The sequence below is a fragment of the Lachnoanaerobaculum sanguinis genome (genome assembly GCF_033242365.1).
Taxonomy (GTDB): Bacteria; Bacillota; Clostridia; order Lachnospirales; family Lachnospiraceae; genus Lachnoanaerobaculum; species Lachnoanaerobaculum sanguinis.
This window is the reverse complement of sequence record NZ_BTHK01000006.1, coordinates 115344-167036: the sequence shown is the minus strand read 5'-3', so window position 1 is coordinate 167036 and position 51693 is coordinate 115344. Positions and strand designations below refer to the sequence as shown.

Annotated in this window: 43 protein-coding genes, 1 tRNA gene and 1 rRNA gene (1 of these 45 cut by a window edge); 25 read left to right on the top strand and 20 right to left on the bottom strand. The window is 37.9% G+C overall.

Translation table 11 applies throughout. The annotated features are described in order from the left end of the window. Positions 1–134 (top strand): 23S ribosomal RNA (locus SBH76_RS05825); the annotation flags it as partial. 89 nt (positions 135–223) lie between these two features. Then, positions 224–296 (top strand) — tRNA-Gly (locus SBH76_RS05820). A 120-nt stretch (positions 297–416) separates the two neighbouring features. Here the strand turns inward: SBH76_RS05820 and SBH76_RS05815 are convergent. Then, positions 417–1250 (bottom strand): hypothetical protein, encoded by an 834-nt coding sequence (locus SBH76_RS05815; protein ID WP_314097149.1) that lies wholly within the window; start codon positions 1248–1250, stop codon positions 417–419. A gap of 406 nt (positions 1251–1656) precedes the next feature. Here SBH76_RS05815 and SBH76_RS05810 point away from each other — a divergent pair, with 406 nt between their 5' ends. From SBH76_RS05810 to SBH76_RS05790, 5 genes are all read left to right on the top strand, one after another. Then, positions 1657–2454 carry a class I SAM-dependent methyltransferase gene (locus SBH76_RS05810; protein ID WP_007595130.1) on the top strand — a complete coding sequence of 266 codons (798 nt, stop codon included), beginning with the start codon at positions 1657–1659 and terminating at the stop codon, positions 2452–2454. Between the two features lie 100 nt (positions 2455–2554). Continuing rightward, positions 2555–4960 (top strand): clostripain-related cysteine peptidase, encoded by a 2406-nt coding sequence (locus SBH76_RS05805; RefSeq protein WP_317977121.1) that lies wholly within the window; start codon positions 2555–2557, stop codon positions 4958–4960. Between the two features lie 138 nt (positions 4961–5098). Beyond that, positions 5099–5473 (top strand): choline-binding protein A, encoded by a 375-nt coding sequence (locus SBH76_RS05800; RefSeq protein WP_314097145.1) that lies wholly within the window; start codon positions 5099–5101, stop codon positions 5471–5473. Between the two features lie 146 nt (positions 5474–5619). Further along, positions 5620–6021 (top strand): NfeD family protein, encoded by a 402-nt coding sequence (locus SBH76_RS05795; RefSeq protein ID WP_314097143.1) that lies wholly within the window; start codon positions 5620–5622, stop codon positions 6019–6021. Positions 6022–6044: 23 nt separating this feature from the next. Beyond that, entirely contained in the window at positions 6045–6956 is a 912-nt protein-coding gene (locus SBH76_RS05790) for an SPFH domain-containing protein (RefSeq protein ID WP_314097140.1), read from the top strand. Between the two features lie 55 nt (positions 6957–7011). Here SBH76_RS05790 and SBH76_RS05785 read toward each other — a convergent pair whose 3' ends face one another. The 5 genes from SBH76_RS05785 to secA form a co-directional block, all read right to left on the bottom strand. After that, on the bottom strand, positions 7012–8412 hold the full coding sequence (locus SBH76_RS05785) for a sensor histidine kinase (RefSeq protein ID WP_317977120.1): 1401 nt from the start codon (positions 8410–8412) through the stop codon (positions 7012–7014). Then, the gene (locus tag SBH76_RS05780) at positions 8409–9116 is read right to left on the bottom strand and encodes a response regulator transcription factor (protein WP_007595143.1); all 708 of its coding nucleotides are present in this window, start codon (positions 9114–9116) and stop codon (positions 8409–8411) included. The genes SBH76_RS05785 and SBH76_RS05780 overlap by 4 nt, the downstream gene beginning before the upstream one ends. A 14-nt stretch (positions 9117–9130) precedes the next feature. Further along, positions 9131–11488, bottom strand: a complete 2358-nt coding sequence (locus tag SBH76_RS05775; RefSeq protein ID WP_317977119.1) for an endonuclease MutS2 — start codon at positions 11486–11488, stop codon at positions 9131–9133. A 146-nt stretch (positions 11489–11634) separates the two neighbouring features. After that, entirely contained in the window at positions 11635–12678 is a 1044-nt protein-coding gene (locus tag SBH76_RS05770) for a hypothetical protein (protein WP_317977118.1), read from the bottom strand. Positions 12679–12696: 18 nt separating this feature from the next. Continuing rightward, the gene (gene secA / locus SBH76_RS05765) at positions 12697–15270 is read right to left on the bottom strand and encodes a preprotein translocase subunit SecA (RefSeq protein WP_317977117.1); all 2574 of its coding nucleotides are present in this window, start codon (positions 15268–15270) and stop codon (positions 12697–12699) included. A gap of 288 nt (positions 15271–15558) precedes the next feature. On the opposite strand from secA, the gene SBH76_RS05760 reads away from it, so the two are divergent. From SBH76_RS05760 to SBH76_RS05725, 8 genes are all read left to right on the top strand, one after another. Further along, on the top strand, positions 15559–16917 hold the full coding sequence (locus tag SBH76_RS05760; protein WP_317977116.1) for an MATE family efflux transporter: 1359 nt from the start codon (positions 15559–15561) through the stop codon (positions 16915–16917). Positions 16918–17146: 229 nt separating this feature from the next. Next, complete coding sequence (locus tag SBH76_RS05755; RefSeq protein ID WP_317977115.1) at positions 17147–18676, top strand: sugar ABC transporter ATP-binding protein; 1530 nt, start codon at positions 17147–17149, stop codon at positions 18674–18676. Between the two features lie 2 nt (positions 18677–18678). Next, a complete protein-coding gene (locus tag SBH76_RS05750; protein WP_007595156.1) occupies positions 18679–19674 on the top strand; it encodes an ABC transporter permease in 996 nt (331 codons plus the stop codon). A 73-nt stretch (positions 19675–19747) separates the two neighbouring features. Then, entirely contained in the window at positions 19748–20794 is a 1047-nt protein-coding gene (locus tag SBH76_RS05745) for a substrate-binding domain-containing protein (RefSeq protein WP_317977114.1), read from the top strand. Between the two features lie 160 nt (positions 20795–20954). Next, positions 20955–22679 (top strand): cache domain-containing sensor histidine kinase, encoded by a 1725-nt coding sequence (locus SBH76_RS05740; RefSeq protein WP_317977113.1) that lies wholly within the window; start codon positions 20955–20957, stop codon positions 22677–22679. An 18-nt stretch (positions 22680–22697) separates the two neighbouring features. Next, a complete protein-coding gene (locus SBH76_RS05735) occupies positions 22698–23408 on the top strand; it encodes a response regulator transcription factor (protein ID WP_317977112.1) in 711 nt (236 codons plus the stop codon). After that, a complete protein-coding gene (locus tag SBH76_RS05730) occupies positions 23405–24304 on the top strand; it encodes a sugar ABC transporter substrate-binding protein (protein WP_317977111.1) in 900 nt (299 codons plus the stop codon). Before SBH76_RS05735 ends, SBH76_RS05730 begins: the two co-directional genes overlap by 4 nt. Positions 24305–24561: 257 nt before the next feature. Then, the gene (locus tag SBH76_RS05725; RefSeq protein ID WP_317977110.1) at positions 24562–26511 is read left to right on the top strand and encodes a PTS sucrose transporter subunit IIABC; all 1950 of its coding nucleotides are present in this window, start codon (positions 24562–24564) and stop codon (positions 26509–26511) included. 47 nt (positions 26512–26558) lie between these two features. On the opposite strand, the gene SBH76_RS05720 is transcribed toward SBH76_RS05725, so the two are convergent. The 3 genes from SBH76_RS05720 to SBH76_RS05710 all read right to left on the bottom strand — a co-directional run bounded on the left by SBH76_RS05720 (position 26559) and on the right by SBH76_RS05710 (position 29100). Further along, positions 26559–27047 (bottom strand): DUF6106 family protein, encoded by a 489-nt coding sequence (locus SBH76_RS05720; protein WP_314757612.1) that lies wholly within the window; start codon positions 27045–27047, stop codon positions 26559–26561. Next, positions 27040–27894, bottom strand: a complete 855-nt coding sequence (locus tag SBH76_RS05715; protein WP_317977109.1) for a PucR family transcriptional regulator — start codon at positions 27892–27894, stop codon at positions 27040–27042. The genes SBH76_RS05720 and SBH76_RS05715 overlap by 8 nt, the downstream gene beginning before the upstream one ends. Positions 27895–27987: 93 nt before the next feature. Further along, on the bottom strand, positions 27988–29100 hold the full coding sequence (locus SBH76_RS05710) for an ABC transporter ATP-binding protein (protein ID WP_009663370.1): 1113 nt from the start codon (positions 29098–29100) through the stop codon (positions 27988–27990). A gap of 245 nt (positions 29101–29345) precedes the next feature. Between SBH76_RS05710 and SBH76_RS05705 the strand changes: the two genes are divergently transcribed. The 6 genes from SBH76_RS05705 to SBH76_RS05680 all read left to right on the top strand — a co-directional run bounded on the left by SBH76_RS05705 (position 29346) and on the right by SBH76_RS05680 (position 36365). Further along, complete coding sequence (locus tag SBH76_RS05705) at positions 29346–31010, top strand: glycoside hydrolase family 13 protein (protein ID WP_317977108.1); 1665 nt, start codon at positions 29346–29348, stop codon at positions 31008–31010. 56 nt (positions 31011–31066) lie between these two features. After that, complete coding sequence (locus SBH76_RS05700) at positions 31067–32419, top strand: ABC transporter substrate-binding protein (RefSeq protein ID WP_317977106.1); 1353 nt, start codon at positions 31067–31069, stop codon at positions 32417–32419. A 124-nt stretch (positions 32420–32543) separates the two neighbouring features. Further along, positions 32544–33581: a carbohydrate ABC transporter permease gene (locus SBH76_RS05695; protein WP_007595174.1), complete on the top strand. Its 1038-nt coding sequence runs from the start codon at positions 32544–32546 to the stop codon at positions 33579–33581. Beyond that, entirely contained in the window at positions 33581–34441 is an 861-nt protein-coding gene (locus SBH76_RS05690; protein WP_007595175.1) for a carbohydrate ABC transporter permease, read from the top strand. The genes SBH76_RS05695 and SBH76_RS05690 overlap by 1 nt, the downstream gene beginning before the upstream one ends. 76 nt (positions 34442–34517) lie before the next feature. Further along, the gene (gene malQ, locus SBH76_RS05685; RefSeq protein ID WP_317977105.1) at positions 34518–36011 is read left to right on the top strand and encodes a 4-alpha-glucanotransferase; all 1494 of its coding nucleotides are present in this window, start codon (positions 34518–34520) and stop codon (positions 36009–36011) included. Positions 36012–36104: 93 nt separating this feature from the next. Beyond that, complete coding sequence (locus SBH76_RS05680) at positions 36105–36365, top strand: type II toxin-antitoxin system Phd/YefM family antitoxin (RefSeq protein ID WP_007595179.1); 261 nt, start codon at positions 36105–36107, stop codon at positions 36363–36365. A gap of 222 nt (positions 36366–36587) precedes the next feature. On the opposite strand, the gene SBH76_RS05675 is transcribed toward SBH76_RS05680, so the two are convergent. The 11 genes from SBH76_RS05675 to SBH76_RS05625 all read right to left on the bottom strand — a co-directional run bounded on the left by SBH76_RS05675 (position 36588) and on the right by SBH76_RS05625 (position 47613). Continuing rightward, entirely contained in the window at positions 36588–38264 is a 1677-nt protein-coding gene (locus SBH76_RS05675; protein WP_317977104.1) for an alpha-glucosidase, read from the bottom strand. Between the two features lie 109 nt (positions 38265–38373). Then, positions 38374–39060, bottom strand: coding sequence for a TIGR01906 family membrane protein (locus tag SBH76_RS05670; RefSeq protein WP_317977103.1), 687 nt, complete (start codon positions 39058–39060; stop codon positions 38374–38376). Further along, on the bottom strand, positions 39060–39677 hold the full coding sequence (locus SBH76_RS05665; RefSeq protein ID WP_009663347.1) for a V-type ATP synthase subunit D: 618 nt from the start codon (positions 39675–39677) through the stop codon (positions 39060–39062). The genes SBH76_RS05670 and SBH76_RS05665 overlap by 1 nt, the downstream gene beginning before the upstream one ends. 2 nt (positions 39678–39679) lie before the next feature. Beyond that, positions 39680–41107 carry a V-type ATP synthase subunit B gene (locus SBH76_RS05660; RefSeq protein WP_009663391.1) on the bottom strand — a complete coding sequence of 476 codons (1428 nt, stop codon included), beginning with the start codon at positions 41105–41107 and terminating at the stop codon, positions 39680–39682. A 10-nt stretch (positions 41108–41117) separates the two neighbouring features. Continuing rightward, the gene (locus SBH76_RS05655; RefSeq protein ID WP_009663263.1) at positions 41118–42884 is read right to left on the bottom strand and encodes a V-type ATP synthase subunit A; all 1767 of its coding nucleotides are present in this window, start codon (positions 42882–42884) and stop codon (positions 41118–41120) included. Further along, on the bottom strand, positions 42884–43465 hold the full coding sequence (locus SBH76_RS05650) for a V-type ATP synthase subunit E (RefSeq protein WP_009663222.1): 582 nt from the start codon (positions 43463–43465) through the stop codon (positions 42884–42886). The genes SBH76_RS05655 and SBH76_RS05650 overlap by 1 nt, the downstream gene beginning before the upstream one ends. A gap of 65 nt (positions 43466–43530) precedes the next feature. Further along, the gene (locus SBH76_RS05645; protein WP_317977102.1) at positions 43531–43839 is read right to left on the bottom strand and encodes a V-type ATP synthase subunit F; all 309 of its coding nucleotides are present in this window, start codon (positions 43837–43839) and stop codon (positions 43531–43533) included. 10 nt (positions 43840–43849) lie between these two features. Further along, the gene (locus tag SBH76_RS05640) at positions 43850–44275 is read right to left on the bottom strand and encodes an ATP synthase subunit C (RefSeq protein WP_007595196.1); all 426 of its coding nucleotides are present in this window, start codon (positions 44273–44275) and stop codon (positions 43850–43852) included. 34 nt (positions 44276–44309) lie between these two features. Continuing rightward, positions 44310–46235 (bottom strand): V-type ATP synthase subunit I, encoded by a 1926-nt coding sequence (locus tag SBH76_RS05635; RefSeq protein ID WP_317977101.1) that lies wholly within the window; start codon positions 46233–46235, stop codon positions 44310–44312. Further along, positions 46232–47299: a V-type ATPase subunit gene (locus SBH76_RS05630; protein WP_317977100.1), complete on the bottom strand. Its 1068-nt coding sequence runs from the start codon at positions 47297–47299 to the stop codon at positions 46232–46234. The genes SBH76_RS05635 and SBH76_RS05630 overlap by 4 nt, the downstream gene beginning before the upstream one ends. A gap of 2 nt (positions 47300–47301) precedes the next feature. Continuing rightward, positions 47302–47613: a hypothetical protein gene (locus SBH76_RS05625; RefSeq protein ID WP_009663197.1), complete on the bottom strand. Its 312-nt coding sequence runs from the start codon at positions 47611–47613 to the stop codon at positions 47302–47304. Positions 47614–48050: 437 nt separating this feature from the next. On the opposite strand from SBH76_RS05625, the gene SBH76_RS05620 reads away from it, so the two are divergent. The 4 genes in view from SBH76_RS05620 to SBH76_RS05605 are tightly spaced (at most 55 nt apart) and all read left to right on the top strand, a layout consistent with a single transcriptional unit that may run on beyond the window. Continuing rightward, positions 48051–48968, top strand: a complete 918-nt coding sequence (locus SBH76_RS05620) for an ABC transporter permease (RefSeq protein ID WP_007595201.1) — start codon at positions 48051–48053, stop codon at positions 48966–48968. Between the two features lie 55 nt (positions 48969–49023). Then, positions 49024–50070: an ABC transporter permease gene (locus tag SBH76_RS05615; RefSeq protein ID WP_009663228.1), complete on the top strand. Its 1047-nt coding sequence runs from the start codon at positions 49024–49026 to the stop codon at positions 50068–50070. 12 nt (positions 50071–50082) lie between these two features. Continuing rightward, a complete protein-coding gene (locus SBH76_RS05610; RefSeq protein ID WP_290647922.1) occupies positions 50083–51099 on the top strand; it encodes an ABC transporter ATP-binding protein in 1017 nt (338 codons plus the stop codon). Next, positions 51084–51693, top strand: the 5' portion of a protein-coding gene (locus SBH76_RS05605; RefSeq protein ID WP_009663194.1) for an ABC transporter ATP-binding protein. Its footprint extends 443 nt past the window's final position; the window shows 610 of its 1053 coding nt (coding positions 1–610); the start codon lies at positions 51084–51086; the stop codon falls past the right edge of the window. The genes SBH76_RS05610 and SBH76_RS05605 overlap by 16 nt, the downstream gene beginning before the upstream one ends.

The following is a 51693-nucleotide window of genomic DNA, read 5'->3' as shown; positions in this document are numbered from 1 at the left end:
AAGCCCCCCTCAAGATGGGATATCTCATGTGAAAACAGTAAGACCCCTTGAAGACTACGAGGTAGATAGGGCCAAGATGTAAGTACAGTAATGTATTAAGTTGATGGTTACTAATAGGTCGAGGGTTTAACCAAAAGGATAAGGAATTTATTTTTTAAGTTTGGTACGCAGTTTTGAAGGTACATCTTTACAATTTTTAATTTTAGTGATAGAATATGTGTATGCGCGAGTGGCTCAGTTGGTGGAGTACGACCTTGCCAAGGTCGGGGTCGCGGGTTCGAGTCCCGTCTCGCGCTCTTTTTATTTTACAAGCCTTGTTTTCAGGGCTTTTTTTAATTAATGAATACATATCATAATTTAAAAAATAAAATATGTCGGCCAATTTTATAAGCCGACATCTAACTTGTAGTATCATTTTAATAACCTCTCAGTACAGTATAATCCAGATTATATTTTTGAGCTATTTTTTCCACCGCATCTTTATTTTTTTCATAATCTACAGTATTTGGGAAATAGATATAGCCTAAATTTTTAAGTGATTTATAAGCATTAAGAAAACTCTCTTTGTTTTCGTAATCATCCTTGCTTTCAAGATTATCCATATATGGAATTATAACGGTGGAATAACTGTCACAATGTGAAAATTCATCAAATACCAAGTCCTTATCATAAAAACCTACCACCTTTCCGTTAAATCTTTCTCCTGAATATCTTATAGGAATGGTATCACCGATATTATAATATTCTTTAAAGCCGTAGCCAAGCACCATGGGAAACTCACCATTATATATAAAATCCTGATCTGATAAATAATCCAGTCCAAGTTTTTGCATTGTTTTTTTATTTAGAATAAATGCATCTATCGGAGTTATATACTCAAGTTTTTCATTGACAAGCATCTTCTTATCTATTAAATCCAGTTTTTCTTTATAGCCATATGTCAAATCTTCCGGCTTATTCCACTTACCTATAAAATCAACATATGCATGTTTCATATTATAAAAATCCACAGTATCTGTTGAATTCAGTTCCGCATTAAACTTTTGTAAATTATCAATAAATAAGGGGTTTTTTCTACGTTCTGCAAGTTCATCCAAAGTATATTTACCTGTAGAATAAGAAGCATCTGAAATCTGATAAAAAAACTTTTCCCCCTGCATATCTGAAGCAGTAACTTTACTTCCTGAGCATCCTTGTAATGACAGTAATAAAACTGAAAGCAGTAACGGTATCTTTTTTAGTTTATACATATATTCCTCCCAAAATATTAAAAATAATATTGCAAATATATTTGTTGAATATTATTTTATCACAAATAAAGAATAGGTCAATTACCAAACATAATATTGGTAAATGTAAATAAAAACATGCTCATTTAATTAAATAATATTCATGTACTAAGAAAAAAACAATTTTTATAATCTCTTGTATGTGTGAAAATAATAAAAAAAATCAAAAAATTTAACGGTTTAAAGATGTAAAGTAAAATGCGAATCGGCAAATTATAAAGATATAATTCTTTACAATTCTTAAAAAGATAAATTTATTGAGTTTTCTATAAAACAGAAGTATGATATAACCTAAGTTAGCAAGAACTAACATAATCAGAATATATATATTTTTATACCGCAGATATAGCGGTAAATGGAGGCTTTTATGAAGATAAAACTTGAAGGTGTTATGGAGACTATGCTTATAACTTTGGATGCAAGGGCAAGAGATTACAAATCTGAAAAATCTATATTAAAGGATAAAAAGTCGGCTGAAATGGTGGATATGATTGACTATGATTTTGGCTCTTTCAGTAATGAAAAGGTGAATCTTTTAGGTATTATTGCGAGAGCCAAGGTTATGGATGATGAGGTGAAAAAGTTTATAGACAAATACCCTGATTGTCATATAGTTTCACTTGGTTCAGGGCTGGATACAAGATTTTTCCGTGTAGATAACGGTAGAATACATTGGTATGATATAGATTTTCCGGAGATAATAAGTTTAAGAAAAAAATTCTTTGAGGAAAATGACAGAGTAAAAAATATCGAAAAATCAGCCCTTGATAAGTCATGGACAAAGGAGATAGATACAGAGGGAGAGAAGCTTTTGATTATTTCAGAGGGGATGATTATGTATTTTTATCCTAAGCAGGTGAAGGAGTTTTTAAATATACTTACAGATAATTTTGAACATTTTGTACTTCATCTGGACTGTCTTTCCAAAAGACTTGTGAATAAGGCAAAAACGAATAAGGCTGTAAAACGAACCAAGTCCGAGTATCATTTTGGAGTTACGAACGGCAAAGAGATTATAGAACTTAATCCTAAACTGAAGCAAATCGGATTTATAAACTTTACAAAACAAATAGCAAAGCAGATGAAATGGTATGGTAAAATCTTTCTTCCAATCATATATCTTATGAATAACAGGCTTGTAATATGCAAATATGATGCAAAATAATAACTGTTTGTAATGATTTATTGCGGTATGCTGAGATTATTGTTAGAATAAACTATGCTTAAAGTATTGTCGGCATAAATAACAAACAGGAGGAGAGTAGATGGGTAGACCGTTATCACATGGAAGAGAGGTTACCGGAACAGGTAGAAGTGTTTTGGGTAGAGGATCGTTTGTGGGAGGTTCCGGTGGAGGAAACAGGAATTCATCCGGAAGAGGTGGAGGCGGAGGACGTTCGCCGTTCAGCTTATTGATAGTTGTAGTTTTTGTAATAATAAGTATTGTCACAGGTAATAAAAGCAATATATTAAGTTCAATACTCGGAGGATTAAGCAGTAGTACAAATAGTACAAATAGTACAAATAGTACAAGTACAGGAACAACACCGATGATCAGTATCCCGACCTTGCCTTCATCAATCGGAAGCACAGCGGCATCAAGTATAAGCGGTGTAGGAAGTGCATGGAGCGGAGTTACCGATAATAGAGGACAACTGGATACCTCAGTGCATGAAAGTGCCAGAGAGAAGTTTTACAGGCCTACAGGCGGTGACAGTGTAACCGTGATGGTATACATGTGCGGTACAGACCTTGAGACTAAGCACGGAATGGCTACGAAAGATCTTATTGAGATGACAAAGGCCAATATTTCAAGTAATGTTAACCTGCTTGTATATACGGGAGGAACAAATACCTGGCAAAACTCGGTAGTATCATCATCAAACAATGAAATCTATCAGATAGCGGACGGAAAAATGAATAAGCTTGCAGATGACAATTCAAATCCTTCAATGACAGATCCTAATACATTGGTTAGATTTATTGACTATTGTAAGAATAATTTTCCGGCTAACAGATATCAGCTTATTTTCTGGGATCACGGCGGCGGTTCTGTAACAGGTTATGGATATGATGAAAAAAATCCGAACTCGGGATCAATGAATCTTGCAAAAATAAAAGCTGCTATTGCGCAAACCGGTATGAAGTATGACTTTATAGGATTTGATGCCTGTCTGATGGCTACTACAGAGACGGCACTTGCACTTTCAGATTATGCGGATTATTTGATTGCATCCGAGGAGACGGAGCCGGGAACAGGATGGTATTATACCAATTGGCTGAGCAATCTTAGCAGTAATACCGCAATTTCCACTCTTGATCTTGGAAAGAAGATAGTGGATGATTTTATAGATGAGAGTAACAGAAGTGCAAGGGGACAGTCTACAACTCTTTCTTTGGTGGATTTGGCTGAGCTTAAGGCTACAGTTCCAAGCAGCCTTTCAAGCTTTGCAAGAGATACCGCATCGTATATAGAGAATAATGAATACAGCAAAGTATCTTATGCAAGAACTGCAAGCAGAGAGTTTGCAAAATCATCAAATATTGATCAGGTAGATTTGGTAAACCTTGTGTATAATCTTGAGCAGAATGAAAACGACCCTACAATACAGTCAATACTTGGTGCTGTAAAATACAACAGGACATCTTCAAATATGTCAAACTCATATGGGCTTTCAATCTATTTCCCATACAAGAAGTTATCAAAGGTTGACAGAATGGTTCAGACTTACGGTGACATAGGTATGGACAGTGAGTACACCAAGATGATACAGCAGTTTGCCACATTACAGGCGAGTGGACAGATTGTAGGCGGAGGAGAAACAACCCCTGCAAATACATTAACAGGAAACTATCAAGGAAACAGTTCAGGTTCATTTTCAGCTGCAGATATTGACAGTTTGATAGCAAGTCTTATATCAGGAAGCTTATCATCAGAGAGCCTTGCAAATATAGGGCTTGATACTTCAAGTATAGGCTTTTTGCAAAACAGAAATATGTCTGATGAAACAATAAGAAACTATGTTTTATCAAACAGACTCGATGCTTCAAAGTTTCAATGGACAGATCAGTATTCCACACCTAAGATTCATTTATCCGAGGATGAGTGGAATATGGTATCAAGTATAGAAGAGAGTATGCTTTTGGACCAGGGAAGCGGATATATAGATATGGGACTTGACAATTTCTTTGAGTTTGATGAAAACGGAGATATGCTTGCAGATACTCAAAGAGCATGGATTGCTATAGATCAGCAACCTGTTGCATACTATCATCTTTCAACTACACAAAACGGAGATGAGACGGTTACTATAGGACGTGTACCTGTTATTTTAAACGGTGAGAGAGCCAATCTGATAATTATATTTGACGGCGAGCATCCTAACGGATATCTGGCAGGAGCAAATACAGATTATAAAGATACACAAACAGAAACCATCGCAAAGAATATAACGGATATAGTTGAGGGAGACAGAATACAGTTTATATATGCTTATTACGGATATGACGGTACATATCTTGATGATTATAAACTGGATGATGAGTATGTGGTTGGAAAGACTGCTCCAAAGGTATCTTATGTTCTTGTGAAGGATGACAATCAAATCACTTATAAATTCACAGATATATACAATAACAGCTATTGGACTCCGGCTTTAAAGAGTAAATAGATATTCTTATACATAATGTATGTAATTAGCAAATATTTTGTAAACACAATGTAAGATATAAAATACAAAATTGGTTTATACTATATAAAGACAGTTAATCTGTCAGATTAACAATGGTATAGGAGAGAAGGAGGAATGATGAAAAAAGGTTTAATCAAATCAGCAGCAATTTTATTTGCAACATTCAGTCTTGGCGGTGCGGTAGTTCCCCCGGTGACAGCGCAGGCAGCAGTTTTAGAGCGTATGCCGGCAGACAGAGGTGAGTGGCGTAGAGACGAGCATGGATGGTACTATATGTTGAACGTTAATGCAGGTACTTCATATGTAGCAGACAGCTGGATCAAGGACAACGGTAAGTGGTATTACTTTGATCACTGGGGCTATATGTACAGAAACGCTTGGATCAACTACCAGGGAAGTTCTTACTATGTAGGTGCTGACGGAGCAATGTGGTATAATGCCAGAACTCCTGACGGATACTGGGTAGACAGCAACGGCAAGTGGGTTAGATAATCTATATTATAAAATAAGAGCCTCAAGGATATCCTTGAGGTTTTTATTAGCATATAAGTATAATTTGTGCTATAATAAAAACGATAATATAGTGTTATATCTCTAATATGCTTTGGTAGAACTACTTATAAGCGGAAGGAGGAAATATGTTTTATTGGGGAGTTTTATTTGCTATATTTGCCATTGGAGAAATTATAATTCCCGGACTGGTTTCAGTGTGGCTGGCTCTTGCAGCACTCATTATGATGCCGGTATCTTTGTTTGTTAAACCACTTGAGATACAAGTCATCATATTCTGTGTACTGTCATTGATCTTTATAGCTTTCTTTAGAAGTATTTTCAAATCCTTTATGAAGGGTAAGGAGAGTATGGATACTGAGAAGGTAAAGATAGTGAAGCTTACATCTGTTGAAGATAATAATTATATTTATGATGTAAGATTTAAAGGTGGCATATGGACAGCAATTGCAAATTTGGAATTGAAGCCCGGAGATATTGCCAACATTGATAAATTTGAAGGCAATAAGATAATTATCGGCAGAAATTAATTTATTTAAAGGAGACATAACAAATGATAGGCGTTGGAATTATTGTTGTTTTATTGGCTATTATATTCGTGATTACGGTAAAGGCAATAAAGATAGTACCTGAGTCAAAAGTATATGTAGTTGAGAGACTTGGAAAGTATTCACAAGGACTTCGTTCAGGATTACATTTTATCAACCCTTTCTTTGATAAAATATCAAAGGTTATTTCATTAAAAGAGCAGGTGGTGGATTTTCCTCCACAGCCGGTTATTACAAAGGATAATGCTACTATGCAGATAGATACGATAGTATATTTCCAGATAACCGATCCTAAGCTTTATACTTACGGTGTTGAGAGACCTATATCAGCTATAGAGAATCTTACAGCGACTACTCTTAGAAATATCATAGGTGATATGACTGTAGACCAGACTCTTACATCAAGAGATACTATAAATACAGCTATGAGATCCGAGCTTGATGAGGCTACAGATCCATGGGGTATCAAGGTGAATCGTGTGGAGTTAAAGAGTATTTTGCCACCTGAAGATATCAGAGTTGCAATGGAGAAGGAGATGAAGGCCGAGCGTGAGAAGAGAGCAAATATTCTTGAGGCTCAGGCTAAGAAGGAAAGTGCGATTCTTGTAGCAGAGGGTAATAAGCAGGCTGCAATACTTAATGCGGAGGCTGAAAAGGAAACAGCTATAAAGAAAGCGGAAGGACAGGCACAGGCTATACTTGCAATCCAGAAGGCTCAGGCAGAGTCTTTAAGAGTGCTTTCAGAGGCGGATCCAAGCCAGAAGGTACTTACACTTAAGGGACTTGAGGCATTCCAGAAGGTAGCTGACGGAAAATCAACAAAGATCATCATACCTACAGAGCTTAGCGGACTTGCATCATTAGCTACAAGTTTTGCAGAGTTAAATCAAAAAGTAGAATTGAAAAAAGAACAGTAATACAAGAAACGGGCTTTTGTTTATTCGCAAAAGTCCGTTTTTATATATTCCAATATTAATTTTCTTTGCCGGCAGGTAAAGAGAAGATAAACTCGGTACCTACACCTACGGTACTTATAACATCTATATTCTCGCCATGAGTCTGCAATATTTCTTTTACTATTGCAAGTCCAAGACCTGTACCCTTCTTATCCTTACCTCTGGAGAGGTCTGATTTATAGAATCTGTCAAATACCTTGGACTGCTCATTCTTAGCAATACCTATTCCGGTGTCCTTAACTGAAATAAAAATTTTCTCCTTTTTTAAACTGGTCTGTACAATGATGGAAGAGTTTTGAGAGGAAAATTTTATGGCATTATCAATAAGATTATAAAGTACCTGCTGTATCTTTGTATAGTCACCTATAACATATTGGGAGACATTGGAAAATATCAGCTCTATTGTAATATTCTTACTGTTACACTGTACTTCAAAGCTGCCTGCGGTATCTCTGATCATCTTGTTTATATCAAAGCTTGTTTTATTCAGCTTAACACTTTCAATCGAATCCAGTGAAAGAATACTTTCCGTAAGCTTTGTAAGTCTGTTTGTCTCATCAATAACTCTTGTGAGGTATTTTTCCTGCATCTCGGGAGGAATGGTACCGTCCAAAATAGCCTCAAGATAGCCCTTTATAGATGTTAAAGGTGAGCGAAAATCATGAGATACATTTGAAATAAACTTTTTTTGATAATTTTCGGTATCATCAAGTTTATCGGACATATAGTTTAATGTCGCCGCAAGATAACCCATCTCGTCATTTGAATGTACTTTTATTTCATACTTTAAATCCCCTTCGGCATAGGCTTTGGCTCCATTTGTTATTTTCCTAAGCGGAGAGTAAACAATACGCTGAAATACTATTAAAATAATCAGTGAAAGTAAAAATACTATCAAAGATGTCATATAAACTATATTTAAAATATGGTACTGGCTCTTTGTAACATTTACCATAGGGAGGTGGATGACTACATAGCCGTAGGTACGAAAATTACCTGTAATGGGTGCGGAAACACTAAGATAATCCTCATCAAATGAGTTAAAGTAATTTCCGACCATATAGGACTTGTTACCGGTAGCGGTAGGGTCAAAATCCGATATACTATCCGAAACTCTTTTATTTTCGGCATCCACTATTATCTTGCCGTTTCTGTCCATTACCCATATCTTTGCATTCAGGAAAGTCGCTACGGCTTTCAGCTGAGGATAGCTTTCCGCCAGAGAGATATTTTGCCCCTCATATACGGTAGAGTAGGTAGAGGCGATAAGATTAGCCTCATCATAAAGCGTCTGACTTCTGGAATCGACCAGATATGAATAGGTCAAATGGCTGGAAATAGTTGCTATTGCCACAAAACCTGCTATACCGAAAACTATATAAGCTAAAATAAATTTCAGATATAGAGAGAGTTTCATTTTTTAACCTCAAATTTATATCCGATACCCCATACGGTGGATATTGACCAGAACTTATTGTCATGTATTTTCTCACGCAATCTCTTGATATGCACATCTACGGTTCTGGTATCACCTATATACTCATATCCCCAGATATTATCAAGCAGCTGTTCTCTTGTAAATACCTGATTGGGATGAGAGGAGAGGAAGTATAAAAGTTCCAGCTCCTTTGGCGGCATTTCAACATTCTTTCCAAGGTATGTTACCGCATAGTTTGTCATATTCACGTTTAAGTCGGGATATTCCACATATTCTCCACCTGTATGTACCTCAGGCAATGAGATTGTACTGTTGTTGTATCGCCTTATTACAGCCTTTACCCTGGCGATAAGTTCTTTTGAGTCAAAAGGTTTTATCATATAGTCATCGGCACCGAGTTCCAGACCGAGAACTTTATCAAATACTTCACCTTTGGCTGAGAGCATTATTATAGGAGTACCGGACTTTGCTCTTATCTCCCTGCAAACCTGATAGCCGTCAATACCCGGAAGCATAAGGTCAAGAAGAACCAAATGTGGTTTGAACTCATCAAAATCCGAAAGGGCCGATTCGCCGTCACCCACTATTTTTGTTTCGTAACACTCCTTCATCAAATATAATGAAATAAGTTCCGCTATATTCTCATCATCATCTACAATTAAAATTCTTTGTTTTTCTGCCATTTTTCACCTATATATTATTTAAAACGCACGATAGTTACAGCATTACCGCCTTCATTAAAGTCGGCAAGAGAATAGCTCTTGATAAAGGTCTGCCTTTTCAGATAGGCATGTATACCCTTTTGCAATGCACCTGTACCTCTTCCGTGAATAATTCTTACGCCCGGAAGATGAGCAAGCAGAGCATCATCCAGATACTTATCCAGTTCGGAACATGCCTCATCCACATTTTTACCGATAACATTGATCTCTGTGGATATTGTGGCGGACTTTACCATTGAAGAACTTCTAGTTCTTGTCTTATTCTCAGGTTTATTGCCCGGCTCTTCAATCAAAGCCACATCGGATATATTTACCTGAGATCTGAGTATACCCATCTGCACAAAGAAATTACCGCTTTGATTTGGCAGAGAAGATACTATGCCGTCAAGATTGAGACTTATAACATGTACACTGTCACCAAGCTTAAGCTCTTTAGGCTTTTTGGCCTTTACAGTATTTTGTTTGATTCCGGCAGTCTTTGTATTTTTATTTATTGATTCTCGAAGCCTGGTTCTTTGCTCTTCAAGCGCCGAGCCAAGACCTGCGCCCGATGCTATTTTGTTGATATTTTTAATAGTGTCGTCAGCGGTTTCCTTTGCTTCCTCCAAGATCTTTCTGGCCGCTTCTTTGGCTTCTTCCAAAATCTTTTCTTTTCTTGCGGCAAGGTTTTCTTCCTGCTTATCATAATGCCTTTTCAGGCCTTCAATTTCTCTTTTATATTTTTGAATGGATAATTTATCCTTCTCTATTATCTGCCTGTCATTTTCAAGCCTTGTAAGCAGATCCTCAAAGTCCTTCGCATCCTTTTCAAGATGAGTATCCGCCTCTGAAATTATATAATCAGGAAGTCCAAGCTTTCCGGCTATGGCAAAGGCATTTGATTTACCCGGTACTCCTATAAGAATTCTGTAAGTAGGAGATAGTGTGGCCACATCAAATTCACATGAGGCATTTTCAACACCGGGTTCATTCAGTGCAAACACTTTCAGCTCACTGTAGTGAGTAGTGGCAATACATCTGCTTTGCATTCTGTGAAGGAATGAGAGTATTGATATGGCAAGTGCCGCACCCTCTGTCGGATCGGTACCTGCACAAAGCTCATCAAAAAGACAGAGTGAATTGGCATCCGCATGATTTAAAATATATACGATATTTTTCATATGGCCTGAGAAGGTGGAGAGGGATTGTTCTATACTTTGCTCATCACCTATATCAGCAAATACATCTGTAAATACTGAAAGTTCGCTTCCTTCAAAGGCAGGTATATGAAGTCCCGACTGTCCCATAAGTGTGAACAGTCCCACTGTTTTTAGAGATACCGTTTTACCGCCGGTATTAGGTCCGGTGATAATCAGTAAATCATAAGTATCACCTAATGAGATATTGATAGGTACCACTTTTTTGGCATCAAGTAAAGGGTGTCTGCCTTCTTTTATATTTATATAATGCTTTGAGTTAAACTTAGGCTCACTTGCATTCATCTTCTTTGAAAGATTTGCCTTGGCATATACAAAGTCAAGTAAGATAAGAGTCTTTGCATTTTGTCTGAGCTCTTCAATATATTGTGCGGCCAACAGACTCAAGTTTTCAAGTATTTTCTCTATCTCTTTTTTCTCATCCATCGCTAAAGATTTCAGCTCATTGTTCATTCTGATTACAGCTATCGGCTCAATAAATACTGTGGAGCCTGTAGCAGACTGGTCATGTACAACACCTGAAACCTTGTTTTTATATTCACTTTTTATAGGCAGACAGTAAGCACCGTCTCTTTGGGTGATCACCGCATCCATAAGATATTCTCTGTGCGCATTCAGTATATTATTAAGTTCGGTATGCATCTTTGAGTTTATCTGCTTTATTTTTCTTCTTATATGGCTAAGCTCGGGAGAGGCATTGTCTGCCATTATTTCTTCAGAAATTATACATCTTGAAAGTTCCTTTTTCAGATCCTTAATTTCATCAAGGGATCTGAAATATTCTTCAAGCACATCATAGTCCTCTTCTTCAGAGTGCAGGCCATAGGTAATGGCCTTTGAAGCCGCATTAAGGATTGATAGAACTTTCATAAGCTCAGGCTGTGAAAGCGAGGAGCCTATTTCAAGTCTTTTTAAGGAGTCCGATATATCCTTTACTTCAGATAAAGTAAGGTTTCCTTTAAGTCTTATTCTGTCCACTGCAGCAGTAGTATAAGCCTGATTTTTTTGTATTTCCGATATATCTGTAGACGGCTGTAATTTAATACAAATCCTTTTTGCAGGTTCGCTGCTTGCCATATCTACAAGCATATTTATTATTTTTTCATATTCAAGTATTTTTAAAGTTTTTTTATTCATAATTTGTCCTTAAATTTTCACTGTAAGTGATAAAGGTTTTAAAAGTCTTTTATAATCTCAGAATCATTATATCAAAAAATATTATTTATGACAAAAAAACAGCCTTAAAATCACAAGATTTACTTATGATTTTAAGACCGGTTAAATTATCTGTGTGATCGTTTAAACTCTTGATAAGCCTGTCTTGTTTCAGGTGTGAATCCGATAAGTGCATTCGGATAATTCATACCTATATAGGTTATAAGAGATACAACAGCATCCTCAGCTTTTTTATTATTTGTCAACATAACTCTTTGCTCACGACATCTTCCGTCTTCAAAAGTATTAATCTGAAGAGCATAGTCGATACCTATAGTTATAACGGCATACATCTTATGTCTTGTTATATTGTGATATAGCCAAACGAGATTATTTAAATTGAACATATCAAAGCCGAACTTTGTATTGAGTATCAAATGGTTCTTATATACATAAGCTCCAAGAGATTTATCAACATAGTCTGCGATATTTTCAAGTTCATTTATATTATCTCTAAGTCTTTCATCAAGTTCACAAAGTTTCTCATATGTATCCTGATTCTTAGACTTTCTGGCAAGTGCAACGATAATAATGCCTATACCAATCGCCATAATAACTAAAGTAATAGCTATATGAAAGGCAATAGAGCTGGCAAGAGATGTATTTTTTAAATAGAAGTCATCATGAAGAGAACCATCATTTCTATAGGTATGGTCCGGGTCGATCGAATCAGCTAGATCTTTAATAATATCTAAATTATAGCTGTCATCAGAAACCAATTCCACCATCAAATAGTTTACAGGTGAAAGATCGCCCTCACCATGTTCTTCACTTGCATATTTATCATAGAGGTCAACCAAAGATTTGATCTTTGAATTGTTTGGATTTGCAGTCATATAATAAAGACTACCATTGCCTCCAAATACATTGTAAAGTTCAAGCTTTCCATCATCAGAGGTAATACCGGTACTTGATATATCATATATACTTAAAGCATATACCTCTTTATTGTCTGAAATGTAGTAATATTCATCCTTATACATTTTTTCAGCAGAATTAAATGTAAGGAATAATTTTGAATGCATATAGCCATATATCAGACCTGCCACAATCAATAATACACCTATAAATATTGATCCTATAAAAGATGCTTTATTATTCTTAATATTCATAATAACTCCCCAAAAATTTTATAATGTCATTCCTTTTCTACCGTGGCATTGTTTATACTTCTTTCCGCTTCCACATGGACATGGATCGTTAGGATAAACCTTTGCTTCAATACGAATAGGCTTCTTTACGGTACTGTCATCTTTATTTGTACCGGTTACTTTAGCAACAGGCTCTCTTTCTACCTTCTGCTCAACCTTGACATGGTAGAGAATACGCACTGTATCTTCAGCGATACCGACAGTCATCTCATCAAACATATCATAGGCAGCCATCTTGTATTCTACGAGAGGGTCTCTTTGGCCAAGGGCCTGTAATCCGATACCCTGACGAAGTTGTTCCATATCGTCGATATGATTCATCCACTTGTTATCGATAGCCTTTAATAAAACTACACGCTCAAGTTCACGAATCTTTTCGGCATCAGGGAATTCAGCTTCCTTGGCTTCATAAAGCTTAACAGCCTCTTCTTTCAGCTTATGAATAAGTTCATCCTTTTTCATATTGTCTACAGTACTGTAGTCAGCCGGAGTCAGAGGAATGATTGGCAATAAAATTTCATGTAACTCTGTAATATTCCACTCGGAAGAAGGTACTTCATCTGAGATAGCCATATTTACAGAACGTTCTATTACATCATTTATCATACGAAGAATGGTATCGCGCATATTGTCGCCTTCAAGTACCTTGTTTCTTTCTTCGTAGATAACTTCTCTTTGTTCGTTATTTACTTCATCATACTTTAAGAGGTTTTCTCTTATACCGTAGTTGTTGCTCTCAATCTTCATCTGAGCTTTTTCAATAGCTCTTGTAAGCATACTGTGCTGAATTTCTTCATTTTCAGGAACACCGATGGCATTAAAAATCTTTATAAGTCTTTCTGAAGCGAAGAGTCTCATAAGGTCATCTTCAAGTGAAATATAGAACTTTGATTCACCCGGATCACCCTGACGACCTGAACGACCTCTAAGCTGGTTGTCGATACGTCTACTTTCATGTCTTTCAGTACCTATAATCTTAAGACCGCCTGCTTTAACAGACTCAGGATCAAGCTTGATATCGGTACCACGACCTGCCATGTTGGTAGCGATGGTAACGGCACCATGTATACCTGCTTTTGCAACAATTTCAGCCTCTTTTTCATGGAACTTTGCATTAAGTACTTCATGAGGTATTCCCTCTTTTTTAAGCATCTTTGAGAGCATCTCGGAAGTCTCAATTGTAATGGTACCTACAAGTACAGGCTGTCCCTTAGCATGAGTTTCTTTAATATCTTCAACAACGGCATTGAACTTTTCTTTTTTAGATTTATAAACCGCATCCTCGTGGTCAATTCTTGCTATAGGCTTATTGGTAGGTATAGCGATAACGTCCATACCGTAAGTATTTCTAAACTCCTTCTCCTCAGTAAGAGCGGTACCGGTCATACCTGCTTTCTTTTTGAACTTGTTGAAGAAGTTCTGGAATGTGATGGTAGCAAGAGTTCTTGACTCTCTTTGAACATTTACATGCTCCTTAGCCTCTATAGCCTGATGTAAACCGTCAGAATATCTTCTACCGGGCATTATACGACCTGTGAACTCATCTACGATAAGAACTTCGTCCTCTTTTACAACATAATCCTTATCTCTGAACATAAGATTGTTAGCTCTAAGAGCAAGAATAATACAATGCTGTATTTCAAGGTTCTCAGGATCTGCAAGGTTGTCGATATTAAAGTATTTCTCGACCTTTTTGATACCTTCCTCTGTAAGGTTTACTACTTTATCTTTCTCATTTACGATGAAATCACCGGTTTCTTCAATCTCATCACCCATAAGAGCGCCCATCTTTGTAAATTCGGCACTTGCCTCACCTCTTTCAAGCTGCTTTGCAAGCATATCACAAACCTCATAGAGCTTTGTGGATTTGCCTGACTGTCCTGAAATAATAAGCGGTGTTCTTGCCTCATCTATAAGAATTGAGTCAACCTCATCGATGATAGCGTAATCAAGTGAACGCAAAACCTGATCCTTCTTATAAATAGCCATGTTATCACGAAGATAGTCAAAACCGAGCTCATTGTTGGTTACATATGTGATATCACAGGCATACTGCTCTTGTCTTTGCTCCGAGTTCATAGAGTTTAAGACACAGCCTACGCTAAGTCCCAAGAATCTGTGAATCTGTCCCATCTCATCGGCATCACGCTGTGCAAGATAGTCGTTAACAGTTACTATAAGTACACCTTTGCCTGCAAGGGCATTCAAATAAGCCGGACAGGTAGAAACAAGAGTTTTACCCTCACCGGTTCTCATCTCGGCAATACGACCTTGGTGAAGCACCATACCACCTATAAGCTGTACTCTAAAGTGCTCCATACCTGTAACTCTTACTGAAGCCTCTCTTACAGCTGCAAATGCTTCAGGCAAGATATCATCAAGTGTTTCTCCGTCTGCCAGTCTTTGTTTGAACTTTGGTGTAAGTTCTTTTAATTCCTCATCACTCATGGCCTGCATAGTGGGACGTAAGCTTTCTATCTTATCAATAATAGGATCAATTATCTTAAGCTCTCTTTCACTATGTGTACCAAATATCTTTTCAATAAAATTCATTATGGTTTCTCCAAAAATAAATTAGACTACACTACAATAATACATCATATAAGAAGATACATCAAATAGAGATTACTGTAAAAGCGCCTATCAATCAAGTTATTTTAGCACTTAGCGGATACTTTAGCAACTTTTAGGTGAAATATTCATATTATGTTCACATATAGACGGCGTAATGTAAAATAAAAGTAAAAAATAGAAGCTATAAAATAGGTAGAAAATAAATTTGCATAGAAAATTAAGAGGATACGTTGTACAATGATAAGATAAACATTTTTAGGAGACGATATGATAGAGGAAAAAGAAAATCGTATGGGAGTCATGCCGGTAGGTAAACTTCTTTTTTCTATGAGTACACCAATGGTAATCTCATTCCTGGTGCAATCACTTTACAATATAGTAGACAGTATATTTGTAGCAAGATACAGCCCCGATGCACTGGCGGCGGTATCATTGGCATATCCGATACAGATACTTATGATAGCGGTATCTGTAGGTACGGGAGTGGGAGTAAATGCATTACTTTCAAGATTGCTTGGAGAGGGAAAAAAAGACAGGGCGAAAGTGACTGCCGATAATGCGGTATTACTTGCAATAATATCATCTATAGCATTTGCGATATTCGGTGCAATCGGTACAAAGGCATTTTTTGATGCACAGACAAACAGTGAAACGATAAGAACTTTGGGATATTCATATCTTTCGATTGTAACTATATTTTCATTCGGCCTTATTTTGGAAGTTACATATGAGAGAATTTTGCAGTCTACGGGAAAGACTATTTACAATATGATTACTCAGGGTATAGGAGCAATTATAAATATAATTCTGGATCCGATACTTATTTTCGGACTTTTTGGAGCACCGAAAATGGGAGTGGCAGGCGCGGCAATAGCCACTGTGGCAGGACAGATAATTGCGATGATTTTATCATTTATCTTCAATATGAAATATAATGAAGATGTTGATATAAGTTTAGGAAAGCATATATTTAAGCCTGATTTTATCATAATAAAGGATATTTATAAGGTCGGAATACCTTCAATAGCAATGCAGTCCATGTCAACTCTTATGATGCTCGGGTTAAATAAAATACTTGTAAGATATTCGGATATGGCGGTAAATGTACTTGGAATATACTATAAGCTTCAAAGCTTTGTATTTATGCCGATATTCGGATTAAACAACGGAATGACACCTATTGTTGCATACAATTACGGAGCAAGAAATAAGGACAGAATAATGAAGGCGCTAAAATATTCGTTTTTATCATCTGTTGTAATAATGGTGATAGGAACCGCAATCTTTTGGATATTCCCAAAAGAGCTTATGATACTTTTCAGTCCGAATGAAGAGATGATGAAGCTTGGAATACCGGCACTTAGAATATGCAGTCTTTGTTTTATTTTGGCGGCATTTGACGTAATAGCTATTGCAAGTTTCCAGTCTCTGGGAAACGGTATGTATGCACTGTATGCCTCATTCCTAAGACAATTGGTTTTAATACTGCCTCTTGCCTATGTGCTTTCAAAGATGTTCGGACTTGAGGCCGTGTGGTATTCCATTCCGCTTGCGGAACTGGGGTGTGCATTTTTTGATATATATTTGATGAAGAAGATATACGATAAGAAAATTGCAAATTTATAGTATAAGTTTATAGGTTTTTTATATTTTGCCATCGGATTTGCCGGTGGCTTTTTTGTGTCTGTAAATACGATTTAAAGCAAGGAAAATTATACAAATATCTTGGATTTTTGCAAATACTTTCCGATAAAATTCGGATATAGTAAAGGATATCTGAAGGAATTCGTAAATAACAAATAGTAGTAAATATAAAGATATATACTATTTATAAGAACTGATAGTAGGAGGTAAAATGGAATCTTACTTATTGGAAATGAAAGATATCAGCAAGTCATTCGGTGCCGTGAAGGCACTAAAGAAGGCTTCCTTGAACTTAAGGAGCGGAGAAGTGCTGGCTTTAATGGGAGAAAACGGAGCCGGAAAGTCTACTTTGATGAATGTACTTAGCGGTTCTTTACACCCGGATGAGGGTGAGATTTTACTTGAAGGTGTAAAAAGAGAGATAAAAAATCCTATTCAGGCAAGAAGTCTTGGAATAGTAAAGATTCATCAGGAATTGCAGATCGTACCCGAGCTTGATATTGCTGAAAATATTTTTCTGGGAAGATGGAAGACAACAGGCATAGGATTTGTGCAAAAGAAAAAGATGCACGATATGGCTAAAGAATGCTTAAAGATGCTTGAGTGGGAGATAGATACACGTACAAAGCTTAAGGATTTGCGTATCGGAGAGCAACAACTTGTAGAGATTGCCAAGGCTATTTCCTGTGAGGCAAAGATAATAGTAATGGATGAGCCGACATCGGCACTGAGTGAACCTGAGGCAGACAAGCTCTTCCATGTGATTGAAAAATTAAAGAAAAAAGGATGCGGTATTATTTACATTACACATCGTATGGAAGAAGTATTTAAAATTTCAGACAGATTAAGTGTAATGAGAGATGGAGAGTACATAGGTACCAAGGAAGCCGGGGAAACAAACAATGATGAAATTATTGCCATGATGGTAGGTCGCTCGGTGGAGGATCAGTATCCGAAAAGAAATGTGAAAATAGGAGATGTGGTTCTTGAAGTAAAAAATTTAAGCTTCACTCCTCCTAAGGGAAGCTTTAAGCGTTCTCTAAAGGATATTTCATTTAATGTAAGATCAGGTGAGGTGCTTGGAATTGCAGGACTTGCAGGAGCAGGGCGTTCAGAAGTTTTTGAGAGTATCGTAGGAAAGCATGCTACTTGTATCACCGGAGAGATTTTGATGGATGGAAAGACAATGCAGATACGTTCACCTAAAGACGCTATTGCTGCAGGAATTTCTTTCGCAACAGAGGACAGAAAAGGAACAGGACTTATTCTTGGCAGAAGCATAGGAGATAATATTTCTCTGCCTTTGTATGATCGTTATGCAAGCTTCGGATTTATGAGAGACGGTAAACAGAAAAAAGACTGGCTGGAATATATGAAAAAACTTCGTGTTAAGGCCAAATCTCCGGCAGTACCTGTGGGTTCACTCTCCGGAGGAAATCAGCAAAAAGTAATTCTTGCAAGATGGCTTTTGACAAAACCTAAGGTGCTTTTACTGGATGAGCCTACCAGAGGTATAGATGTAGGAGCAAAAGAGGAGATTTATCTTTTGATCAATGAGCTGGCGGCATCGGGACTTGCGGTAGTGGTAATATCTTCAGAACTTCCTGAAGTAATAGGAATTTGTGACCGTATCATTACTCTTTGTGAAGGCAGACTTACAGGAGAGATTTCAAAAGAAGAGGCTACTCAGGAAATATTACTGGCGGCAGCCACCAATAGAAAGGAAGTAGTGGAGGCTTAATCATGGATGCTGATAAATTAAAGATTCAAAAAATAGAAAGTTTTTTAAAACAATTTCAAAGCTATATTGCGCTGATAATTATAGTAGTGGTGGCTACACTTATAAATATCAAGGACGGAGAAAATGTATTTTTAAGTGTTCCAAACCTTATGAATGTACTTCGTGCAGTTTCAGAAACCGGTATTATTGCCATAGGTATGACAATGATACTTATCTTAGGAGACATCGATCTGTCTGTAGGTTCGATTGTGGGACTGGTATCCACAGGCTGTGCCTCACTTATGGTAAGAAACGGACTTGGAATGTTTCCGGCAGTGCTTTTAAGTTTACTTATAGGCGCTCTATACGGTTTATTTAACGGATTATGTGTTACAAAGCTTAAACTTCAGGCTTTTATAGTTACGCTTGCAAGTATGAATATTGCAAGAGGTTTGGCAAGATTTTGGTCAAACGGAGTCGGAATTCCTTTGGCATATGGTGAAGGAGAGGGATTTGCACCTCCTGCCTTCGGATTATTGCAGGAAAAGGCCTTCGGAGTGATACCTGCACCTGTAATTATATTTATAAGCTTACTTTTGATCTTTCAATGTGTGCTTTCAAAGACATCTTTCGGAAGAAAGGTTTATGCAATCGGTGGAAACAAAAATGCGTCCTATCTTGCAGGTATACCTGTAGACAGAATAAAGATAATAGCATTTATGCTTTGCAGTATGTTATCTGCGGTAGCGGCTATGATACATGCGGCACAGATAAGTCAGGGCGGACCTAATGAAGGTATAGGATATGAGCTCAATGCTGTGGCGGCCTGTGCTATAGGAGGAACTTCACTTGCCGGCGGAAAAGGAACAATGATAGGCACCTTGGTAGGTGCGATAATACTCGGATTACTTGACAATGTGCTTGGACTTAAGGGAGTCAATTCAAATTTACAGTTGATGGTAAAGGGACTTATTATAATTGTTGCAGTATTTATGCAATCTGAAAGAAAATCTGATTAGAACTCTTTATACCGGGAATCGGTATTAAAAAATACAGTCTGCAAAGGACAGACATAATAGGAAGGAGAATCGTATGATGAAAAAAGGGTTTAAGAGAATGTTAGGACTCGGCTTGGCGGCAGTTTGTGCATTCGGATTGACTGCATGTTCCGGTGGAGGTCAGAGTGCTTCTACAACGGCGGCTCAAAGCGAGGAGGCAAAGAGTGAGGCCGGAGAGAGTAAGAGCGAAGCGAAGGCAACGGATAAGAAGGAATTTGTGATAGGTATGTCACAGTGTAATCTTGGTGAGCCATGGCGTGTGGCAATGAATGACCAGATTAAGATGGCGGCTGAAAAGCATCCTGAATTCAAGGTTATCTATGCCGATGCGGCTCAGGACAACTCAAAGCAGATAGCTGATATTCAAAACTTTATACAGCAGAAAGTGGATCTTATCATTACTTCACCAAATGAGGCAACACCGCTTACAAATGTAGTTAAGGAAGCTTATGAAGCCGGAATTCCTGTAATACTTTTGGATCGTAAGATTGACGGAGATACATATACTCAGTTTATAGGTGCCGACAATGTGGATATGGGTAGAGTTGCAGGAGAATATGTAGCCAATACTCTCTTAAAAGACGGCGGAAAAGTTTGTGAGATCAAGGGACTTGAGGGTACTTCAGGCGGAATCGACAGAGATAAGGGATTTAGAGAAGGTATTGCATCAAATCCTAAGGTTGAGATTGTTGCGGTAAACAATGCAGACTGGTTAAGAGAAAAAGCTATAACAGTGGCCGAAGAAATGTTACAGACAAATAAGGAAATCGATCTTTTCATAGCATTAAACGATCCTATGGCTGAGGGTGCATATATTGCGGCAAAGCAGGCAGGAAGAGAGAAGGATATCATGTTTGTAGGATTTGACGGTTTGCCGACTCCTGACGGTGGAATAAAGAGTGTTATCGATAAGAGAATCAGCATGACACAGGTATATCCTACAGGTGGTGCAGAGGCTATTCAGAGTGCATATGAGTTACTCGTTGAAGGTAAGGAACTTGAGAAAAACATCACTTTAAAGTCGGAGGTTGTAGTTCCTGAAAATGCTGAAGAACTTTTGACAAAATACGGCGGAAAATAAGAAAAGTGTAACATCTTAAAAGTAAATAATGAATCCAAAAAGGGGAGCAGATTGTGATATGCTCCTCTTTTTTGTATCCTCGGTTTTGTTGTCATATTCAGTGCTTAAAAACTGATATAAATTTACGGTTTATATGATACAATTAATAAGAGGTGGTAGTATGAAAAGAGATCTTCTGATATTTCAGGGTGCCATGATTTTATTTGTGGCGGTAATGCTGACTTTGGCAGGAAACTATATTTACAAAAAAGAGATGCTCCGTTCAAGGATGGGCTATATTACAGAATTACAAAGGCAACTTGCGCATTCTTTTGAGGTGAAGATACAATCTGTGGATGATACATTACAGATTCTGTCGGAAACATCAGAGATTAAAAATTGTCTTTACACAAAAGATAAAGAAACCAAAATCTATCGTGAGCAGGCTGTACGTGATATTTTTGATGCTTATGAGAAAATTCATGGTGATTATTTAAATATGATCCTTGTATATGGGGACGGAGAAGATTATATCTCAAATGATATGTACAGACCGGTGCATGAAAGTTTCTATGGAGAGGATTGGTTTTTACAGGCGATACAGGAGGGAAGCGCCTACCGCTTTGACAGCGGACTTAGAAATCTCCAAAGCTGGAAGCATTATGACAGTGACAGTTATATTTCAATTGCAAGATCGGTACAGGAGGGTGACAGGACTCTTGGAGTGCTGATGGTGGATGTTTCTGTGGGAGAATTCAAAGAGGCCTATCAGAATCTGGAAGCCGATACTGAAAACTTTTTCTTTTTAATGGATGACAGCGGAGAAATCATTTTAAGTCCTGTAAACAGGATAGTATACAGAGTTGATCCGAAGTGGTTTAAAGGTAATGAAGGCGTTGTGGTTTCTTCAATCGGTGATAAAAACTATAAATTTGTTTTTAATCGTTTTCGTGATAAAAAGCTTTTGATAGTAGGGGCATATGATGTGGAAGAGGAAAGTAAAATTCCTCTTCGTATGACCAGGATTTCAATATTTATGGCAGGTGTCTGCTTTGTGGCGGCTATGATATGGTCGGTGTGTTATCTTTTGGAAATAACCAAGCCTTTAACAGAGCTTTCGGATTTGATGCAGTCGGCTTCCGAGGGAAATCTCGATGTCAGATTTACGAGAGAATCAAAAGAGGATATAAGAATCCTGGGAAATGCTTTCAATAAGATGGTGGAGAAGCTTAAAACTTTGATGGAAATGATGAAGCTTGAACAAAAGCAAAAGCGTGAAGCGGAACTTTTGGTAATGCAAGAGCAGATAAAACCTCATTTTTTATATAATACTTTAGATATGATCGCCTGGATGGCAAGGAAACATGGAGCCGGAGATATAGTACATCTGATTGAAACCATGTCCGAGTTTTTCCGTATAAGTCTTAGCAAGGGTAAGGAGATGATTCCTTTAAAAGAGGAGCTTAAAATGATACAGGCATATTTGGAGATTCAAAGCATGAGATATAAGGATCTTTTTTCTTATGAAATATTTTGTTCACCGGATATCAGAGATGAGCTTGTACTCAGAATGTGTCTTCAGCCATTGGTTGAGAATTGCTTGTATCACGGTATTAAAGAATCAGACAATCCACATGCAAAAATAATGATATCTGCAGAATCGGTTAGAGGTGGGATTTGTATACAGATAAGAGATAACGGTTGTGAGATGGAGGAGGTGGTCATGGAGCAGTTAAATTCTTGTTTAAAGGCAAATGACTGGGAAAACTGGAAGGGCGGATTCGGTGTAAAAAATGTAGGAAGAAGGCTGTGGCACAGCTTTGCAAAGGGTAGCGGATTGCATTACTCAAAAGATGAAAACGGATATACAGTGGCAACTTTACTTATCTTAAAAGAAGAAGAGTAAAAAAGCCCGGAGGTGAGAATGAAAAAAGTATTGATTGCGGATGATGAGCCTATGATCAGAGAAGGATTGGCAGAAATGCTGATGTCCTTTGATCTTGGATTAAATATTGTAGGCAAAGCAAAGAACGGAGTGGAAGCACTTAGTATGGCCAAAACTTTGGGACCTGATATTATACTGGCGGATATTTGTATGCCGAGACTGTCAGGGCTGGATTTTGTAAGTAAACTACGTGAAGCAGAAGAAACAAAAACAGACATTATTATTATTTCGGGATTTCATGAATTTGAGTATGCCAGACAGGCTATTTCTCTAGGTGTAAGGGAGTATCTTTTAAAGCCTATTAAAGAAGAGGAGTTAAAATCCGTACTTGAAAGATTGCAAGTACCTTTCAAAGAAATAAAAAAACAGAAGAAAGGCTTTGTGGCGGACTGTTTGGAACTTTTAAAAGAGCAATATACAAACAGGGATATGGACCTGAAATATGCGGCAGAAAAGCTTTTTGTAAGTCCCGATTATCTTTCGCATAAATTGAAGGAAGAAACCGGACTGCCTTTTACACAGTGGCTGGTAAAGCTTAGGATTCAAAGAGCGGCTGAACTTTTAGAAACCGGAGAGTATTCTGTAAATGCTGTAGCCGATATGGTGGGATTTGCAAATCAGCATTATTTCTCAACGGTATTTAAACAATATATGGGGAAATCACCGAAGCAATATGGAGGAGGAGTATGAGAAAGATCCTCACACGTCCAAAAGAAATGATCCTTTTAGCTTTTATACTTGTTTGCATTTTAGGATTGTTTTTATCGGAAAAATTATATGGCGAAACTTATGAAAAAGTGGAGTCATACTCCTGCCTGATAGGACTTAGCTTGCCTGAGGTAGAGAATCCTTCACATGGAGCACTGATGGAAGAATTACATTCTGAAATGAAAAACCGCGACATAAATGTGATAATGAAAGAAGCAGGAGGAGATTTCCTGCAACAATGTAAGGATATCAAGCAGTTGGCCGCCTATGGTGTGGATGTGATGGTCATTTCACCGATAGATTCGGAATCGGTAAGAGAGGCTATAAAGGAACTTAATATGCCGGTGATTATCTTGGAAAATCCGAAATTTTTTGATGTAGGTAGTGTCTATATGGAGTATGACAGCCTTTGGGGAGGAAGAGCTCTAAGTCATATGATTTTGAATGAACATTCGGAGGGGATTTTACTGCTTAGAGGTCCTGAGTATGATCCTGTAAGCAGACAAAGAGAGACCGCATTTTTAGACAGCCTTACTAAGGAACAGAGAGAAAGCTTGACAATACTTGAAGCCGGAAAAAACAGAGACGAGGCGGAAAGAGCCATGAAATATTTTCTTATTTCAAATACAGGTATAAAAGCGGTAGCAGGACTGAGTTCCCAGACATTATACGGTGCATATCTGGCGGCTGTAAAATTCAGAAATTTTGATATGGAATTTTACGGCATAGATAATGAGATGAGTATAAATAAGATAAGTGACGGAGACTTTCATTGGATAGTATATAACAGCATGGCTAAGAAAATACTTGATGTGGGAGAAGAGCTGTATCTTGGAAAACAAGTTGAAAAAAGGATTGAAATAGGGGGTGTAAGCTGATAATACCTGTCAATAGTCAAGATGTAAATTTATCATAAATAACAGTTTACTTATGATTCTTTTTTTCTGTTACAGATATAGTGAAAATAAAATTCAAATGCAAAGCGACAAAATAAATTAATAAAAACATGAAAATAATATACAAAACAGCAAGTTGTATATGTGGCCATTGTGTAAGATTGCGTTACGGATTTATTTAATTTATAATATACAAAGAAATTTAAGAAAAATGATAGTTTAGAATATGGAGGATATCTATGGATTATCGCAAATCCGCCACAGAAGTACTGGCGGCGATAGGAGGAAGTTCAAATATTGCTTCCGCTGCACACTGTGCTACAAGATTACGTCTTGTAATTGTTGATAACGGTAAGGTTGACAAAAAGACCATTGAAAACATTGATGGTGTAAAAGGCGTGTTTGAGGCTTCCGGACAGTTACAAATCATCTACGGTACAGGTACTGTAGATAAGGTTTATGATGAGTTTATACATGTGGCCGGAATATCCGGAGCTACAAAAGAAGAGGCTAAGGCGGCTGCTGCAGCCAATACAAATATATTTCAGAGATTTATAAAGACTCTTGGAGATATTTTTGTTCCGATAATACCGGCAATTGTTGCTTCAGGATTTTTGATGGGAATCATGAATGCATTGGACTTCATGGTGGCTAACGGATTTTTAAATATTGATACATCGTCATCAATATATGTGTTTGCAAATCTGTTTTCTAATATTGCCTACATATTCCTGCCTATACTTATAGGATATTCGGCAGCGGGAGTATTTGGTGGAAATCAATACCTTGGTGCGGTTATCGGTATGATAATGATTCATCCGAATCTTACAAACGCATGGAATGTGGTAACAGCTACAGATATAGCAACTCAAAGTGTATTTTTCGGTCTTTGGAAAATCAAGATGGTAGGATACCAAGGACATGTTATTCCGATTATGATATCGGTATGGGTAATGTGTCAGATAGAGAAGAGACTTCACAAAGTGGTACCTGCAATGTTTGATTTATTTGTTACACCTCTTGTTTCGGTATTTGCAACAGGTTATCTTGCACTTGCAGCTATCGGACCGGTATTTGTGTTTGTTGAGAACGGATTCTTAAATGCGGTGCAGCTCCTTATAGCAATACCTCTTGGTATAGGTTCATTTATAATGGGTGCTTTGTATGCTCCTACAGTTGTTATGGGTATTCATCATATGTATACCATTATAGACCTCGGACAGATTGCAAAATATGGTGTAACTTACTGGTTACCTCTTGCATCTGCAGCCAATATAGCACAGGGCGGTGCTTGCCTTGCAATAGCTGTTAAGTCAAAGGATCCAAAGATAAAGAGCCTTTGTTTCCCTTCATCACTTTCAGCATTTATGGGTATAACGGAGCCGGCAATATTCGGTGTTAACCTCAGATTCTTCAGACCTTTCCTTGCAGGATGTCTCGGAGGTGCTGTGGGTGCCATGTTTGTTTCCATTATTAAGCTTGGAGCAACAGGAACAGGTGTTACAGGTATATTCGGAATTTTACTTACACTTTCAAATCCGGTGGGATATATACTGATGTTTGTTATATCAATGGCGGTTGCATTTGCGGCAAGCTGGGTACTTACTCCGTCAAGCCTGATAGATGCAAATCTTGCTACTGAACCTGTGGAAGAAAATAAGAATGCCAAAGCTCTCGGAAATGTAAATTCTGCAGAGGTTGATAAAGGAGTAAGGGTAGAGATTAAGAAGGATGAAAATGCACATGTAGATGTGGGTTCACCTCTTAGCGGAAAGATAGTTTCTATGGAAGAGACCAAGGATGAGACTTTTATAGCGGGAATACTTGGAAAGGGTATATGTATTATACCTGACGGTGATACCGTATATGCTCCGGATGACGGTACTGTAATCGCGCTTATGGGACATGCCGTAGGTATTAAGCTTGACAACGGAGTGGAGCTTATAGTGCATGTGGGTGTAAATACGGTGGAACTTGGCGGAAAGCATTTTGAAGCATTGGTTGCCAACGGAGATAAGATAAAGAAAGGTCAGGCTATTATGAAGTTTGACGCCAAGGCAATTTCAGAGGCCGGATATCTTATGACCACACCTGTACTTGTAACAAACAGCTTTGAATACAGTGATGTAACTTGCGCACCTCTTGGAGATGTGTCTGTGGGTGATAAAGTGTTGAGCGCTGTTAAATAATATTATAATAAAAGAGGCTGTCGAAATTATTTTTCGACAACCTCTTTTTACATAAATGCTCTTGGAGCTACACGCTTTATCATATCCAGCATATGATCATCCGGAGTGACAAACAGCAAAATGTTCTCACCGTTATTCGGAAAGATAAGACAATAAGAAGATGCCATATCCCCTGTGGAGCAGTCTGTTTTCTTACCGTTTCTTTGGCCGTTCATCTTAGGTGATGAAGTAGGGAAAGCGGTTTCCAATGTCTTTAAATCAACATTAAGTACATTCTTTCTCTTTGTCTTATTGTATATGGCATCAATGGTAAGATCTGCATTCAATAAAGAATATTCATATTCGACAGAGATTCTCGGATAAACCATATAATAAAATACAAAACCGAGTCCTACGGCAAGAATTATGGCAAACTGTATGTAGAGTGAGAGTATAAGTAAGAATACTATTGCAACAATATTGATTGCAGACAGTATAACGGCATTCGTATCAGGTTTATTCTTTTTTATAAGTAATTCATAAAATGTATCATTCATTGTTTTTCACCTTCAAAAAATTTGTAATAAGTATGGCGGTATTAAATATATTTGCACCCTGAAAAGTCTTTATATCAATACCGTATTTTTTTTCTATTTGCTCTATTCTGTAAACAAGAGTATTTCTATGCATATGCATATATCTCGCGGTTTCGGCAATACTCAGATTGTGACGTATAAAAGTATTCACAAGCTGCATGGTATCATCATCTATTGCTTCACCGATATGATTTTTTAAAAACTTTTCACATACGGATTTCGGAATATTATAAATCAGCTCACCGGATCCAAGATCCCCCGGACCTATTATTTTTTTATCGGAATAAAAGATCCGGCTTATAGTCAGGGCCTGACTGAGTTCTGAATATTCCTTTGTCAAAAGAGATAAATCGGTAAATATATCGCTGTATGCAATATATGCGCCGGTCATTCCTTCCGTCTCTATAACATCTATAAGAGGGGGTGCAATATTGTCTTCTCCAAGATATAAAAAGCATATATGAGTGGAATCCGTTATACAAAGATATTCCGAGCTCTTTCCCGGATAGAGTGAGGTGATTATCTTTGTAATATTATCATCTACTTTTGTCGGCACATATATAAGATAAAGTCGCATTTTGGTCTCAGGCTTTATACCAAGCGCCTTGATTGCATTTACCTGTTCCTTGTAAGGATAAAATCCGCTAAGTATATTCAAAAGAAGATTTGCGCTTGAATATTTTTCCTTGTATGCAGTGGAAAGTTTCTTTAAATCTATAAGATCTATTTCATCTTCATTTTCAATACGAAGCTTTATTCCTGTCAATTTATATATTTTATTTAATTCGTTTTTAAAGTCATTATTCATGACTATATTATAGCTTTAAATAATGCCTTGGTCAAAAGTATTTTACCATAATAAAATAAAGGGGTAAAATTACCCCCTTATCATAAAAACAAATTAGTTTGTAATTGTAAGCTCTGTTTCCTTATCAAAGATATGAACCTTTTCCATATCAAGAGCGAACTTAGCGTGATCGCCTGTTCTAAGATTTGTTCTTGGATTTACTCTTGCTGTCATCTGGAATCCTTCTACATCAAAGTATAAGAATACTTCTGCACCTAAGAGCTCATAAACTTTGATATCTGACTCGATAACGCTGTCAGGTGAGCTGTTGATAAAGAGCTCTGAATCATGCATATCCTCAGGACGAATACCAAGCACTACAGTCTTACCGTTGTAAGAACCGTCTTTGAACTTGGCAATCTTTGAGATAGGAAGCTTAAGTGTATTTGCTCCAACCTTTAAGAATACATCCTCACCCTTGTTCTCAACTACAGCATCCATGAAGTTCATCTGTGGTGAACCGATGAATCCTGCAACAAAGAGATTGCAAGGAGCATTGTAAAGATTTGCAGGAGAATCAACCTGCTGAACAATACCGTCCTTCATAACTACGATTCTTGTACCGAGTGTCATAGCCTCTGTCTGGTCATGAGTAACGTAGATGATAGTAGCACCGAGTCTCTGATGAAGCTTTGAAATCTCGATACGCATCTGTACTCTAAGTTTTGCATCAAGGTTTGAAAGAGGCTCATCCATAAGGAATACCTTAGGATTACGAACGATAGCACGTCCCATCGCAACTCTCTGTCTCTGACCTCCTGAAAGAGCCTTAGGCTTTCTGTCAAGGAGCTTCTCAAGGTCAAGTATTCTTGCAGCTTCACGAACAAGTCTGTCTATTTCATCTTTAGGTCTCTTACGAAGTTTAAGACCGAATGCCATATTGTCATATACAGACATATGTGGATAAAGAGCATAGTTCTGGAAAACCATGGCGATATCTCTGTCCTTAGGCTCAACATCGTTAACGACCTTGCCGTCAATTTCAAGTGTACCGCCTGAGATATCCTCAAGTCCTGCAATCATACGAAGTGTTGTAGACTTACCGCAACCTGAAGGTCCTACAAAGATGATGAACTCTTTGTCTGCGATTTCAAGGTTGAAATCCTGAACAGCCTTAAAACCGTTAGGATAAACTTTTTCAATATTCTTTAATGATAAACTAGCCATATTGCCTCCTAAAATTTATACGAATTTTATGTTTCAAGTATATAAAATAAAGTGTAGGCTTTCAATCGCATGCATGACCAAAAATACATACCTTCTTTCGTCAAAATAACGAAGTGAGAAAGTGCCGGATATGATTTACATAAAATAGGCATTGTGCTATGCTAAGAAAAATATATCGACCGTAAAAAACTTAATATGATAAAGGAAGTATACGATAGATGTAAATAATATAGCGAGGTAAGAAAATGAAGAAGGCATGGTGGAAGGAAGCGGTAGTATATCAAATATATCCCAGAAGCTTTTGCGACAGCAATGGAGACGGAATAGGTGATTTAAACGGTATTACAAGTAAACTGGACTATTTAAAAGAGCTTGGAATAGATGTGATATGGCTCTCACCTGTTTATAAGTCACCAAATGATGACAACGGATATGATATCAGTGATTATGAAGATATCATGACAGAGTTCGGTACTATGGATGACTTTGATAAGATGCTTGCAGCTGCGCATGAGAGAGGAATCAGGATAGTAATGGACCTTGTGGTAAATCATACATCGGACGAGCATCCCTGGTTTGTTGAGAGTCGCAGTTCAAAGGATAATGAAAAGAGAGATTATTATATCTGGAAGGAAGGTAAGGACGGTAAGGAGCCTACCAACTGGGGTTCCGCATTCTCAGGCCCGGCATGGAAGTACGATGAGAAAACTGATATGTATTATCTTCATCTCTTCTCTGTAAAACAGCCTGATTTAAACTGGGAAAATCCTAAGGTCAGAAAAGAAGTCTTTGATATGATGACAAGATGGTGTGAAAAGGGCATCGACGGTTTCAGAATGGATGTTATAAGCCTTATATCAAAGCCTGAAGGATATCCTGATGCAAAGGTGGTAGGACTTTACGGAGATATGGGAATATGTGCCAACGGACCTAAGGTGCATGATTACCTTAAAGAGATGAATGAGAAGGTACTTTCAAAGTTTGATATTATGACTGTAGGTGAGACTGCGGGAGTTACTCTTGAAGAGGCAAAAAAATATGCAAATACCGACGGTAGCGAGCTTAATATGGTATTCCAGTTTGAGCATATGGATCTTGACGGCGGTGAGAAGTTTAAATGGTCTACAAAGCCGATGCCGCTTGTTCCTTTAAAGGAGAATTTGAGCAAATGGCAGAAAGGGCTTGACGGTGTGGCATGGAACAGTTTGTATTTTTGCAATCATGACCAGCCGAGAATCGTATCAAGACTTGGTGATGAGAGCGATGCTTACAGAGAGCTTTCAGCAAAATGTATTGCAACCTGTTTACATATGATGCAGGGTACACCTTATGTATATCAGGGTGAAGAGCTTGGGATGACCAATACGGTATTTAATTCTGTGGACGATTTCAGAGACCTTGAGTCTATCAATGCTTACAGAGAACTTGTTGAGAGCGGACTTTATACTGATGAAGATATGTTCCCTAAGATTGCACACAAGAGTAGGGACAATGCAAGAACTCCTATGCAGTGGGATGCAAGTGAGAATGCAGGCTTTACTAAAGGAACACCTTGGATAGCCGTTAATCCTAACTATAAAAAGATCAATGTGGCGGATCAGTTAAAGAGAGAAGATTCCGTATTCCATTACTATCAAAAGCTTATCAGACTCAGAAAAGAAAATGAGATAATAGTATACGGAAATTATGAACTTTTACTTCCGGAAGATGAAAATATTTTTGCATATACAAGAACTTTGGACAATCAAAAGCTTTTAGTGGTATGTAACTTCAGCAAGAGCGAGCAAAAGTTTGACTTCTCAGGCTATGAAAATGCTAAAGTGCTTATATCAAATTATAACAGAGATGCCAGAGAAGACGGCATATTAAAGCCATATGAAGCGACTGTTTTATTACTTGAAAATGCATGAAAAACGTGATAAAATGTTGACAAATATAATAAAGATACTTAATGGAGGAGAATAAAATGAAAAAAAGATTCTTGAGTGTTGCAGCAGGTGTGTTAGCTGTATCTGCTATTTTGGCAGGCTGCGGTTCAGGTGCTGCAAAGAGTGACGGTGGTGCGGATAATCAGAGCAGTGCTGCAGAGACTAAGGCAGGCGAGAGCAAGGCCGACAGTGCTGCAAGCAAAGATGCCCTCAGACTTATCAACGGTAAGATTGAGATTGATGCACAGTTAAAGAAAGCTGCTGAGAAGTTCAAAGAGAAGACCGGACAGGAAGTTGTTATCGAGTCACTTGGTGGCGGTGTTGATATCCAAGGCCAGATAAAGAGCTACAAGGCTGCCGACAATATGCCTGATTTGTTCGTTATCGGTGGTGACGGAGATTACGCCAACTGGACAGATATGGTTGCGGATCTTAGCGATACAGAGTTTGCAAAGAATACGGACTTTGCTTACAAGGATAAGACAACAGGTAAGGTTGTAGGTTTCCCATATGCGGTAGAGGGATATGGAATCACATACAATGCCGATATCTTGGAGAAGGCAGGTATCGATCCTGCAACACTTAAAAACTATGATGCTTTCAAGGCCGCTTTTGAGAAGCTTGACGGCATGAAGGATGAGCTTGGTATTCAGGCTGTAGCATCAGTTGCCGCAGAGGCAGGACAGATGTATTGGTCAACAGGTAACCACTTATTCGGTTATTACTATACAGGTGGTCTTGAGAGAGGCGACAACAAGTATTTTGATATGGCAATGAAGGGTGAGCTTGATGATGAGAGACTTGGTGAGTTTGCCGATATGACAGAGCTTCTTTTCAAGTATGCAGATCCACAGGTACTTGTTTCAGGAACATATGATGACCAGTTGGCACTTTGGGCACAGGGTAAGACAGCATTTATTACACAGGGTAACTGGATTGATCCTTCACTCCCAACATACAATGTGTCATTTAAGGCAGGTCTTTTACCGCTTGCTTTCACAAAGTCAGATATGACAAGAATCCTTGCAGACTGCCCGTCATGGTGGTGTGTATATAAGGACGGTAAGAATGTAGAAGGTGCTAAGGCTTTCCTTGACTTCCTTGCTACAGATCCTGATGCACAGGAGATTCTTGTAAAAGAAGCAGGTATGATTTCACCATATAAGACAAGTACAATAGAGCCTGAGACTCCACTTGCGGTTAGCCTTAAGAAGTATGTAGATGCAGGTGAGACATCTTCATGGGCATGGTCAAATATGCCTGAAGGACTTGCACAGAACGCACTTGGACTTGTATTTGATTCATTTGCAAAGGGAAGCATTACAAGAGATGATTTTGTAACTTTGATGAAGTCAACAATGGCTGACTACATAGCAAACAATAAGAAATAATATTTTTAAAATGCTTCGCAAATTATAGAACAGCGAGTCTTTGAAGTTTTGATGGCGACTTTTTAAAGTCGCCATTTTTTTATAGAAAGATTTTTTAAACTAAGTTTATTGAAAGGAGTGAAAATTGAATACAGATAAGAAAATAATTCCTTTGGCAATGCTGGCTCTTGGAGCAATACTTACAATTTATGCATTGATTTTAGACTTGACCGGGGCTACAGGAGAGCTTAGAGGATATATACTTATTTTGGGTGTTATTTTACTCATATTGGGCGTATTTAAAATGCCGCATAAGAAGCACACAAAGATAGTAAATATGGTATTTTTATTTCCGATGGTATTTACTTTTGCAGTGACGGTTATAATTCCTTTTATTTTGGGTATTATATATTCATTTACAGATTGGAACGGAATACAGGTTACAAGATTTGTCGGATTTGAAAATTACATTACAATGTTTAAACAGTCGGACTATGTATATTCATTTGTAATTACACTTATATATACAGTTATAAATATGGTTTTGGTTAATGTTGTCGGATTTGTGCTGGCACTTGTATGCTCATCAAAGATAAAGGGTACATCGTTTTTCCGTTCAGCTTACTTTTTACCGAACCTGATCGGTGGTCTTGTACTCGGTTATGTATGGCAATTTATCTTCAATAAGGTATTTACAACCATATTTGCAGGTTCATTGTCAATGCTTACAGATGCCAACCTTGCACTGCTTGCTATTTTGATAGTAAATACATGGCAGTATGCCGGATATATAATGCTTATTTATCTTACAGGTCTTCAGACTGTACCGAAGGATGTACTTGAGGCATCGGGAGTTGACGGAGCTTCAGCACTTACAACACTGTTTAAAATAAAGATACCGATGATTGCAAATACATTTACAGTATGTATATTCCTTACATTGGTAAACTCATTTAAGCAGTTTGACTTAAACCTTGCGATAACAAACGGTGCACCGAGCCGTATTATGGGACCGAAGATTATTCAGGCTACAGAGCTTTTGGCTCTTAATATTTATAATACAGCTATCAGAAAGAACAATTATGCTCTTGGTCAGACCAAGGCGGTTGTATTCTTTATAATACTTGCAGCAGTATCTTTGACACAGGTTGCAATCAGTAAGAAGAGGGAGGTAGAGCTATAATGAAGGCACAGAAAACAAGAAATTTAATCGGCAGTATTATAGGCTTTATTATCGCATTCTTTATACTATGCCCTTTCTTCCTGGTAATTATAAACTCTGCAAAAACCAGTGCGGATATAGTAATAAGTCCTATATCTTTACCTAAGAACTGGGGACAGATGCTTGCAAACTTTAAGGGTGTTATAAACAATGACAACTTCAGTTATTGGAGCTCTTTCAGAAGCTCTTTGATAATTACAGTGGTTTCACTTGTGCTTTTGACATTGTTCTCATCAATGGCTGCATGGGTACTCAGCCGTCATCATAAAGAGGGTTGGTCAAACTTCATCTTTATGATGTTTGTAGCGGCTATGGTTATTCCTTTCCAGGTAGTTATGCTTCCTATACTTACAGTTTTCAAGAATATAGGAAACTTTACAGGAATACAGATGCTTTCAAGCTATAAGGGTGTAGTATTTGCTTACCTCGGCTTTGGAGGTTCCATGTCAATATTTGTATTGCACGGATTTATAAAGGGCATTCCAAAGGAGCTTGAGGAGGCTGCATGGATTGACGGTTGCTCTCCTGAAGGCACATTCTTCAGAATAATAATGCCTCTTCTTCGTCCGGTACAGATGACGGTTCTTATACTGAACGGTTTGTGGATATGGAATGACTATTTGCTTCCGTCCATTATGCTTGGACTTAACGGTAAGATCAAAACACTGCCTATCGCGGTAAGCAGCTTTGTAGGCTCTTATGTAAAGCAGTGGGATTTGATTCTTAGCGCCGCATTCCTTGCTATGATTCCTATAGTATTATTATTCCTGATTGCTCAAAAGCAGATTATTCAGGGAATGGTAGACGGAGCTATTAAATAAGATGTTAAAGGGGTAAACCCTAAATATAAGCCATGCGAATCCGATTTTGCATGGCTTAAAAAATAAGGAGGAGAAAATGAGAAAAAGTGGAATATTACTTCATATAAGCAGCCTTCCCGGTAAATATGGAATAGGAAGTTTCGGAAAAGCTGCATATCACTTTGTTGACAAGTTAAAAGAGGCAAAGCAATCATTCTGGCAGATACTGCCTCTTGGAGCCACAGGATACGGAGATTCACCATACCAGTCATTTTCTACATTTGCAGGAAATCCGTACTTTATAGATCTTGAACAGCTTATAGAAGAAGGTCTTTTGACCAAAAAGGAATGTGACAGTGTAGATTTCGGCACAGATTTAAAGAGAGTTGACTATAAAAAGCTCTATGACGGTAGATTTGATCTTTTACATAAGGCATATGAGAGAGCTAAAGTTTATGAAGATGATAAATTTGCAGATTTTGTTTATGAGAATTCCAAATGGCTCTGGGATTATGCACTCTTTATGGCGATTAAAGACTATTTTAACGGAGAGCCTTTTAATACCTGGCCGAAGGATATAAGAGAAAGATATGATTATGCCATCAATTATTATAGGGAGAAGCTTTACTTTGATATAGAATTTTATCAGTTCCTGCAATATAAGTTTGATGAACAGTGGAAGAAATTAAAAGCATATGCTAATGAAAACGGTATAGAGATTATCGGCGATATTCCGATTTATGTGGCTATGGACAGTGCGGACACCTGGGCGCACAGAGAGCTGTTCCAGATGGATGAAGAGGGTAAGGCTGTAGCGGTGGCAGGTTGTCCGCCTGACGGTTTTGCTCCTGACGGACAGCTTTGGGGAAATCCGCTTTATAATTGGGGATATCACAGAGATACAGGATATAAATGGTGGATAAAAAGACTTGGAAAGAATTTTGAAAAATATGATGTTATCAGAATAGATCATTTCAGAGGATTTGATGAATACTATTCCATCCCTGCAGAGAATGAGACTGCGGCAGGCGGTCACTGGGAGAAGGGTCCGGGTATTGAACTTTTCAATAAGATAAGGGAAAGACTTGGTGACTGTAAGCTTATAGCGGAGGATCTTGGATATGTGACGGACAGTGTAAGAAGACTTGTAAACGACAGCGGCTATCCCGGAATGAAAGTCCTTGAATTTGCTTTCGATTCCAGAGATACGGGAAGCGCAAATGACTACTTACCTCACAATTATACAAGAAACAGCGTGGTATATACCGGAACTCATGACAATGAGACTGTGATGGGATGGCTTGATGATATTACGGAAAAAGAGTATGATATGGTGCTTGCATACTTTAATTTAAAGAAGTCCGACAAGAAGACCGAAGTCTGTGACGCACTTATCAGAGCGGCAATGGGAAGTGTCTCGGATACCTGTATTATACCTATACAGGACTATCTTCACTATGACCACAGGTACAGAATGAACACACCTTCCACAATAGGTAAGAACTGGATGTTCAGACTTACAGAGAATGAGATAGATGAGAATACCTGGGAGAATATCAAGTATCTGACAGAGTTGTATGGCAGAGGGTAAGAGGTTGGTTTAATAATTCCAATTTAATACTACTAATTATCGCATAATTATGGTATAATATACCTCATAATATTTAAAAAGGAGGTGAAGATTATGCCACAAATTATTCCTATTAAAGATTTGAAAAACACTTCAGAGATTTCAGATTTATGCCATAGTACATCAGAACCTGTTTTTATAACAAAAAACGGATATGGTGATATGGTAATTATGAGTATTGATACCTTTGAAGGAATATCCAATAAGATGAATATGTATCAAAGTCTTATAAACTCAGAACAGCAAATCAAAGAGGGAAAAGTACGTGATGCAAGAGAGGCTCTTAATACAGTGAGGAATAAGTATGATTTATAATATTATTTTATGAAATCGTTCGAGTATCATGAAGCCAAGGTTACGGGAATGGATTATGTAATCATATATAAGATCGTTGATAAAAATGTCTATATATTAGGAATTTTTCATACTTTAGAAAACTATGAAAATAAAATAAGACTCTTTTTGAAAAAAGATATTTTTTAGTATTAAAAAAGAACCTGTCGGAGGTGTTTGTTCCGACAGGTTCTTTTAATGTTTTTAAATCTCTATAACCAAAGCCTGGTATCCTTCAAGCTTTATCTCTGTATCTGATACAAAGTCAACATTTTCCACATTGTTTAAAACAACCTTTTTACATTTTGAAGGAAGTTTTACAGTCTGTGGCTTTGTCTGAAAGTTGCCGAGTACAAGTAAAGTCTGATTATCTGAAACTCTCTTAAATGCCATAAGTTTCTCTACCTCAGGGAGATACGGTACGGTCTTACCATATACCACAGTCTCGGAATATTCCGGATTTTTTCTGAGAGCGGTAAGTTTTTTATAGTAAGAGAGCAGTGAGTCAGGATTATTTATTTGAGATGCCGCATTGATTCTCTTATAGTCAGGGCTTACCATAAGCCATGGGTTTCCTGTGGTAAATCCTGCATTTTTGCTGTCATCCCACTGGAAAGGAGTACGGCTGTTGTCACGGCTGTAATGCTTTACGGCTGCAAATGCATCTTCGGGAGACAGTCCGGCTTCTATTGCTACTTTATACTGGTCACGGGTTGATATATCATCTATCTGGTCCATAGAGGTGAAGTTTACATTCTCCATACCTATTTCCTGGCCTTGATATATAAACGGAAGTCCACGAAGCATAAACTGCATTGTACCGAGGAATTTTTTTGCGGTTTCGCTAAGCTCGTCTTCAGGGATATAGTGGCTCACACCTCTTGGCTCATCATGGTTTTCGATAATAGTGGAAATCATTCCGATATCACCGATTTTTTCCTGAGTCTCAAAGCAGCATCTCTTATAGTCGTCGGGAGTGATAGGCTTGCAGTCATACCAACCGTTTCTACTCTTTCCGAATATTGTCTCATTGAAGTCAAACATACTTGAAAAATAGCCGTCATCGCCGATGAAAAGCGGGATATCCTCTTCACGCTCGTCAAATACTTCGCCGACTGTGAAAGCATCATGCTTGGCAAATGTCTCATTTTTAAGTTCTGTAAGGAAGTCACCTACACCTATAGCATCCTCAAGCATTCTATGTGGCTCCACAAAGCCGTCTTCTCTATCCGGTGAGTAGCAATAGTCAATTATAGGGAGAGCCTTCTTTATATTTATAATGGCATCAATTCTAAAACCTGCAAGTCCTCTCTCAAGCCACCAGTTGATCATTGTATATATTTCTTCGCGAACTTTTTTGTTTTCCCAGTTGAGGTCGGGCTGCTTTTTATGGTAGAGGTGAAGATAGTACTTGTTTGTACCGGGGATCTTTTCCCATGCACTTCCGCCAAAGTAAGAACGCCAGTTGTTAGGCTCCTTGCCGTCATTACCTTCTTCGATATAGAAATACTTTCCATATTCTCCGTCAGGATCTTCCATAGCTTTTTTAAACCACTCATGCTCATCCGAGCAGTGATTTACTACAAGGTCCATAAGGATGTACATATCCCTTTTTTTGGCTTCCGCCAAAAGCTCATCCATATCGTCCATATTTCCGAATACGGGATCTATATTGTAATAGTCTGAAATATCATAGCCCTGATCCGCAAAAGGAGAGCAGTAACAAGGAGATAACCATATTATGTCAACTCCGAGATCTTTTAAATAGTCAAGTTTTTCTATAATACCTCTCAGGTCACCTATACCGCTTCCTGTGGTATCATTAAAACTTTTTGGATATATTTGATAAGCAACTTTACCATGCCACCATTTTTTCTTCATAAATAACCTCCTAAGAAAACATTTTTCTAAAGTCATAGTTTATCATAATATCAAATTATATGCAAATATAAAAATAAGGTGGCTACATACACCTTATTTTCAAAAAAAATTATTTAAAAATTTTCTTTAAAACCACACCGCTACCTATCATAGACAGGATAAAAGCGGAAAATACTATCATAATTCTTTTAGATATATCCATAAAGAAGCCTTGTGGCACAATATTTATCAAATTGTCGGTAGCCGGGTCAAGCATCCACAAATCATTGTTAAAAAAGATATGGTGGAAGATTATAAAATATTTTTCAAAATCTCCGGCAATAAGAAATACCAAAACGGCAGTTATGGCCAGAGTAATTAAAGTGCCGAATGTAAGTACATTTGACAGAAAGCAAAATATTTTACCCTTTAATAATTTTACCGCTATAATGCAAAGAATACTGATTGCTATAAGTATATATCTAAGATAAACAGCTCCCACAAAAAGACCTCGTACATCCTCCATATGCGCAACTTCTCTTTCATTAAAGAAGGCCGTGTCGGGGATTCCTGCGATATTTGCCTTTATATCGGAGAGTTTTTCTCTGTCACCTTTTAGATAGCTCATCATATCCTTTGTAACATTCATAAGATCGGACATTGAAATATCCACGTAGTTTGTTACGGCATATTTCTCATATTCTTTTTCATAAAATGAAAAATCTGAATATGCCGCAATTTCGATGGATGTAACCAGCACGATAAACATCAGTGAAAAGCTTAAAATAATTCCTAAAAAGAATCTAAGTATTTTCATTATGCATCCTTCCAAGACTTTATAACCTTCAACCTGGTGAATTCCTCACGATCCTTTTCTTCCAAAGCATTCGTGATATTCTTTGTGAGATTTTCATAGGTTGGAATAGTGATATTCTTTAAGGCATTGGCTCTTTTTTGAGTCTTTTTAATATTTCTTGCCAGACGATAAGCGGAATTTTCTATCATGGAAAGTCTTACAGTAAGTCTTTTTACTTCATTGAAGCATTCTCTGGCTTTATCAAGTGACTCTCTTGTAGCGTAATAAGCATATGTAGGCTCCATGGGAGAATCATCAAATCTTACAAGAGGGATTTCAGTACCCATTACCGACCTGGTCTTTATCTGTATACTGTCTTCAACAGGTACCGAACCTGCGACATCCGATACGAAGTCGATACCCAATTCTATATTTGCATACATCAGCGCCTTGTAAGCGGCACCAAAGGTTGTATCTATTTGTTTTTGGATTTCCTTAGCCTCATCAATCAATCCCATGAGCTCGCGGATAAGAATATTTCTCTTCTTATCCATCAAGCCATAGCCCTGTCTTGCCAGTGCCAGAGAGTTTTTTGAAGCTATCAAATTACCCTTTGTCGGGAATGTATTAATATTCATAATTAATCCTCTACTGCAGCAGGAACTATATCACCGTTTGCATCAAGTACTGTCGGCTTATAATACTGATCAAGTACCTTTGTATCTATTCTGTCAAGCTCACCTCTAGGCATAAGGCCGAGAAGTTTCCAGCCGATTTCCAAGGTATCAAATATTGTTCTGTTATCATTAACAGACTGACCGATAAACATCTGCTCAAAGGCTCTACCGAATATAAGGTATTGTTTATCCGTATCGGACAATTCATCCTCACCGATAACTGATGCAAGTGCTCTGGCATCACCAACCTTAGAGTAGGAAGAGAAGAGCTGATTTGCCACATCCTGATGGTCCGCTCTTGTAAAGCCTTCGCCGATACCGTCCTTCATAAGTCTTGAAAGAGAAGGAAGTACTGAGATAGGAGGATAGATTGACTGACCGTTTAAGTCTCTGTCAAGAACTATCTGGCCTTCGGTTATATATCCTGTAAGGTCGGGGATCGGGTGAGTGATATCATCATTCGGCATGGTAAGTATCGGAATCTGTGTAACGGAACCGTTCACACCGTTCACAATACCCGCTCTCTCATATATGGTGGCAAGCTCTGAATAAAGATATCCCGGGAAACCTTTTCTTGAAGGAATCTCACCCTTTGAAGATGAAACCTCACGCATTGCCTCCGCAAAAGAAGTCATATCCGTAAGTATTACAAGTATATGCATGCCCTTTTCAAAAGCAAGATACTCGGCAACGGTAAGAGCCACCTTCGGAGTAATAAGTCTTTCTACAACAGGATCGTTTGCGAGATTGATGAATGTGATAACATGGTCACTGACACCGCTCTCTGCAAATGTTCTCTGGAAGAAATCAGCCACATCATGCTTTACACCCATGGCTGCAAATACAACCGCAAACTTCTCATCATCATTGTTGCTGTCACCCAAAGAAGATTGACGAACAAGCTGTGCCGCAAGTTCATCATGTGGAAGTCCGTTTCCTGAGAATATAGGTAACTTCTGACCTCTGATAAGTGTCATAAGTCCGTCGATAGCGGAAATACCGGTTCTGATATAGTTTCTCGGATATTCCCTTGTGACAGGATTTAAAGGTTTTCCGTTTACATCGAGGGTCTTTTCCGCCTCCACACTTCCAAGTCCGTCGATAGGTTCTCCGATACCGTTGAAAGTTCTTCCGAACATTGCCTCGGAAACGCCTATTTCCATAGGCTTTCCTGTAAGCTTGGTATGTGTATTTCTAAGTGCCATACCGTCAGTTCCTTCAAAAACCTGTATTACCGCTTTGTCACCGTTTATTTCAATGATTTTGCCAAGACGTCTTTCTTTACCGTTTACGGTCATTTCTACAATCTCATCATAGGCAGCACCCTTGACACCCTCAAGAACTACCAGTGGTCCGTTTATGGAACTAAGTCCAAGGTATTCTATTGACATGTTTTACCTCCTATGCATTCTTTTCAAGTACTTTTTCGTAGAATGTGTCAATATCTTTTTTGTATTGATCCAACATCTCGAGCTTATCGTTAGGAACATCATACTTTATGGAAGAAACTCTGTCCCAGATACTGTCTTGATGCAAAACACTCATAGGCATGCCCTGATGAACAAGAGCTTTTGATTTCTGATAGAGATAGAGTATGACATCCATCATTTTGTACTGTTTTATCAGCGGAACACAAGTATCATCCTTGTGGAAGGCGTTTTGCTGAAGGAAACCTACTCTTATAACCTTCGCTATATCAAGTACAAGTTTCTGATCGTCAGGCAAAACATCAGCACCGATAAGTTTTACTATTTCCATCAGAGATGCTTCCTGATTGAGTATATATACAAGCCTGTTTCTATATTCTACAAAGTTCTTATCTACATGCTCCGCATACCAAGGCGCAAGATCTGTCAGGTACTCCGAATAGCTGTCAAGCCACTGTATAGCAGGGAAATGTCTTGCATATGCAAGTCTCTTATCAAGTCCCCAGAAACAGCGTACAAATCTCTTGGTATTTTGTGTTACAGGCTCGGAGAAATCACCACCCTGTGGAGATACCGCACCGATAATTGATACCGATCCTTCACTTCCGTTTAAGTTTTGCATCATGCCGGCTCTCTCATAGAATGCTGAAAGTCTTGATGCCAGATATGCCGGGAAACCTTCCTCGGCCGGCATTTCCTCAAGTCGACCTGAGATCTCACGAAGAGCCTCCGCCCATCTTGACGTTGAGTCCGCCATGATTGCAACATCATAACCCATATCACGGTAATATTCTGCAAGTGTCAGCCCTGAATAAAGAGATGCCTCTCTGGCGGCAACCGGCATATTTGAAGTGTTTGCGATAAGAGTTGTTCTATCCATCAAAGGATTTCCGGTCTTAGGATCTATAAGCTCTGAGAACTCCTCAAGAACCTGAGTCATCTCATTTCCACGCTCACCGCAACCGATATAAATAATAATATTTGCATCGGACCATTTTGCAATCTGGTGCTGTGTCATAGTCTTACCTGTACCGAATCCTCCCGGAACAGCTGCAGTACCTCCCTTTGCAAGAGGGAAGAGAGTATCAAGAATTCTCTGACCGGTAATAAGCGGAACGCTTGCCGGGAATCTCTTCTTGATAGGTCTCGGAACACGAATAGGCCAGTGCTGTGTCATGGTGATTGGAATCTCACTTCCGTCTTCAAGCTGCAATGTGAGAATCTTGTCATTTATTGTATACTCACCGTCTTCAACCACATCCAAAACATAACCCTTAAGGTTTGGAGAGAGCATTACTCTATGTAATATTGCCGGTGTTTCAGGCACCTCGGCAATTATGGTTCCTCCGTCTATAGCCTGTCCCGGTTTTACGGTTATATGTGTTTTCCAAAGTTTCTTTGTATCAAGTGAATCCACACTTACACCTCTGGAAATATAGGTTCCGTCAACCTTTGCTATCTCACTTAAAGGTCTTTCTATACCGTCAAATATATTGTTAAGGATACCCGGCGCAAGAGTTACGGAAACGGGAGCACCTGTGCCTGTTACAATTTCACCCGGCTTAATGCCTCCGGTTTCCTCATAAACTTCTATGACGGTTGCATCGGAAGTAAGTCCGATTACCTCACCTACAAGATTTTCTTCTCCTACATATACCATCTCATGCATTTCAAAACCGGAATCATTTGATGTCTTTACTATAGGTCCGTTTATTGCAAATATAATACCTGTAGTTGCCATTATAGTACCTCCATATCTACATCAAATTTTTCTTTTGCTTCTGAAATCTTTTTTTCAAAAGAATTGTCAATCAGAATATTTTTTGCCGGTATAACGGCTCTCATACCGCCATGAAAAGGATATTTACTGATGGCTATATCAATATCATGTCTTACGGAAAGATCATGTGCAAGAGATTCATCATTAGGGTCTATATATATTTTTACCTCATCATTTCCCGCAAATTTCAACGCTCTTTCAATCTGTGAATCTATCAAAGCTACATATTCGGGAGTTTCCTGATACTCTGCGAGTCTTTCCTCAAGCTGTGCAAAAATCTTTTCCTTGAGCTCGGCAGCCTTTTTTCCAAGCTCCATTCGTAGTTTTATCTGTTCAAGAGCGAGCTCTTTGTTCATCTCTTTGTCAATCCTTGTGGTTTCAGTTTTGACTTCCATATCAGCAAGTCTCGTCTCACTGTTTTGGTAGTCTAAAAAGTCCTTCTCTAAAGCATTTTTATAATCTGAAAGTATTTTTTCAGCGGCGGCAATGGCATCAGCAGTGCAAGCCTCTTTAAAATGCTGTAGTTTTTCTTCTATTGTCAAGATAATACCTACCTTTTTAATCTTAATCTAAAGTTCATTTTGCAAGATTATAATCATGCAAACTGTTACAGTTTCAAGCCGATAGCCTCATTTATATAGTCTGTAATGAAGTTTTCGGATCTTCCGGTACCATGTCGATCCGGTATATCAATAAAGAGTGGTATATGTGATTCCATCTTATATTTATTTACAAGCTCGGGATAATCCTTTGAAAACTTTTCCGTGAGAAGCACAATGCCGATATCTTTGCTCTTTATAACAAAATCAAGGGCATTTGCAAGTTCATGCTTTTCATGAACCACCACTCCTTCCACCCCTGCAAGTCTCATACCTGTAAGAGTATCCACATTATCACTTATAAGATACATTTTCATAAAATCGCCTTTATAAACGACCAAGAATCATGAATGCAACTACAAGTCCGTAAAGGCAAACACCTTCTGCAAGACCTACGAAGATAAGTGACTTACCAAGGATTGAACCGTCCTCACTGATAGCTCCAAGTGCTGCTGAAGCTGCCGCAGATACGGCGATACCGCCACCGATACATGCAAGACCTACTGAAAGAGCTGCTGAGAGGTATCCTAAGCCTGTAGCTGATGAAGCTGCTGTTTCAGAAGCTGCGTAAGCATTTCCTGATAAGAAAAATACGCATGTAATCGCCATAACACCGAAGAACATAACAACATTTCCTGCAAGGGCTTTTTTATAACGACCCTTTGTCTTTTCGCCTATCATAAATGCGATATAAGGAACTGCGATACTTAAAATAAGGGCTGCTGCAAGTGTTACTTTTACTAATGTATTCATTTTTTTCTCCTAACTAAAACATAAAAATTATTTACTATGAATAAGGTTTAAATTCTCTACCGTCACCTGTATAAAATCTTGAGAACAACTCATAATACTCAAGACGTAATACCTGTATACCTACAATTAAACCTTCCATACCCATTACAAAAATATTTCCGAGGACAACAACTATCCAGTTGATATTGCCGCTTTCAGCACCTGAAAGCATAAGCACTACTTCCATCATAGCCGCATGGCTGACTGCAAACGCACCCACCCTGACAAAGGAAAGAGAGTTTGAAAAGTAGCTTAAAAGCACTTCAAAAAGCTCAAAGAATCCCTGCAGAATAAACATGCCTACACCTCCCTCGAGATGTATCTTTTTCTTTTCCAATACAGCCGATAAAGGCTCTTTTAAGAAAATTAAAATCAGAGGAAGTACAAACATTATAAACAGAATAATTGCCGCCGGCATATGATTACCTGTCATAAACAGCATTATGGTAATAAGTGCCGATGCATAAAATACAAGTCCTGCCACACCGTTTGCATCAAACAATGCTTCACCCGGCTCATTAAACCTAAGTTTTGTCAAAATACTTAAAATCATCATAAGTATTATTATGAACATACCAAGAGTTATAGTTACCACAAATACCGTATTTAAATTTCCGATAACGGGAAGTGCAGTCATTGCTTTTGCAGGCCTTACCCAAAGTGGCTGTATTATATCTTCAAATCCGAATATAGAACCGAATAAAAATCCGAATATTGTAGAGAAGAATCCGCATCTGGCAATAATTGCCGCAAGCCTTGATTTCTTCTTATAGGCTACAATACTTCCGAGTATTAAAAGCACAAGACCCTGTCCGACATCTCCGAACATAAAACCGAACAAAACGGAATATGTCAGAGCTATAAGTATTGTAGGATCAAATTCCTTATAATTCGGCAATCCGTACATTTCAACAAACATTTCATAAGGTTTGAAAAGGGCATTGTTCTTTAACTTTATAGGCGGAGTGCTGCTTATTTTTGATAAATTTCTTTCTGCAAGACAGAAAGTACTCGGCTCATTTTCAAGTTCTTTTGCCAGTTTTTCGGCATCATCTTTTGTAAGCCATCCGCATATGATATAGAAGACTTTTTTATCTTTTCTGTTATCTCTGGTGGCTGCCGCATATTTCCTGACTTCAAAGACCTTGTTGAATCTATAAAGTACCTGATTTGCCAAAAGAAAATCTTCACGGCTGTTTTCAAGTACACTTAGTATCTTATTGTCGATATTAAGTATATTGTCCTGTAACTCCTTAATTTTTTCCTGAAGCTTGGCACTTGAATATTCAGGTGTACCATGGTACTCATCAGGCAGGAAAAATCTTTCAAAATGCATTGAAGAATATATAGCGTCTATTTGCTCCGAAATGGCATCCGGTACAAAATATACACCCCATACCTTATCATCTATTTCTCTTGCCTTGTAAAAAATAGTGTCAATACCTTCATACACAAAGGTCATAAACTTTTCATAATATTCCGTCGGCATGGAACCGAATCTGAAGTTTACATACTTAAAGTGCAGAATCTTTTCAGTGTCATAATCCAGTCCTATAAAATAGTGGACATTTTTAAGTTTTTCCTCGTATCCCGCAAGTTCCGATTCGAGTTCATTCTTTTTTTGTGATAAAGAATAGACCTTGTCTGAAATATTCCGGGTTATTTTGTCGGCCTCCTCGATACTCATGTGACGATTCGTGTGTAAACCGGTATCTTTAAAGTATTCTTTCAGTTCCTGAGATCTTGCCAAGATGTCTTTATAAGGATTGCTTTCATTGAAGGCATGCAATTCTTTGACATTTTTCAGTTCTGAAAGAGCATTTTCCAACTGAAAATCATACTTACTGATATAGGTTTCTATGATTCTGTCAATATCGTCTTTCGGGCCTGTGATATTCAAGAATTCCATTCTCTCAATCATGCGAAAGACCTCCTTGTTTCAAGTTTTAAAATATTAGAGACAATATCTTCCGGAGGAAGCGAATATCTTATGGATTCTATTATCTCTATAACTCTGCTTATCTCAAGTTCCCTGGAATACAGATAGTAGCTGAGGCTTGCCAAAGAATACGGATTATCCTTCTTATGTTTGCTATACAGATATTCCAATGTCCTCATAGAAAATTCTTCTATGCCGGGTTTGTACTTAAAAAGCTTTGCAGACAACTTTCCATAGTATGAATTATCAAATATTACAAAAAACTCATCAAGATTTTCGGCCTCAACCATTTGCTTTATTTCATCTGCGCTTATCTTGTAATAATGCGGGATTAGGGTGGCATATACCTTTGTATTACTTACTTTATAATACTTCTTGGTTCTGTATATCCATTGCATATTAAGGAAATCACATCTTGTTCCAAGGATTGAGAGTACTTCTTTGCTTTCATCACCTTTAAGCTCTTTTTGCGCAAATTTGAAACAAATCTCAAAATAATAAGAGTCAAGAGCAAGCGCATAGTCAAATATATTGGTACTTCCGGTAGACAATACATGATTTGTACAATCATAATATTCTGTATTTTTCAGAGAATCAACGAATTGTGATACGTCCTGTGCAGACATAAGTTCATCGATGTTCAGATTTGTTTTTGTACCCATATACTTGGAATATGATTTTAAATCCAAAGATGTCGGTCTATGATTGAGAATGTCTCGCAGTATACGCTTTAAGACATAGATTGTATTGTACATAGACACTAAATTCAGATATTTTCTTGGAGTACCCGAGTTAAACTTGTAGAGTCTTGAAAACTCTTCCAGATTACTTAACAATAATATTTGCTCGATATCCTCACGATGTAATGTATTGATGTCGACTTTTTTAAATGCATCACGGTAGTATTTATAATGCATAAGCTCATTCATTGCATCAGTGATGGTTTCGCATTCACATAGTGATTTGAAACCGTCAATACTTATCAAATCACTTGATATCGAACGAATTTTGGTGGTAAGGGAAGAGTATTTAAATAAATTTCCCATGGCTACTCCTTAATCATATTTGAGAATAGCATATCCACATATTTATCATGGTGAGTGTCATACATGTCTTGCAGATTCATAAAGGCCTTCTCAGACTGTTGCTTGAGTTCGGAAATCTTTTTTTCTTTAGACAAATTCATAGATTCCTGCAACTCGGCAATTCTTGCCTTTGTCTTAGCATCAAGATCTTGCTTCCAAAGCTCTTTCCTGGCGTTAATCTCAGCAGCGATTTCCTTTTTCTTTTGAACGGCATCATCAACGTAACTTTGAGATGAGTCTTCTATTTCAGAAAGCCTGCTTATTATATCATCCATAAAACCTCCTTAGTAAATAGTATTATGTGATATACCATGTAAGGCAAACCACTCAAATATATTTCAGGCTACTTATGTGGTACATTTAATAGGAAGAAACACATTTGTCAAAAATATCATATACCTTTTTTAAAAAAAGTAAAGGGATATATTGCATAAAGAAGATAAAGAAAATATAAAGAAATATAAAACTGAAATTGCAAAAAAAAACATGTATTTTATCGACAAACATAAGTGCACGCTATACGAACAGAGTCTTGAAAAAGATAATAGAATAGTGTATAATTGTGTAGGAAGTAGGCAATATTCAGCAACGGTGCTTGCCTACTATTTTTTGTACAAGCTTTTATTTCTATGTGAAAATATCTAAAAGCATAAAATATTGGCAAAATACTTTAATAACTTATAGAAAAATAAAAAGTAAAGGAGAGGAAATCGTGTTAAAGTATATTATCAAAAGGTTGATATTCGGAATAGCAACAATATTCATCGTATCAACCTTGACTTTTTTCCTGATGCAACAAGTTCCGGGTGGACCTTTCGCTGCGGATAAGTCAATTTCAAAAGCGGCTCAAAAAGCATTGGAGGTAAAATATGGCCTTGATAAGCCTATCACAGTGCAGTATATAAATTATTTTAAGAATGCATTGAAAGGTGATTTTGGAATAAGTATAAAGCAAAGAGGAAGAGACGTAGCTCAGATAATATCCACAAAATTTCCTGTTTCTGCCAGAGTGGGTGGAATATCTATAGTCCTTGCATTAATATTCGGAGTGCCTTTGGGTTCCATTGCCGCACTTAACAGAGGAAAGGTACTTGACAGACTTATTATAATGTTTGCAACTTTGGGAATAGCGGTACCGAGTTTCGTTGTTTGTACTATTCTAATGTACTTCTTAGGCGTAAAGCTTGAACTTTTGCCTACATATGGACTTACATCACCGTTAAACTACATTATGCCGGTACTTGCGCTTTCATTTTATCCTACAGCTTATATTGCAAGACAGATGAGATCTTCAATGCTTGACGTACTTGGACAGGACTATATGAGAACAGCAAGAGCAAAGGGTCTCTCAGAGAATGTTATACTGTTTAAGCATGCACTCAGAAATGCTATTTTGCCGATCATTACATATATGGGTCCGCTTGTAGCGTATACACTTGTAGGAAGCTTTGTTGTAGAGAAGATATTTACCATTCCGGGACTTGGGGGTGAATTTGTAAGTTCTGTTATAAATCAGGACTATACAGTTATCATGGGAACCACCATATTCCTGGCAACTCTTATTATTTTTATGAACGTAGTGGTAGATATTGCATATACGATCGTAGATCCTAGAATAAAACTTAAGTAAAGCCTATAAGAAAGGAGAAGGTTGTCACAAGTACTTTGTGGCATCCCTATATATAATGAGCAAACATATTATTTCAGGGCATTTAAATTTATCGCCTGAAGATTTTTTGCCTGCCAGCAAAGAAGAAAAAGAAAGTCTGGTAGTGATGCGTCAAAGTGTCAGCTTCTGGCAGGACGGATTTCGAAGACTTTTAAAGAATAAAGTGGCACTTGCATCTTTGGCAGTATTTTTTGTTATATTGATACTTGCATTTATAGTGCCGATATTTTACCCATATAACTATGCAATACAGTTAAAGGGTAGTGAGAGACTTATGCCTATGCAGTATTCTGCAGGAGAACTTGCAAGAATCGCTGCAGGAGAGAAGGTATTTCCGCATATACTCGGAACTGACAGTCTTGGAAGAGACTATGCCATAAGAGTAATGATGGGAGCCAGAATTTCACTTATAGTAGGACTTTTGGCATCATTTATCGTGCTTATAATCGGTTCAATTTACGGTTCCGTTGCGGCATTTACCGGCGGATGGGTTGACCTTATAATGATGAGAATTGTAGATATAATATATACAGTTCCTGATATATTACTTATAATACTTCTTACATTTGCGCTTAAGAAGCCTATGAAGCTTTTGGCGTCTGCACCTGGATTTGGTTGGATCAATGTTCTCGGTATAAACCTTATAAGTATATTTATAGTTTTTGCCCTTCTTTACTGGGTAGGTATGGCAAGAATTGTCCGTGGACAGATACTTGTATTAAAGGAGCAGGAGTATGTAACAGCTGCAAGAGCACTTGGTGCAAAGAGCGGCCAGATTATCAGAAAGCACTTGCTTACAAATACTATCGGTACATTGATTGTTACAACTACATTGCAAATACCTTCTGCCATATTTACAGAAAGCTATTTGTCATTTTTGGGACTTGGTGTGGCTGTTCCTATGCCGTCTCTCGGTTCACTTGCTTCCGATGCAATAACAGGATTACAGTCATATCCACATCTTTTGTTCGCACCGGCAATACTTATCAGTTTGATAATACTTAGTCTTAACCTTTTGGGAGACGGACTCCGTGATGCATTTGACCCTAAGCTAAAGAATTAAAGGAAGGTAATTATGAGTAAACATCTTGTAGATATAGAACATGAGAGACTTTCCTTCTTTACTCCGGCAGGAGAGGTGAAAGCCTTAGATGATGTTTCCTTCTATGTAAACGAAGGAGAAGTGCTGGGAGTAGTAGGAGAGTCAGGCTCCGGAAAGAGTGTTACAAGCTATTCGCTTATGGGGCTTATAGCAAATCCGGGAAAGATCATAGGTGGAGATTTATACTTCAACGGATATCATATCAATGAAATGAGTGAAAAAGAAATGAGAAAAATCCGTGGAAATGAAGTTTCAATAATTTTCCAGGATCCTATGACCAGCTTGAATCCGGTATATACTATCGGAAACCAGATAATGGAAGTTATACTTCTGCATACAAATAAGAATAAAAAAGAGGCTAAGGAAAGAGCAAAAGAGCTTCTTACTTTGGTAGGAATAAACGAGCCTGATAAGAGACTTAAGCAATATCCTCATGAGCTCTCCGGAGGTATGAGACAGAGAGTTATGATTGCGATGGCGCTTGCCTGCGAGCCTAAACTTCTTATAGCGGATGAGCCTACAACAGCGCTTGACGTTACTATTCAGGCACAGATTATAGAGCTTATGATTGAGCTTAAGAATAAGCTTGGCATGGCGATTATTATGATTACACATGACCTTGGTGTAGTTGCAAATATCTGTGACAGAATAGCGGTTATGTATGCGGGAAAAATTATAGAGAGCGGTCTTACAGACGATATTTTTTACAATCCTAAGCATGAATATACAAAGGGACTTTTAAAGAGTATTCCTAAGATGTATGAGGCTGATTATGAAAGACTTGTACCTATCGAAGGTACACCGGTGGATATGCTTAATCCGCCGAAGGGTTGTCCTTTTGCTTCCAGGTGTGATTCTTGTATGAAGATATGCTTAAGAGAAATGCCGCCTGTTAAGAATTTCAGTGAAACTCATTATTCACAGTGTTGGTTAAATGAGTTGGAAGAAGATAATAATACAGAGGGAGAATCAGTATGTCTGAAAAAATAATTAGAGTTGAACATTTACAACAATTCTTCCCTGTTGGAGGTTTTGGTAAAAATAAAAAATATGTAAGAGCTGTGGATGACGTTTCTTTCTATATTGAAAAGGGAGAAACTCTGGGACTTGTAGGAGAGTCGGGTTGCGGTAAAACCACAACAGGTAGATCTTTACTTAGACTTTATGAGCCTACAGACGGAAGAATAATGTACAAAGACCAAGTGCTTTTTGACAGCGGAAAGGTACCTCTTGTAGATGAGAACGGTAATGATATTATCGAAAACGGTGTACCTAAGCTTGGAAAAAAGACTGCGGTAAATATGTATCCTTACAGAAAAAAACTTCAGATAGTTTTCCAGGATCCTTATGCATCACTTGATCCGAGAATGACAGTCGGAGATATTATCGGTGAAGCTATCGATATCAATAAGATTGCGGCTTCAAAAAAAGACAGACAGGACAAAATTATTGAAGTTTTAAAGACTGTAGGTCTTAACTCCGAGCATGCCAACAGATATCCTCACGAGTTCTCAGGAGGACAAAGACAAAGAGTAGGTATTGCAAGAGCGCTTGTAGTAGATCCGGACTTTATCGTTGCAGATG

Coding starts and splice junctions, on each gene's coding strand:
- SBH76_RS05815 (WP_314097149.1), bottom strand. CDS start 1,250: ATGTATAAACTAAAAAAGATACCGTTACTGCTTTCAGTTTTATTACTG.
- SBH76_RS05810 (WP_007595130.1), top strand. CDS start 1,657: ATGAAGATAAAACTTGAAGGTGTTATGGAGACTATGCTTATAACTTTG.
- SBH76_RS05805 (WP_317977121.1), top strand. CDS start 2,555: ATGGGTAGACCGTTATCACATGGAAGAGAGGTTACCGGAACAGGTAGA.
- SBH76_RS05800 (WP_314097145.1), top strand. CDS start 5,099: ATGAAAAAAGGTTTAATCAAATCAGCAGCAATTTTATTTGCAACATTC.
- SBH76_RS05795 (WP_314097143.1), top strand. CDS start 5,620: ATGTTTTATTGGGGAGTTTTATTTGCTATATTTGCCATTGGAGAAATT.
- SBH76_RS05790 (WP_314097140.1), top strand. CDS start 6,045: ATGATAGGCGTTGGAATTATTGTTGTTTTATTGGCTATTATATTCGTG.
- SBH76_RS05785 (WP_317977120.1), bottom strand. CDS start 8,412: ATGAAACTCTCTCTATATCTGAAATTTATTTTAGCTTATATAGTTTTC.
- SBH76_RS05780 (WP_007595143.1), bottom strand. CDS start 9,116: ATGGCAGAAAAACAAAGAATTTTAATTGTAGATGATGATGAGAATATA.
- SBH76_RS05775 (WP_317977119.1), bottom strand. CDS start 11,488: ATGAATAAAAAAACTTTAAAAATACTTGAATATGAAAAAATAATAAAT.
- SBH76_RS05770 (WP_317977118.1), bottom strand. CDS start 12,678: ATGAATATTAAGAATAATAAAGCATCTTTTATAGGATCAATATTTATA.
- secA (WP_317977117.1), bottom strand. CDS start 15,270: ATGAATTTTATTGAAAAGATATTTGGTACACATAGTGAAAGAGAGCTT.
- SBH76_RS05760 (WP_317977116.1), top strand. CDS start 15,559: ATGATAGAGGAAAAAGAAAATCGTATGGGAGTCATGCCGGTAGGTAAA.
- SBH76_RS05755 (WP_317977115.1), top strand. CDS start 17,147: ATGGAATCTTACTTATTGGAAATGAAAGATATCAGCAAGTCATTCGGT.
- SBH76_RS05750 (WP_007595156.1), top strand. CDS start 18,679: ATGGATGCTGATAAATTAAAGATTCAAAAAATAGAAAGTTTTTTAAAA.
- SBH76_RS05745 (WP_317977114.1), top strand. CDS start 19,748: ATGATGAAAAAAGGGTTTAAGAGAATGTTAGGACTCGGCTTGGCGGCA.
- SBH76_RS05740 (WP_317977113.1), top strand. CDS start 20,955: ATGAAAAGAGATCTTCTGATATTTCAGGGTGCCATGATTTTATTTGTG.
- SBH76_RS05735 (WP_317977112.1), top strand. CDS start 22,698: ATGAAAAAAGTATTGATTGCGGATGATGAGCCTATGATCAGAGAAGGA.
- SBH76_RS05730 (WP_317977111.1), top strand. CDS start 23,405: ATGAGAAAGATCCTCACACGTCCAAAAGAAATGATCCTTTTAGCTTTT.
- SBH76_RS05725 (WP_317977110.1), top strand. CDS start 24,562: ATGGATTATCGCAAATCCGCCACAGAAGTACTGGCGGCGATAGGAGGA.
- SBH76_RS05720 (WP_314757612.1), bottom strand. CDS start 27,047: ATGAATGATACATTTTATGAATTACTTATAAAAAAGAATAAACCTGAT.
- SBH76_RS05715 (WP_317977109.1), bottom strand. CDS start 27,894: ATGAATAATGACTTTAAAAACGAATTAAATAAAATATATAAATTGACA.
- SBH76_RS05710 (WP_009663370.1), bottom strand. CDS start 29,100: ATGGCTAGTTTATCATTAAAGAATATTGAAAAAGTTTATCCTAACGGT.
- SBH76_RS05705 (WP_317977108.1), top strand. CDS start 29,346: ATGAAGAAGGCATGGTGGAAGGAAGCGGTAGTATATCAAATATATCCC.
- SBH76_RS05700 (WP_317977106.1), top strand. CDS start 31,067: ATGAAAAAAAGATTCTTGAGTGTTGCAGCAGGTGTGTTAGCTGTATCT.
- SBH76_RS05690 (WP_007595175.1), top strand. CDS start 33,581: ATGAAGGCACAGAAAACAAGAAATTTAATCGGCAGTATTATAGGCTTT.
- malQ (WP_317977105.1), top strand. CDS start 34,518: ATGAGAAAAAGTGGAATATTACTTCATATAAGCAGCCTTCCCGGTAAA.
- SBH76_RS05680 (WP_007595179.1), top strand. CDS start 36,105: ATGCCACAAATTATTCCTATTAAAGATTTGAAAAACACTTCAGAGATT.
- SBH76_RS05675 (WP_317977104.1), bottom strand. CDS start 38,264: ATGAAGAAAAAATGGTGGCATGGTAAAGTTGCTTATCAAATATATCCA.
- SBH76_RS05670 (WP_317977103.1), bottom strand. CDS start 39,060: ATGAAAATACTTAGATTCTTTTTAGGAATTATTTTAAGCTTTTCACTG.
- SBH76_RS05665 (WP_009663347.1), bottom strand. CDS start 39,677: ATGAATATTAATACATTCCCGACAAAGGGTAATTTGATAGCTTCAAAA.
- SBH76_RS05660 (WP_009663391.1), bottom strand. CDS start 41,107: ATGTCAATAGAATACCTTGGACTTAGTTCCATAAACGGACCACTGGTA.
- SBH76_RS05655 (WP_009663263.1), bottom strand. CDS start 42,884: ATGGCAACTACAGGTATTATATTTGCAATAAACGGACCTATAGTAAAG.
- SBH76_RS05645 (WP_317977102.1), bottom strand. CDS start 43,839: ATGAAAATGTATCTTATAAGTGATAATGTGGATACTCTTACAGGTATG.
- SBH76_RS05640 (WP_007595196.1), bottom strand. CDS start 44,275: ATGAATACATTAGTAAAAGTAACACTTGCAGCAGCCCTTATTTTAAGT.
- SBH76_RS05635 (WP_317977101.1), bottom strand. CDS start 46,235: ATGATTGAGAGAATGGAATTCTTGAATATCACAGGCCCGAAAGACGAT.
- SBH76_RS05630 (WP_317977100.1), bottom strand. CDS start 47,299: ATGGGAAATTTATTTAAATACTCTTCCCTTACCACCAAAATTCGTTCG.
- SBH76_RS05625 (WP_009663197.1), bottom strand. CDS start 47,613: ATGGATGATATAATAAGCAGGCTTTCTGAAATAGAAGACTCATCTCAA.
- SBH76_RS05615 (WP_009663228.1), top strand. CDS start 49,024: ATGAGCAAACATATTATTTCAGGGCATTTAAATTTATCGCCTGAAGAT.
- SBH76_RS05610 (WP_290647922.1), top strand. CDS start 50,083: ATGAGTAAACATCTTGTAGATATAGAACATGAGAGACTTTCCTTCTTT.